This window comes from Pseudoalteromonas sp. 120-MNA-CIBAN-0494 (assembly GCF_040308885.1).
GTDB classification, from domain to species: Bacteria; Pseudomonadota; Gammaproteobacteria; order Enterobacterales; family Alteromonadaceae; genus Pseudoalteromonas; species Pseudoalteromonas nigrifaciens.
In genome coordinates, this window is record NZ_JBEOOE010000002.1 from 1 (window position 1) to 57,671 (window position 57,671).

Consider the following 57,671-nt stretch of genomic DNA (forward strand, 5'->3'; position numbering starts at 1 on the left):
TTTTACCGACCTAATGCCGTGGAATGTGCAGCTAGACTTCGATTATAGCTAAGCGCACTGCTTAAATGCGCGCTTACTTTGATACTAGTTGCTAATGCTTTTACACGCTAATTACTGCAAAAAACAACACGGACGCCTCTTCTATTAGCGCCCGTAATTTATTTAATCCTAGCGTGAGCTAAGTTTATGTTAGTTTTTTTGCTGTGCAGCTAAATAGTCAATCGCCAGCTGGCTCATTGCTTTAGTGCCCACTTTAAGCGTTGACTCGTCAACATAAAAATACGGCGAATGGTTGGTTGGTGCTGTTTTTACATCTTGCCCTGTTGGCGTACCGCCTAAAAACAAAAATAAACCCGGTACTTGCTGCGCATAAAAAGCAAAGTCTTCTGCGCCGGTTACTTTTGGCACATCAAACAGGTTATCTTTACCTACTATATTTTTGAGTGTTGGCAACATTTGCGCGGTAAGCTCTGGGTTATTCACCGTTACTGGGTAACCTTTAAAAATATTTACCTGTGCTTCGGCTCCCGACGCTTTAGCAATATGCGTAGCTGTAGTGGTTAATTTTTCAAAAATTTGTTGGCGGTTATCCATATCAAAATTACGAATAGTGCCTACCATTTCTACACTATCGGGAATAATATTATTACGTACGCCACCAGCTATTTTACCAAACGAGATAATGGCAGGCTCTTTAGTTATATCTATTTGACGACTAACAATATGATTAACCCCTGAGACAATTTGTGCAGCAACTGAAATAGGATCGACCCCACCCCAAGGCGATGAACCATGCGTTTGCTTACCTTTTACCGTTATCTCGAAGCGATCGGCACTGGCCATAATTGGGCCACTACGATAGCCAATTTGGCCGCTGTTTAATCCTGCCATAACATGAATGCCAAACGCCACATCGGGTTGATACTTTTTAAATATCCCCTCTTTTAACATTAACTCAGCTCCGCCCTCTTCGCCTTGTGGCGCGCCTTCTTCTGCTGGCTGAAACACAAACATAATATCGCCGTGTAATTCATTTTTTACAGCGGCTAATACTTCAGCTGCACCCATTAGCATAGCCACATGCGTGTCGTGCCCACAGGCATGCATAACCCCAACATCAACCCCATTATACTTGGTAGTTGCCAGTGATTTAAAAGGCACATCGGCTTTTTCGGTTACTGGCAGTGCATCCATATCGGCACGCAGCATTACTGTTGGCCCCGGCTTACCGCCTTTTAAAATCCCCACTACACCTGTGTAAGCAATGTCAGTTTCAACCTGCATCCCTAAGGCTTTTAAATGGCGTGCTACAATCGCAGCGGTACGTGTTTCGCGGTTACTTAACTCAGGGTGCTGATGAAAATCGCGACGCCATTCAATCACCTTATCTTCAACCTGATTTATCTGTTTATCGATATTAATATTGGCACTGGCATTAAATGCCCCTAGGCTTGCTAAGCCAATAGCTAATGAGATTAATGAGCGTTTCATCTGTGTTCCTTTTTATTATCTGCCTTTAGCAACACTGTGCAGTGCTGTTATAGAAAATTTTGACGTGAGTAAGTAGATAATGCGCAATGCACTGAGCAATGCAAATAATTACCCAGCTATTTTGAGTTATTATGCAAAACATTTAATAAACTACATAGTAACTAAAACTCACTAGAGTAAAAACACCAATAAAAATGACGCTGTTTAGCCTAATGCCGATCAGTTAAGGTTAATTGATCGGTTGACCGATCTAAATGATCGTGAATAATCCGTAATTAGTTTCGCTAATTACGGTTTTTTATGGATATTCAAACAGCTCTTTCAACCACCTTCTCATCTGCTGATGAATTTACAACGCTTGATAACTTATCTGGCATCTTAGATCCCGAATTACTTAACCAAGCTTTTGAAAAATCGGGTGTCGCCACCGTTCGTAAACGTCGCTTACCACTCGATGCTGTCGTTTGGTCTGTGATTGGTATGAGTTTATTTCGTCATGAATCTGTTTGGGATATAGCCTCTAAAATGGACATCGCCTTACCAGGTAAAGGGAAACTAGTTGCCCCTAGTGCCATGGTTCAAGCGAGACAACGCTTAGGTGAAGGTGCTGTCGAGCAGGTCTTCAAGATGATGGCGTCACGGCATTATAACCATGCCCACTTTGATACATTTTGTGGCTTAAATCTATTAGCTGTTGATGGGGTTGTCTTTCGTACACATGATACGCCAGAGAATAAAGACGTATTTGGGTGTGGCTCAACCCAGTATGGTGAAAATACCTATCCTCAAATTCGGATGGTATGCCACATGGAGCTAACGAGTCATCAACTCATTAATTGTGCTTTTAACGGGCAGCATCAAGGGGAAATGACACTCGCTGAAGAACTCATTGAAGGCACACCGGATAATTCATTAACCTTATTTGATCGCGGTTATTATTCATTAGGGCTTTTGCATCGTTGGCATCAAGCAGGGACTGAAAGACACTGGATGATACCTGTCAGAAAAGGCTTAACGGTTGATACCATAAAGAAAATCAGTAAAAATGACCAGTTAGTGCGTCTTAAAACATCGCCCCAAGCGCGAAAAAAGTTTACTGACTTGCCAGAGTTTTTAGAAGCTCGGCTGCTTACTTACACGCATAATAATAAGCAGTATCAGATTCTTACATCAATGCTTGATGTAATGCGTTACCCATCAAAAGAAATAGCTGATTTGTACATGCATCGCTGGGAAATAGAAATAGGATATCGAGAAATAAAACAAACAATGTTGCACTCAAACTATATCCTACGCTCAAAAAGGCCGGATATGATAAGGCAAGAATTGTGGGGGGTACTAATTGCCTACAATATTATAAGAATAGCCATGCGTGAGGCAGCAGAGTTACTGGATGTATGGCCAAATCAACTGAGTTTTTCTCATTGTTCAAGACATATCAATGTATTTCTGTTAACTATCCCACTGACAAGTCCGGGAAATTTACCAAAACACTATGAGCATTTATTAGAAACGCTGACGCTATTTCAGTTACCAACAAGGCGTCATGAGCGCAGCTTTCCACGATGTGTGAAAAAGAAACCATCTAAATATCCCTATAAAAAATGCCAGTCAGTGTTAACTGACTGGCATTAGTACCAGCGGCCGGACTTTAACTTATAACAGCGGCACTCCCGCGTGCCGCTCGAGTCCGGCGGGTTGTGTCCGTTTGCACTTTTCGTAGGCATAAAAAAACCCCGACCAATTTGATCGGGGCTATAAAAAGTGGTACCAGCGGCCGGACTCGAACCGGCACGCCTTTCGGCAGGGGATTTTGAATCCCCCATGTATACCAATTTCATCACGCTGGCATAATTTTTCTTTAACCTTCTAAATACCAGAAGATAAAGAAAAACCACTTTAGAGCTTAGGTTTATAAAACTGCCTTCGTCTCTATGCTAAGCATTATACAATCAATAAAGGTAGCGGCAAGCGTTTTATGACATAAGTACAATCAACCGCTTAACAATTAAGCAACCATTAACATTTAACTCTGCGCAGCGCTTTAATGCCTTACTGAAGAGGTAGTATTTACCAGCCTATTTGCTAAACTAGCGCGCATATTAATAGTGAGGGTATATTTATGTTGAATGAATTTCCACGAGCTGGCTTTTGGCGTCGTTTGGCGTCGTTAATTTATGATGCCTTGGTCGTAATTTCTTTATCTATGCTTACTGCCATACTCTACTTTGCAGTCATTCAGCTACTAACGTCTTTAGATATGATAGTTAAAACTGACGATCCTGCTGCTTTAATACAAGACTCCACGTTACTCTCTGGTATTAGAAGTGCGTTGTTTGTTGGAGTAAACGTATTCTTTTTTGCTTATTTTTGGACTAAAAGCGGGCAAACCATTGGCATGCGCGCATGGCGCTTAAAAGTACAAACTCTAGATGGGCAACTTATTAGCTGGCCGCAAGCAATAATTCGCAGCGTTAGTGCATTACTTGGTTTAGGTAATTTAGTGGTATTGGTTGATTTTAAAAATAAAAAAGCTTTGCAAGATTACCTTTCTAAAACCGAAGTTATTGCACTCACCAAAGAAGAAAACAAGCGTATTTACCGTGAGCTTGATTAATTAAAAGTAATACACTGTAATTTATAAGCACAAAAAAGCGTGGCACTTTTATAAAGTAGCCACGCTTTTTTGTTTCAAGGTATTTTTGTAACTACCTTTTTATAACTAGTTTTATGCGCGTTTATTCATTAAGTAAGCAGCAAAGCCGGTGAATATAATGCTAGGCACTACAGCGCCAATAAACGCAGGTATTTGATATACCATAACCACAGGACCAAATATTTCGTTGGTTAGATGAAACACTATACCCGTAACTACGCCCATTATAATACGTGCACCCATAGTGACGGTACGCAACGGGCCAAATATAAACGACAGTGCAACTAGCAACATTACGGCTATAGATATTGGCTGCATAAGCTTGCGCCAAAGCGCGAGTTCATAGGTGCTGGTATCTTGATCGTTTTGCTCTAAATAGTCTAAGTAAGACCATAACCCAGTAAACGACAGCGACTCAGGTTTAACCGACACCACACCCAGCTTTTCAGCAGTAAGTTGTGATGGGTAAAACTCCTCAGGCACTTGCTCTGTAGTAATAAGCTCATCACTTATTTTTACTTTATTGACGCCGCGCAGTAACCAGCCGTTTTCGCGACTTAGCGCATCTTTTGCCTTCGTTATTTGTGTAAGCGATAGCGACTGATCAAAGTGGTACATATGCACACCATTTAATTTACCATTTTGATCTACATCTTCTATATTTATAAAGTTATTGCCGTCTTTTGCCCATACGCCTTTTTGCGCATTAAAAACATCGCCACCATGAATTGCCTGGTTACGCATTTCTTTAGCTTGTAATTGCGCCTCGGGTACTCCCCACTCGCCTAATGCCATCATACATAGCGCCATAAATACGGCGGTTTTCATTACCGAGCTTATAATTTGTAAGCGCGACATACCTGCAGCGTGCATTACCACCAGCTCGCTGTTTGAGGCAAGCGCTCCTAACCCCGTTAAGCCACCAATGAGCGCGGCCATCGGAAAAAACACCACTAAATCGCCCGGTATTGTGTAAAGCGTGTAGAGCATCGCGGTCATTAAATCGTAACTACCACGGCCAACTGACTTTAACTGGTCGATAAATTTAATTAAGGTGCTAATGCCTACCAGTACCAATAATGCAAAGCCGGTGGTTTGTAAAATGCTGCGACCTAAATACCAATCAAGGGTTTTCATCATGCGCCCAACTCCCGCTTAGTAATTACCGCTTTAAGCCAAGCGCCAAGTGGTCGCCCTTTAATTATTAATAGTCCGCCAATAAATAAGGCACTTAAGTGAATCCACCAAAGGCCAATAGAGGGAGGTATTTTGCCATCTTCAACAGCAAATTTAGCAGCGTTAAGTAAAATAAAATAACCTAAGTACAAGCTAATTGCCGGCACTAACTTAGCAAATTTACCTTGGCGTGGATTAACCACACTTAACGGTACTGCTAATAGTGTCAGCAGTGGAATAGAAAGCGGTATAGCAATACGCCATTGCCACTGCGCGGTTGCCTCTGGAGTATTAAGTGCCAACAATTGATTAGTAGGAATTGCTTCTAACTTACGGCGTTGGTGCTCTATTTCTTGCTCACGTATTTGTACACTATACCCGTCAAACTCGGTTAAATTGAGCGCCGGCGTTAAGCCATCAGTTTCATAGCGTTTGCCGTCGCTAAGAACGAGTTGTTGTTCGCCATTTTGCGCTTCAATTACAACTCCTTGCTCTGCATAAACTAGGCGTGCAAGGTTGTCTTTTTCGCTATCGGGGAGTTGCGCTACAAATACTTTATTAAGCTCTTTTCCACCGTTTTCAATGTTATGAATAAACACCACGGCTTTTTCGTTACCGGTTTGCTGAAAGCGACCTGCCCTTAATGCAGATAATCCCGCATCGGCTTTAGCTTGCTCTTTTAATTGGTACTCTTGCTCGCTTGCCCAAGGGGCAACATGCATGGTGAGCGCGGCGGCTAAAATAGCCAACCCCACACTTGATATAAGCGTCACTCTAACCACATACCATTCACTTACACCACAGGCTTTAAGTACTGTCATTTCGCTATCGGCGTAGATACGGCTGTAGGCCAAAATTATGCCTAAAAATATACTCAACGGTAAAATTAACGAGGCTAACTGCGGCAATTTAAGTGCGATCATCGATAGCACTAATTTAGCAGGAATACTACCCTCAGAGGCATCGCCTAAAATACTAACTAACTTTTGCGACAAAAAAATGGTCATCAAAGTTAAAAATACGGCGACCTGCGATTTTAAAACCTCAGCAGTCAAATAACGAAAAATAAGCAATAGTCGCCCCTGTTAAACATGGTGTGTCACTGCAATAGTGAAAGTTTATAGTTAGTCATGATTTTACTCAGCGTTGCCGAGTATAGATCTAATATTATAAGCCATGAAAATTAATTATCCTACCTAACAACACGATATAATGTTGCATTAGTGACCCTTAAGCAGATAAAGTTCAATTACACAGTAAGAGTCGGGCAAAATCAGCTAAGATTAGAGCTACACCTAAATAATTTAGGTATATAAGACTAAAAATATTTTTAGTTTCTGCTTAGCTTCTAAAGATGACTCAAAATCAGGAGTGACAATGGAATTTAACGTAAAAAGTGGTAGCCCAGAAAAACAACGTAGCGCATGTATTGTAGTTGGTGTATACGAGCCTCGTCGGTTATCCCCCATTGGTGAACAACTCGATAAAATCAGTGATGGTTATATCTCAAATTTACTTCGCCGAGGTGACCTAGAAGGAAAGCCGGGCCAAGTTTTATTATTGCATCATGTACCAAACATCTTAAGCGAGCGCATATTGCTTGTAGGGTGTGGTAAAGAGCGCGAGCTTGACGATAAGCAATATAAACAAATTATTTCTAAAACAATTAATACCTTAAACGACACCGGCTCTATGGAAGCGGTATGCTTTTTAACAGAGCAACACGTTAAAGGTCGCGATACCTACTGGAAAGTGCGCCAAGCAGTAGAAACCACTCAAGATTGTTTATACACCTTTAATCAACTAAAAAGTAAAACAGTAGACCCACGTCGTCCACTGCGTAAAATGGTGTTTAATGTTCCAACGCGTCGCGAGCTAACTATAGGCGAAAGCGCTATTGAGCATGGTTTAGCTATTGCTGCCGGTAGTAAGCTATGTAAAGACGTAGCAAATATGCCACCTAATATTTGTAACCCTGCGTATTTAGGCGAGCAAGCACAACAGCTAGCAACTAATTTTGACAACATTACTGTTGATCTAATCGGCGAAGAGCAAATGGCTGAGCTAGGTATGAACTCTTACTTAGCTGTTGGTCGCGGCAGTGTGAACGAATCGGTTATGTCGGTAATTAACTACAAAGGCGGCGCAGATGATCAAGCTCCTATCGTATTAGTTGGTAAAGGCTTAACCTTCGATTCGGGCGGTATTTCATTAAAACCTGGCGAAGGCATGGACGAAATGAAATACGACATGGGCGGTGCTGCAGGTGTTATTGGTGCAATGCGTGCACTGGCACAAATGCAGTTACCTATTAACGTGATTGGTATTTTAGCCGGCTGCGAAAATATGCCGGGGCCAAATGCATATCGCCCAGGTGACATTTTAACCACTATGTCGGGGCAAACCGTTGAAGTATTAAATACTGATGCCGAAGGGCGCTTAGTATTATGTGATGCACTAACCTATGTAGAGCGTTTTGAGCCAGAAACCGTTATTGATGTAGCCACACTAACAGGTGCTTGTATTGTAGCACTAGGCGCACATGCAACCGGTTTACTCTCTAACCATAATCCGCTTGCGCATGAGTTGTTAAAAGCATCGGAGCAAAGTGGCGACCGTGCATGGCAACTACCGCTATGGGACGACTATCAAGATCAACTAGAGAGCCCATTTGCCGACTTTACTAACTTAGGGGGCCGTGCAGCTGGTACTATTACCGCAGCGTGTTTTTTATCTAAGTTTACTAAAAAGTACAACTGGGCACATTTAGATATTGCAGGCACAGCATGGCGCAGTGGCGCTAAAAAAGGCGCAACAGGCCGTCCTGTTCCTATGCTTACTCAGTATTTATTAAACAGAGCCGGCGTAAGCGAAGCCGCTCAAGATTAAGCATACCGCTTAGCTACTTATTAAGGCGCCGTTTGGCGCCTTATTTATTTGGGTATTAATTGAAGCAAAACCCGTTATATGGCAAAATCAGCCTCTTAATTTATGTGTATTAACTAGCTACACATTCAATGTCATGGGAAACCCCGATACAATGAACATGAACGCCCAATTTTTCGTTCTAAAGCAACAAGATGAGTCGCTGGCTAAGCCTGATGATCATTTGGCTTTGGCGGCTCAAATTGCCGCAGATCAGTATCGGCTTGGCCAACGTGTATTTATTTGTGTAGATAACGAAAATACCGCCTTTGCCATTGATGAAACACTTTGGGCATTTGATCCCGACAGTTTTGTACCTCATAACCTACAAGGTGAAGGCCCAAAAGGCGGCGCACCGGTAGAAATTGGTACTACGCCCCCTGTTGGCAATCGTAAAGTTTTAATTAACTTGGCTAATAACTTACCGGATTTTATTCGCCGCTTTAACCAAGTTTTTGATTTTGTACCCGTAGAAGCCGTTGCTAAACAAGCAGCTCGCGAGCGTTTTAAAAAGCTACGCCAACTCGGTGCTAACATCACCACGCAAGATATTAATAACTAAAAACACTTTTAGTAAAATAGCTAACCAACTAATTTAAGTACTTATTTAAGGTTCTGTGTAATGGATAAAACCTACAATCCGCAAGATATTGAACAGTCTCTATACCAAGGCTGGGAAGAAAAAGGCTACTTTAAACCATCTGGCCAAGGCGTCCCGTATTCAATTATGATCCCGCCGCCAAATGTCACTGGTAGCTTACACATGGGCCACGCTTTCCAAGACACCATAATGGATACCTTAACGCGCTTTAAGCGTATGCAAGGTAACAACACATTATGGCAAGTAGGTACTGACCACGCAGGTATTGCAACGCAAATGTTGGTTGAGCGTAAGCTGCATGCTGAGGAAGGCAAAACACGCCACGATTTAGGTCGCGAAGATTTTATTAATAAAATCTGGGAATGGAAAAAAGAATCTGGCGGCACAATCACTAAACAACTTCGTCGTCTTGGCGCATCAGTTGATTGGGATCGTGAACGTTTTACCATGGACGATGGCCTATCTGAAGCCGTTAAAGAAGTGTTTGTACGCCTGCATAAAGAAAACCTAATTTACCGTGGCAAACGCCTAGTAAACTGGGATCCTAAATTACACACTGCTATTTCTGATCTTGAAGTTGAAAACAAAGACAAGCAAGGCCACATGTGGAACTTACGTTACCCACTAGCCGACGGTGTTAAAACGCAAGATGGTAAAGACTACATAGTAGTAGCAACAACTCGTCCAGAAACCATGCTGGGCGACTCGGGCGTTGCAGTAAACCCTGATGACGAACGCTACATAGATTTAATCGGTAAAGAGATTTTATTACCCATTGTTAATCGCCGTATTAAAATTGTCGCCGATGAACATGCCGATAAAGATAAAGGCACGGGTTGTGTAAAAATAACCCCAGCGCACGACTTTAACGATAATGAAGTAGGCAAGCGTCACAAAATGCCGATGATCAACATTTTCGATAAAGACGCCGCTATTCTTACTCAAGGCGAAACCTACAGCTTTGATGGCAAAGAACTTGAGTTTGATGCACCAATTCCTGAGCGCCTACACGGGCTTGACCGTTTTGCTGCGCGTAAAGCGATTGTAGCTGAATTTGAAGAACTAGGCTTACTTGAAAAAATTGAAGATCATGGTTTAACCGTTCCTTACGGCGACCGCTCGGGTGTGGTAATTGAGCCACTGCTTACCGACCAATGGTATGTACGTGTTGCACCTCTTGCAGAGCCGGCTAAAGAAGCGGTTAAAAACGGCGACATTCAATTTGTACCTAAGCAATACGAAAACATGTACTTTTCGTGGATGAACGACGTACAAGATTGGTGTATTTCACGCCAGCTTTGGTGGGGCCACCGCATTCCAGCTTGGTACGACAGCGAAGGCAACGTATTTGTGGGTCGCGATGAAGCTGAAGTACGCCGCGAAAACAACATTGCAGACAGCGTAACACTTAGCCAAGATGAAGACGTACTAGATACCTGGTTCTCATCAGCGCTTTGGACGTTCTCAACTCAAGGTTGGCCTGCAAACACTGATGATTTAAAAACATTCCACCCGTCTGACGTGCTGGTAACTGGTTTTGATATTATTTTCTTCTGGGTTGCACGCATGATCATGATGACGTTGCACTTTATAAAAGACGAAAATGGCAAACCACAAGTGCCGTTTAAAACCGTGTATGTAACTGGTTTAATACGTGACGACAACGGCGATAAAATGTCTAAGTCAAAAGGTAACGTACTTGACCCACTGGACATGATTGACGGCATTGAACTTGAAGAGTTAGTACAAAAGCGTACTGGTAACATGATGCAGCCAAAATTAGCGGCTAAAATCGAAAAAGATACCCGCAAAGTATTCGCTGGCGGCATTGAAGCACACGGCACCGATGCCCTTCGCTTTACGCTTGCAGCAATGGCTTCTACCGGTCGCGATATTAACTGGGATATGAACCGCCTTGAAGGCTACCGTAACTTCTGTAACAAACTATGGAACGCGAGTCGTTACGTATTAATGAACACAGAAGAGCAAGACTGTGGTTTTGCAACCGATGCACAAAAAGAGTTGTCGTTAGCCGATCGCTGGATTTTAGGTCAATTTGAGTCAACTGTTAAAAGTTATACTGAGCATTTAGATAATTACCGCTTTGACTTAGCTGCTAACACCCTGTACGAGTTTACTTGGCACCAATTTTGCGATTGGTACTTAGAACTAACTAAACCGGTATTATTTAAAGGCAGTGAAGCACAGCAACGCGGTACACGTAATACACTAATTACCGTACTTGAAAGCTTGTTGCGTTTAATGCACCCAATGATGCCATACATCACCGAAACTATTTGGCAACGTGTAGCACCACTTGCAGGCCTTGAAACAGAGAACACCAGTATTATGGTACAAGCATTCCCTGTTTATAATGCAGCTAGCGTTGATGCCAAAGCAATGGGCGATTTAGAGTGGGTTAAACAATTCATTTTAGCAATTCGTAACATTCGTGGTGAAATGGACATTAGCCCAAGTAAGCCGCTTAGCGTATTACTTGCAAATGCTTCGAGCGACGACGTGCGCCGCATTGAGGAGAACAACTCATTTTTAGCATCACTTGCAAAAATTGAAGAGTTCACCATGCTCGAAAATAAAGATGATGCGCCTGCGTGTGCAGCGTCTTATGTTGGTAATCTTGAAATTATGATCCCAATGGCGGGTTTAATTGACGTAGAAGCCGAGCTTTCACGTATTAATAAACAACTCGAAAAAGCCGAAAAAGGCCTAGCACAAGTGCAAAATAAACTCGCTAACGAAAAGTTTGTTAACAACGCACCAGAAGCTGTACTTGCTAAAGAAAATGCCAAACTAGCTGAGTTTAGCGATGCTAAAACTAAGCTACTTGAGCAAAAAGCAAAAATAGAAAGCTTATAATTTAGTTTCCGGGCATTAGCCCGGAACATTTATATAGGCATTAAAAAGCCGCGCTATGTAATTACATAGCGCGGCTTTTTTTGACTCTAGGCTCTAGGCTCTAGGCTCTAGGCTCTAGGCTCTAGGCAAGCATTAAAACTTATAGTTGTACTGAGCACCAACTAGCAATGCATGACCTTTTGATTCAAAAGACCATTCTTGCTGTGAATTATCTTTTTCAGTGAAGTTTTGTGTTTTACCACGTAGTACACTCACACCTAAATCAAAGTCTGAATGTTGATCAATTGCGTAGTTACCACCAAACGAGAACCAAAAGCGGTCTGTATCTGGGATAGAAATCGACATATGGTTTTTATCCGCTGGTGACTCATCAAACGCAACACCGGCACGTAATAATAGGTTTTCACTGTACTGGTAATCAGAACCTATTGCGTAGCGCATAGAATCTGAGAAATTTTCTTCTTTCTCAAATCCTGTAAACTCACCTGCTGGTCCGTTTACTTTTGCTTCTAACTTGTCAAAGCTGCTCCAACCTGTCCACATTACACTGTAGTGTAAACCAAGCTTTTCATCTAACTGATGAGAGCCAGAAAATTCAGCAATAGCTGGTAGTGTAATTTCAACAGAACCTGGCATTTCAGGTAATAATTTAGCTGCGCTTGAGAAAGTCCCCTCAAAAGTAATATCGGTTTCGCTGCGGTAGTTAAAACCAAAGCGGCTGTTTTCATCAAGTTGATACATTAAGCCTAAATTTAAACCTAAACCAGTATCGTCACCTTCTAAGTGAACCGCATCAGTTGAAGCTGGAATATTAGGGTTCGCACCCACTTTTCGAATTATCGTTGCATCTGCATAAATATAGTTTAAGCCAATACCAAAACTAAATTGCTCTGTTACTTTATAAGCAACGCTGGCATTGAAGTTAACTGTTACAATTTCTGTTTCACCAGCTATTTGGCCTGCAGCATAGTCACCATTAAATTCTGTGGCTAAGCCAAAGTTAGAAAATGCACCAAAGCCAACTGACACTTTATCGTTAACTGGCATGGTAAAGTAACCCGCAGGTACAATTGCATTAGGAGCGATGCTGTCATTATTTAGCACGCTTGGATCTAAACCGTTATTTGTATCAGTGCCTTTTAAGCTTACATCAGGAAGTACAGCAATACCCGCCACTGATATTTGTTTTTCTTTAAATAGTGACATTAATGCTGGGTTACGAGCTACTACAGACGCATCGTCTGCGATTGAAGCTTCACCTGCATAGGCACGACCGAGTCCTGAGGCATTTTGCTCAGATAACTGAAATGCTGCAGCAAAACTATCTGCTGAAACAAGTACCAGCGACGCTGCGATTAGAGTTTTAGTAAATTTCATTGTTGTTTCCTTAACCAAACTTATTGTTTGGGTAGCTATGTGTGTTGTTATTAGGATTTCAAACCTGATCACACTACATTAATTTTTTATAAAAAACTCTACAAACACGTCAAAAAACAGTAAAAAACACGTTTTTTAACGACCATTTAACAACTTATTAAAACTCATCGGACTAGAAGTGTGCTATTAGAGCATAAGCTCTAATTGTAATTGATTCTCATTTGAATTTACTTGAAATGCGCTGCAATCTACACTCTCTATAAAACTATAATGAGGGGAAACGGTGAGCATTTTACTTATTTTGGCTGGGCTTATTTTTTGTGGCGCAAGTGTATTTTGTTTTTATAAAGCAAACTATTGTGCATGCACGCGTGCTGGGCAGTGTGACAATCCTGTTAATCACTTTTGGCTGGGGGCTATTACTTGTGCATTAATCTCGCTAACATTTTGCTGTTTAGCACTGCATGTAGAGCTTGGTACTTTATTGTGGTTAATATTAATGGCAAGTTGCTTTTTAGGTGCGTTTATTTCGGCTAAACAAAGCCAAAAACGCAAATGTACTAACACTATAAAAGTAAATGCTCTTTTAATAAACGAGACAAGTTAATCTGATAATCAAGGGGTTTAACACTGGCAATAATTTTAAGCTCTTGGCTCAGGTCGCTCAAATCAATGTCTTTTGGCGTAACATGATGGCCATGCTTCGCATTATAAAATAGTTTAACTTTAGGTTTAATTGGGTTAAGTTTATTGCCCTCAAGCACCAGTGCTAAACGTTCATTGGTCAGCTTTACAATAGTACCTACCGGGTGCACACCCAAACATTTAATAAAGTGTTGCACTAATTCAGCGTCAAACAGTTGTTTGTTAGCGAGCAAATAACGCAGTGCGTTTATTGGCTCGTCACCGACTTGATGAGATCTATCTGCTGTTATCGCGTCATACACATCTACAATAGCCATTATACGTGCAGGACGACTTAATTTTTCTGCATTAAGGCCTCGTGGATAACCCGAACCATCTAATCGCTCATGATGATTCACTATCATATCAAGCATTAACGGTGTGATCCCTTTTTCGCCTTTAACTAAACCTAAACTTTGTACAACATGTTTTTTTATTGCAGCAAACTCATTATTAGTTACTTTAGTCTGCTTTGATAATATACCCTGCGGCACTTTTGCCTGACCTAAATCATGCAGCAATGCCCCCATTGCAAGCTGCTGCACAGTAGACTCTTCATAACCTAAGTATTTAGCAAATACTGCTGCAAAAATGGCGCAGTTGATCATATGACGCCAATTATAGCTGTGTTTGTCTTTAAGGCGGGTAAGAATGGTCATTGCATTGGGGTTTCTAAATACCGATGCCACTATTTCACCGGCAATTTCATCTAATACATTTAAATTAAGCGTGAGCCCTGCTGTTAAGTCACCATATAAAGCCTGTATTTTGCGATTATGCTGCTCATAGCTTACGCTCGCTTTTGCAAACTCTTGCTCTACCGATATAGCGACAGCAGCTTTAGCTGGCTTTTCTTGGCTGCTAGCTACTTTAGCTTTATTTTGTGGTTTGTATTTGGCGGGTATCTCAACATCACTCTTAGTAAAATCAATGAGTAGCTCTAGCACCCCTTCTGTTACTAAACGCTTAATTATTGACTTATCACGCACTAGTCCACTGGTTTTGATTTTTATACTACTAATGCTTTCATGCTGCTTGGTAACATTGTCAACAAACATGCCAGGGACAAGCTCAGATATAGGTAAAGTGATAAGCATAAGTGCGGGAGGTTCTACAATTATAAGGTGTGTCTCTTAAATAGCACTTTTCAACCTTAAATGTCTACTTTTAAAGTTTTTACTAGTAATAAATAGCTAAAAACTAAGCGAGTGAAATCGTTTTAATTTTATCTAGCCGTATTTTTATTATTTTGTTTGTTGGCTCTTGCAGCACCAAAAACTCGCCTTCGCCTTTAATGTTCTCTAAGGTTTTAGCAACACCCACTAAGGTTTGGGTATCTAATGTGATAGTCACTTTATTTGCACGCATGCAATAAAGCTCTAGCTGATCGTAGTCGCCACATTTAATTGGTAGATAAGTCATGTTGAATATTTTTTAAAGGATAATACTAAAAGTTAGCAAGTGTATTAGAGGAATGCAAATGGCGCTCTCGGTAGGGATCGAACCTACAACTCAGCCTCCGGAGGGCCACGTGATATCCATTTCACCACGAGAGCACATTTGTTGCCGCCACATCAACTCGCGATATCAATGCTTTGGCATGCGTAATGATAAAGACATCTAAAGGTAAATGCTAGCGCCATTCGCTCATATGCTTATTATTTAAACGCTTTTAAATAAAAGACTTAGTGGTAGCTGGTAAATCAGCTATTTGTTGCTAAAAACCAAGTGGGTCACTAGCTAAAATTAGCCACTAAAGAGATAAGTTAATGTTCCAGCGCTATTAATGCGTCTAATTGCGCGCACAGAGGCATCACTTTTTCATTTATTGAGCGATCGCTATACCAGCAAACACACAGTACTAAAAACACTACTTGATAATACTCTAGCTTATTAATAGAGCAGTAAAAACGCTGCGAAAGCGGTAACTGCTGTTGATAGGTTTTAAGTAACTGTTGCTTACCTTCCCTGTCTAGTTCAAAACTTACAGCTATTGCGGCTAAATCAAAGTAAACGTCGTTGGTTTTGGCGTACTCAAAATCGATTAAAAACATGCCTTGCGGGTTCTCTATGATGTTTTCTTTTACTAAGTCATTATGACAAAAGCCTTCATCACGTGGTAGCTTTTCTATTTCTGCTACCGCCACACTTACAGTTTGGCTATATTGTTGATATAACGCTGTATGTTGATAAAAATCCAGCTCTTGCTTTATATTCATCGCCTCGCTAACCACATTATGACAATGTAAACTAACCAACTTTTTAATTAGCTCAGGGGTATAATTGCTTTGGGCTGTGTCGCCTTCTATGTATTCAAAAATAGCGAGCCTGTTAGCTTTGTCTAACCAAAGTGGTTTAGGGCACAATTGCAGCTGTGCAAATCGAGCTTGTGCAGCTAAGCCTAATGTAGGCCAGTGATCGCGGTAACTTTTTAATAAATAAGCATACTGTTGGTTATTTAGCGCAGCGCGCACTAAAAAGTTGTCATTGCTTAAACCACTATGTAATCGCTCACTACTAAGTAGTGTTAATTGTGCATTAAACCCGTTGATAATATCGCTAATTGACTGCATGAATGTCTTATAACTGCGCTATAGGTTTAGCTTGTTTTTGCTCGTACTCTTCGTACCAAGTTTTAAACCCCCACGCAGCCACTATGGTGTAAAAAATAAAGAGCGCGAGCGTTGGGTAGTAGCCTTTTTCGTAATATAAATACATAGACGCGGCATCTATTACAATCCAATACAGCCAATTTTCGAGTACTTTTTTTGCCACTAAATAAGTAGTAACTACCGCAAAACAGGTTGTAAAGCTATCAAGGTAAGCAAAGTCTGCATGGGTGTAATTTTTCATAAAGTAACCAATGGCAAGAGCAACTATGCTGGTCACTATTATCAATATTATATGACGATTCATTGACCATGAGGTAATACTTAAACTATCGTTGTTAGTTTTGCCTTTACGCCATACTAGCCAACCAAACACCGCCATATACATATAATAAAAATGCAGTAACGACTCCATTAATAACGCGCCATTCCAATACATAATAGTATAAATAAGGGTGCTAAAAAATGCGGCTGGCCAACACCATAAACTCTCTTTTATTGCTAATAATAAATAAGCCATAGACAGCCCCACTGCAATATACTCCCAATGCGACATTGCTGTAAAACCGCTTAAGGTTTGTGTTAAAAAATCCATATTGTGTGGTTCCGTGTTACTACTAATATGCATATTAGCCGTTATTGTGGAGACAAATCGCCAGATAGAAATTTACATACAAAAATAGCTTTACCAAACTCTTCATACGAGCGTTTAATTTCGGTACTTAACACTTGCATTACTAAATCGTAATCACCAAAAATTTGCGTTGATAAGGTATTAGTAATTACTTTTAAATTATCGTACTCGTTTAAGCGATCTATAAAGCCTTTTATAAACGGGATATAGTCTTGATGAAGTGGGTACTTGCTGATCTCTACTGTCAATTTCATTTTTATCTCTTTATTATTTCATTTTAAAAAAATCATTCAATGGTGATTCAATACAGTGTAAAATCACCCTAATTCGCAATCGAAATGAGCTTAATATGGCACGCAGAATAACCTATACATTTAAAAACCAACCGCGCGAAATTAATTTCGCTAAAGATAAATACCACGACATGTATCAGGCAATTGCCGCCGCTGAAGGTATCGATCTTACTAATTATTTATCTATGGTACAGCAAATCGAAATGACTTCGAAAGGCTCAGCGTCGGTGCGTAATTTTCGCGACCAAGAGTTTGCCCGTATGGGCTTTAGCGATATTTACTTTATAAAAGAGTAATAGTACCAGCAGTTTAACGCTGATACTGATAGCTTACCCTTGGTGTAATATTACACAATAACTCGTAAGGTATAGTATCGGCGCACTGGGCTATTTCTTCTACTGGTAGCTCAGGCCCCCACATAGTTACCTCGTCACCTACTTTAATATTATGTGTATTATTGCCTATATCTAAGGTGATCATATCCATAGCTACGCTACCTACAATACCATAACGCTGCTTATTTATTATTACCGGAGTGCCCGCTCTCGCATGGCGCGGATAACCATCACCATACCCCATAGCAACAACCGCTAACTGGGTCGGCTTATCACTTTGCCAACGCCCGCTGTAACCCACCGCTTCATGGGCAGCTACATTACGCACTGCAATTACTTTTGTGGTTAAGCGCATAACCGGCTCTAATTGATACGTTTCACCTGTGGTATTTGCCATAGGCGATACACCATAAAGCATTAACCCTGGGCGTACCCAATCACCGTGGCCACTTGGCCAAGCTAAAATACCGGCAGAATTTGATAAACAACGTGCCTGCTCAACGTTTTCTGCCAAGCGATTAAATAATGCTATTTGTTGCATTGTTTTACTGCTATCAACATCATCCGCGCACGAAAAATGGGTCATTAAATTAACCGTATTATTCGCATTGGCTGTTTTTTGTAAGCGATTATAAAACTCATCAAATTGCTCAGGTGCAATACCTAATCGATGCATGCCGGTATTTATTTTTAACCAGCAGTTTATAGGAGCCTCAAGCTGCGCATTTTCCAGTGCTGCTAATTGGTTTTCGTCATGAATAATGGTTTGAAAATTATTAGCTAATAAAATGGGTAAATCGGCTTCATCAAAAAAGCCTTCTAACAATACAATTGGCTTAGTTAAACCGCCAGCACGCAGTGCCAGCGCTTCATCTATACGTGCCACAGCAAATGCATCGGCATCGTTTAAGTGCTGCGCTATGGTTACTAAGCCATGCCCGTAGGCATTGGCTTTTAGCACTGCCATTACTTTGCTATTAGGCGCAAAGCTCTTAACTTGCGCAAGATTATGCGCAAGTGCTGTTAAGTTAATTTCGGCTATCGCTAGGCGCATTAATAATCGTCATCTACTGCTGGCCCCGCATAATTATCAAAGCGAGAAAATTGACCTTGGAAGGTTAAACGTACTTTACCAATAGGACCGTTACGTTGCTTACCTATGATTATTTCGGCAATACCTTTATCGGTACTGTCTTCGTTGTACACTTCATCACGATAAATAAACATGATTAAATCGGCATCTTGCTCAATAGAGCCAGACTCACGTAAATCTGAGTTAATTGGACGTTTATCGGCACGTTGCTCAAGCGTACGGTTAAGCTGCGAAAGCGCAACAACCGGACATTTTAGCTCTTTTGCTAATGCTTTAAGTGAACGTGAAATTTCGGCAATTTCAAGCGTTCGGTTATCAGCAAGGCTAGGTACTCGCATTAATTGCAAGTAATCGACCATGATCATACTAATACCACCATGATCGCGGGCAATACGTCGTGCACGAGAGCGTACATCAGTAGGTGTTAAGCCCGAGGCATCATCAACGTACATTTTGCCTTTTTCCATCAACAAACCCATGGTTGATGAAAGTCGTGCCCAATCGTCATCATCTAACTGACCAGTACGCACTTTAGTTTGGTTAATACGCCCAAGAGACGCCAACATCCTCATCATAATTTGTTCTGAGGGCATCTCTAGTGAGTAAATTAATACCGGCTTGTCTTGGGTCATTGCAGCATGTTCTGCAAGGTTCATCGCAAAAGTGGTTTTACCCATAGATGGACGTGCCGCAACTATAATTAAGTCAGATGGTTGCAAACCTGTGGTCATTTTATCAAGGTCGGCATAGCCGGTACTCACACCTGTTACACCGTCTTGCGGTGATTGATAAAGCTCTTCTATTTTATCAACTGTTTTTTCAAGTATGCTATGAATGCTTTGCGGGCCTTCATTGTTTTTTGTACGTTGCTCAGCAATTTTAAATACTTTGCTCTCAGCAAAGTCGAGCAAATCGTGGCTGGTGCGCCCTTCGGTATTAAAACCTGCTTCGGCAATTTCATTTGCTACACCAATCATTTCACGTACCACAGCACGTTCGCGCACAATACTTGCGTAAGCGTCAATATTAGCAGCACTTGGGGTGTTTTTGGCTATTTCAGCTAAATAAGCAAAACCACCAATTCCTGCTAATTTATTATTTTTTTCTAGGCTCTCTGAAATAGTAATTAAATCGATCGGATCGCCAATTTCAGCAAGCGTTGTCATCGCTTCAAAAATAAGCTTATGCGTGCGGGTATAAAAATCCTGTGATACAACAAGCTCTGCTACGCGGTCAAATGCTTGGTTATCAAGCATTAAGCCACCTAAAACAGATTGTTCTGCTTCTATTGAATGGGGAGGAACTTTAAGGGTATCGACTTGCTTATCTCGTTTGGCCATGACTTCACAGTACTAAAATACAATGGTGCCTATTCTATCTACTTGCAGGGGCTGTGCAAATAGAAAAGCAGGAAATCTTTTCCTGCTTTTTGTAATCATAGCCAGTAGCGAATGTTATTTAGTATGAAGTTCGAGTCGCCCGCTAATTGTATTCATTTCAACGTTAGCATTACCACCATTAATACTAAATTTTAAACTACTGGCTGGGCCATATTTAGCTTTACTGACTTTATCGCTAGTCACTTTATTAATTATTTTGCCATTCGCATGCGCTTCAATTTCAAACTTAGCCGATACATCTGCCGCAAAGTAAAATTCACCATCGCCACTTACCGATTCAAAACGAACATCTGCGCCCTTTAACAGCTCTTTAATATGCACTTCGGCCTCACCATTAACGGTATTAATTCGTAAGTTTTTAATGCTCGACAAAGTAAAGTCTATATCACCATTTACGTTTTCAAGGCGAACATCGCTTGCCGTTGAGTTTGATTTAATATCACCATTTACGGCGCTAAAGCGCAACTTCCCGCTTGAGTTTTTATCGTTAATTTCGCCATTTACGGTTTCAAATGCAATATTACCACTTAAGTTCTGCGCCTTTACATCGCCATTAACACTGGTAAGTTTAATATTACCCGCTAAATTACTTGCGCTTATCTCACCATTAACCACATCTATTTCTGCACTGTTTTGTAGCTCTTTTGCACTGACAGATACATTCACACCAGCAAACTCAAGCGCACTACTTCTGGGCATAAATATAGTTAACTTTGAACCATCACCACTGTTACCCCAATCCGTATTACGTGGCATGTTTACAATAAACTGGGTTTTATCACCACTGGTTTTAAGCTCATAGCCATCGGCTTTGTCATCAAGTTCGCCCGACACTTTAAATTCGTTTTTATCCCAGCCCGTTATGTTTATATCACCACGTTGGTTTTCAATATAAATAGTGCCGCCATTGGCTACCTCTATTTGCTTATCTATTTTTTCACCCGCTAATACCGCCAGTGGAAATAAGCTCAACCCTAGTAAAATCGCTTTCATGTTATGCTCCTAAATATGCTGCCAACGAGGTGCGTGCACCTTATTAATCAAATCAAGTTGTTGTTGATATATTTGCGCTAACATAGTTAATAGCGCTTGGTTTTGTGGTTCGTTTTCAAGAACCTGCTTTATGGCTAACTCTGCTTCTTCGAGTTCTTGCAATTGCACTTGCCAATTGCTGGTAAGTGCGTCTTGATTTTTATACGCAACTAACAAACTGTTTTTTTGCGCTAAAAAGTAATCACTTATCGCCACGGCAGGCTTTGGCTCAGGCGTTATAAAAACGATGTTTACTGCAATTAAAACCGCAACACTGCATGCAGCTACTGCCGTTAACTTTGGCCAAATAGTAGTGTGTTTTTGTGTAGAGCGTTCAGCATTAATAATCGCTCGCTCAATCCCTGGCCATAAATTTTTGCGTGGCGTTATGTCTTTATCAAGTGTATTGAGTGACTCGTTTAAGTAGTCATCAAAATTTTCTTTACTCATTTTCATACCACTCTTGTAATAACAGCCTAGCACGATGATATTGCGACTTACTTGAGCCAACAGCCATACCTAGTTGCTCGGCTATTTCCTCGTGTCTGTAGCCTTCAATGGCAAACAGCACAAATACCATACGTGCTCGCTCTGGAAGCCTTACTATTAATTTATCTAGGCCATTTAAACCTTTACAGTCGTTAACTGATTGCTCATCCATACCGCTGTGCTCAATACTCACCACTTTTTGCAGCCAATTTTTTTGTTTGCGTAAATAATTAATCGCAACATTACTCGCTACGCTGTAAAGCCAAGTAGAGAACTGCGAGCGCCCATCAAACTGCGCTACTTTGTGCCACACCTGTACAAACACTTCTTGGGCCGCATCCTCTGCATGCGACTGATCAGCTAATAGACGTAAACATAACCCGTATACTCGTTTTATGTGTAGTTCATAAAGTAGTGTGTATGCAGCTTGATCCCCCGACTTAACACGCTTAATGAGTGCTGCTTCGCACAATTGCGACTGTTCGGGTTTAACGTGTAACATCCGTAATGTCGCCTTTAAATTATAATTACTGGGTTAGCATTTAAGTGTATTGATAAGTTAGACGTAATGACAGTTTGAAAAGGTTTAAATGAAATGAAAAAATAATTGCAAAAAGGAAAGATGATTTAGAAGAGGTTTTATTAAGCGTGTTTTTAGATCTACAGCTAGCTAAATTTTAGGCACAAAAAAGCCGCGCTAAATAGCACGGCTTTTTTTGCTTAATTAAAAATTAAGCTTCAGCAATAACGATTACTTTAATAGTAGCCGTTACTTCTGAATGTACTGCGATTGATACGTCAAATTCGCCAGTCTCACGGATAGTACCTAGAGGTAGACGAACTTCAGACTTAGCAACTTCAACACCAACAGCTGAGATAGCGTCAGCGATGTCACGAGTACCGATTGAACCAAATAATTTACCTTCGTCACCAGCTTTAGATACTAATGTAACTTCTGCTAATGCTTCAAGTTTGTCAGCGCGTGCTTGTGCAGCAACTAACTGATCAGCGATTTTCGCTTCAAGTTCTGCGCGACGAGCATCAAATGTTTCAATGTTTGCTTTAGTTGCAGGAACTGCCTTACCTTGCGGGAAAAGGAAGTTACGTGCGAAGCCAGATTTAACAACAACCTGGTCACCTAGGCCACCTAGGTTAGCGATCTTATCTAGTAGAATAACTTGCATGTTTCTACACCTTTTAAAAACGTGTTAATCCGCTGCTTACTTATGTAAGTCAGTGTATGGAAGAAGGGCTAAGTAGCGAGCACGCTTAATAGCAGTTGCTAGCTGGCGCTGGTATTTAGCGCTAGTACCTGTGATACGGCTAGGTACGATTTTGCCACTTTCTGTAACATAGTTTCTAAGAGTAGCTAGATCTTTGTAATCGATTTGTTGTACGCCTTCCGCTTTAAAGCGGCAAAACTTACGACGTCTGAAATAACGTGCCATGAGATTAATTCCTCAAATAATTCTTTCGATATGCTGAGCATGCAAAACCAATTGGCTAAGGCCGTTACGACCTTCGTGGCGATTTAAAAAACCACTCACTTGCAATGCCTGCCCAACGTGCAAATGTTGAGTCTGTTGTTGCATTTGCTTTCCACTGGCAACCACTTGAAGCCGAACGTAACTATTACGGTTAAGATCTGCTTCTGTTTGCATTGACTTATGTTCAATAACAAAAATACAATGCGGTATACCAGCAGGACTTTGGCTTAACTTGGGAGTTTTACAAACTACCCCAGATAAAACCAGTTGATTCATAAAAGGGCTAACCATTTATATTCATCACCAGTTAAACGCCATGCTAGGACTCAAAACAATTAAGCAGCTGGTGCTTCTTTCTTCTCTTCTCTTACAAGAGGAGACGCTTCAGTTACCGCGTTTTTAGTACGCATAACTAAGTTACGAAGCACTGCATCGTTGTAGCGGAAAGTAGTTTCTAGCTCGCTGATTACTTCAGTTGGTGCTTCAACGTTCATAAGAACATAATGAGCTTTATGAAGCTTGTTGATTGGGTAAGCCAGTTGACGACGGCCCCAGTCTTCAAGACGGTGGATAACACCACCAGCTTCAGTGATAGAACCAGTATAGCGTTCGATCATACCAGTTACTTGCTCACTCTGATCAGGGTGAACCATGAATACGATTTCGTAATGACGCATGGATATTCCTTACGGTTAATAGAGCCTTCTACCGTTTCGGCCGGTCGGTTTAAGGCAAGGAATTAATAGTTTAAAAGCCGAAATGAGCGCGCATTTTACGCTTAGTTTGATAATTAAGCAAGCCAGTTTTCTATCGAAAATAAAGAAAAAGCCGTACAAATAGAGTTTAATTGACGTTTTTTATAAAAACATAACAATTTCAATTAGCTTGCTATGTATTAAGTCGTAATTAGGCCCTGCAAAACAAACTAAAAAACAACCACCTTGCTCAGCTTTTAGCCGACCAAGGTCTAATATAATAATTAAGCAAAAACGCTTAGTTTTTAATATCTCTCACACTCTTTTTTAGTTTTAGGATCATTTATGTCAGGTCAATATAAACAGCATTATAACGCCTTCAAACAAAACCCAGCTGAATTTTGGTTAGCACAAAGTAAGTGTATTCCTTGGTATAAAACACCCCAAAATGCCTATACACAAGACAGCGATGACTTATACCATTGGTTTGATGATGGCCAGCTTAATACTAGCTACTTAGCACTTGACCAACATGTTGAAGCCGGCTTTGGCGAGCAAACTGCGCTTATTTACGACTCTCCTGTTACCAATACTAAACAAACTTATAATTATTCACAGCTACAACAAGAAGTGGCTAAGTTTGCCGGTGTAATGCAATCGCTAGGTGTGCAAAAAGGCGACCGTGTGGTTATTTACATGCCCATGATCCCACAAGCAGTGATTGGCATGCTAGCTTGTGCTCGTTTAGGTGCAGTACACTCTGTGGTTTTTGGTGGTTTTGCAGCTCATGAGTTAGCGGTGCGTATTGATGATGCTAAACCTAAGTTAGTATTAAGTGCTTCTTGTGGTGTAGAAGTGAGTAATATTATTGAATACAAACCCTTATTAGATGACGCCATAAAGCGCGCCACACATAAAGTTGATCACTGCGTAATTTATCAACGCGAACAAGTAACCGCAACACTCAATAGCGACCAAGATATTGATTGGGCAAAGGCTATGCAAACGGCACAAGCTGTTGATCCTGTACCTGTAAGTGGTAGCGATCCGCTATATATTTTATATACCTCAGGCACCACAGGATTACCTAAAGGTGTAGTACGTGAAAATGGCGGCCATGCTGTTGCCCTTAATTACAGCATGAAAAATGTATACGGTATGGAGCCTGGCGAAGTATTTTGGGCTGCGTCTGATATTGGCTGGGTGGTGGGTCACTCATACATAGTATATGCGCCGTTAATGTATCGTTGTGCAACAGTACTTTACGAAGGCAAACCAGTGCGCACCCCAGATGCCAGTGCATTTTGGCGAGTGGTAGAGGAGCATAAAGTAACAGCCCTGTTTAGCGCGCCGACTGCATTTAGAGCAATTAAAAAAGAAGACCCTGAAGCTGAGGGCTTTAAAAAATATGATACATCTAGCTTAAAACGGTTATTTTTAGCCGGTGAGCGCCTTGATGCAGCTACTTACGATTGGTTAAAAGAAAAAACCGGCCTACCTGTGCTTGATCATTGGTGGCAAACAGAAACCGGCTGGGCTATTGCCTGCAACCCTATTGGCATTGAACATTTAGAAACCAAAGCAGGTAGTTCAACCGTGCCTACACCGGGCTTTGACGTACGTATTTTAAATATGGATGGCGAAGAATGTGCCCCTAACGAAAGTGGCGCTGTAGTAATAAAGCTGCCTTTACCACCGGGTTGTTTATCAACAATTTGGCAAAATACCGAGCGCTATAAACAAGGTTACCTGAGCGAATATGAAGGCTATTACCTGTCGGGAGACGGTGGCTACATAGACGAAGACGGCTACTTATTTATTATGGGTCGTACCGATGATGTAATTAACGTTGCAGGCCACAGGCTATCTACCGGCGAAATGGAAGAAATTGTTGCCGCCCACCCTGCGGTTGCAGAATGTGCTGTATTTGGTGTAAACGATGCGCTTAAAGGGCAAAACCCAATGGCGATGATAGTACTGAAAGACAGCTTTACCGGCTCTCATCAAGAAGTACAACAACAGCTTGTGCAATCTGTACGTAACCAAATTGGTGCTATCGCGTGTTTAAAAAATATTATGTGTGTTGAGCGCTTACCTAAAACACGCTCAGGGAAAATTTTACGCAAAAACTTGCGCCAGCTTATTGATGGCGAAGAACTGCAAATTCCATCAACGATAGACGACCCCAGTATTTTTGCCGAGTTAAGTGAACAACTTGCTGAAAAATAAAACTAACTGTTTATAGTTAAAGTCTATCGGCACCGAGTGAAGATAGACTTTAACTACGCCTTCTGCTTAAATAACCTTGGAATAAATAAATAACTTTATGATGTAAACGGAGATTAAATGACAGATATAAGAGCTGAACTACGTGAGTATTTACTGGGGTGGTTTGGCCAATATTTACCCGCCAACCCTCTTTTATGGTACGACATTTTAGTACTTTGCTGGCTCGCCATTTTTGCCATAATTTTACATTTAATTATCAGAAACTCAGCTAAGCACTTTCTTAAAGGTCGCTTTAGCGAAAGAATTGTTCAGCCTGATGCAAAAACTCCTGCCGAGTTAGCATTTAAACTTGCAAAACATATCTCTTTTGTAATTCAAGGTGCGGTTGTCGTTATCCAAGCAAGGCTTTGGTTACCCGAAGGGAGTGGCTTATTACATATTATTGAAATGGTTACCGACCAATGGATCATTCTCTTTTCTTTACTGTCACTGTTTTCGTTACTCGATATTTTTCAGGTTATTTCTGATAGGCGCGCAGTCAGAGCCCACTTCCCGATACGAGGGTTATTACAAACCATTAAGTTAATTGCCAGTGTATTAACCGGTATTTTAGCTGTGTCGTTATTAATGAATAAATCACCATTAATTTTATTAAGTGGTTTAGGTGCGTTATCAGCCGTTATGCTGTTGGTGTTTAAGGATGCTATTTTAGGTTTAGTGGCAGGTATTCAGCTCTCTGCTAATAATATGTTAGCGGTAGGTGATTGGCTAGAAATGCCCAAGTATGGCGCTGATGGCGATGTAATTGACATTGCACTTACCACGGTAAAGGTAAGAAACTGGGATAAAACCATCACTACAATCCCTACGTACGCGCTTATTTCTGATTCATTCAAAAACTGGCGCGGTATGTCAGAATCGGGCGGTCGAAGAATAAAACGTAGCATTCATTTAGAAATGAACAGCGTGCGCTTTTTAAATGAACAAGAGCTCAGTGAGCTTAGAAAAGCAAATTTACTCACCAAATATATAGATACCACAATATCATCTATTAGCGCCGAAAACGCCACTAAAGACATGAGCTGCCTACTTAATGGCCGCCGCTTAACTAACGTAGGAACCTTTAGGCATTATTTAATAGAGCTGTTAAAACAACACCCTAAAATCCATCAAAATATGACCCTAATGGTAAGGCAATTAGAGCCAACGAATAAAGGTTTACCTATCGAAATTTACACCTTTACCAACACCACAGTGTGGGCAGAATACGAAGGCATTCAGGCAGATATTTTTGACCATATATTGGCTATTTTACCGGTGTTTTATCTTAAAGCGCATGAGTCGCCAACAGGTAACGATGTCCGCTCTTTGTCGATAGGTAAGCACTAAAATTACGGCTTACTTTATCGTTAGCTCCTATATTAGCGAGTAACACTATAAACGAGTGTTGCTCGCTAAAACTTATTTATACTTCAAATTACTTTTAATTGTTCCAGTATCCAGCGATGAATTGGGCTTTCACTGGTACGTGGGTGCCATGCGGCTATTACTTTAAAAGACGGTGGTAATGCTTCAACGGTTAGCTCTTGTACTTTATTGTTTGGTAATAATCGCGACGGATAAAATGCGATCATATCGGTTGTATGAAGAATGTTTGGTACCGCCGAAAAGCTAGGTACCGACATAACAATATTGCGTTTAAGGCCCTTAGCTGCAAACCACTGATCGTGAGAGCCACGTAAATTGGCACGCGAAGGTGATACCACTAGCTGCGGATAAGCTGCAATTTGTGCCAGTGTTAACGGCTCATTTGCTAGCTTGTTGCCACAACCTGTAACGCATAAATGCTGCTCTTCAAGCAAAGTAACATAAGCTAAGTTATCTGGAATAAATTCAGGGAAGCTAATCAGTAAATCAAGCTCGCCCGCCGTAATTAGCTGGTTAACATTATCTGAGGCAAAGTCGCGCACGATTAGTTTTAACCCGGGTGCTTCTCGTCTCGTTATATTAAAAAGCTGCGGTAACAAGGCTTGCGTTGCGTAGTCTGTCGCGCTAATAGTAAATACACCTTTATATGTTTGCGGTGTAAATACTTCGGGCTCTAACAGCATTTCAAGTTGCTTTAAAATATGGCAAATAGGTTGCTGCATAGATAACGCTTTGGGCGTTGGCACCATGCTATTTCCTTGACGAATAAACAAACGATCGTCAAATAAGTCACGTAGTTTACGCAGCTGCTCGCTAATTGCTTGCTGGGTTAGGCCCATTTTACGTGCAACCTGCGACAAGCTTTTTAAATCAAGCAAGGCATTTAGTACCCTGAGCTGTTTAATATCGAGCCTATTAATACCATTCATAATTGTATCTAAAACAATAAAGTGTTGTTTCAAATTGTACCCATAAAGCTCTACGCTTACCAACATTGCTTAAACAGCTAAGCATCAACATACTTTGCCTTGTTAATTACGAGGTAATAAGCCACTAAGTTTGCTTTAAGAGAGAGTTTTAATGAATCAATCTATTTCTGATACCAGCTCGTTATTTTCACCTGTAGAACTTGGCCCTTATACACTTAAGAACCGTATTGTAATGCCACCACTTACACGCTCTCGTAGCACGCAGCCAGGTAATATTCCAAACGACTTAATGGCAACCTATTATGCGCAGCGTGCCAGCGCTGGCTTTATGGTTACCGAAGGTACGCAAATAGAGCCTAGAGGCCAAGGCTATGCATGGACTCCGGGTATACATTCTGCAGCACAAATTGAAGGTTGGAAAAAAGTAACTCAAGCAGTGCATGCTAAAGGCGGCATTATATTTGCTCAACTGTGGCATGTTGGCCGCGTATCGCATACCAGTTTACAACCTAATGAAGCCAGCCCAATAGCTCCTTCGGCAATTACAGCCGACAACGTTAAAGTATTTATTGAAACCGGCCCAGGCCAAGGTGCTTTAAGTGAACCAAGTACACCGCGCGCTTTAAGTACTGATGAAGTGAGCGAGTTAGTTAATATGTATGCGCAAGCTGCAAAAAATGCATTAGAAGCCGGCTTTGACGGCGTTGAACTACATTGTGCTAATGGTTATTTAGTTAATCAGTTTATTTCAGAGCACACTAATATGCGTGACGATCAATATGGCGGCTCACTTACTAATCGTCTGCGTTTTTTAAAAGAAATTGTTACTGCTGTGAGCGCAGTTGTAGGCGCTGATCGTTTAGGCGTTCGCTTTGCACCACTATTTAGCAGCACAGATGAAACCCGCGTTTATTTGGGTTTGGTCGAGTCTGATCCACAAAACACCTACATAGAAGCGATTAAGTTACTTGAACAAGCTGGTATTGCTTACTTATCGATTGCTGAAGCCGATTGGAATAACGCACCTGATTTACCTGAGCAGTTTTATAAAGCAGCTAGAGCGCAGTTCTCTGGTCGAATTATATATGCAGGAAAATACACGGTAGATAAAGCACTGCGTATTTTAAATAATGGCTACGGTGACTTGTTTGCTTTTGGTCGGCCTTTTATTGCGAACCCCGATTTACCTGAGCGTATTAAACAACAATGGCCTTTAAATGAAGCTGATGCAGCCACTATGTATGGCGGCACAGAGGTTGGTTATAGTGATTATTCATACTATAAAAACATTTAATTTAAGCAGGCCACGGAAGGCCTAATACTCAATATAAAAATCGACATCCTTAATGCAATATCAATAGTTTTCAGCTAAATTAATAACTACTAATACCGTTTGAGTATGTTATGTTTTTGCCTTTATTTAATAAACAAACCGCAGGCCACTGTGTTATATTTTTACTGCTAATCAGTATTAGTAGCTGCGGTGAAAATGACAATACACCAACAACTCCCTCTAGCCAAATCGAGCCTGCAATTGCCCCTATTACTACCGGTAACTGGTATAAACCCGCATTGGGGAGCACCTGGCAATGGCAGCTAACTGGCACAATAAATACTAACTACAATGTTAATATTTACGACATAGACCTATTCGATTCCCCAGTACAGTTAATACAAACATTACAAGCTCAAGGTAAGCGGGTTATTTGCTATTTTTCAGCGGGTTCTTATGAATCGTGGCGAAGTGATAAAAGCCAATTTTTAATCAACGAATTAGGTAACTCTTTAGCTAATTGGCAAGGAGAGCGTTGGTTAGATATTCGCTCACCTAATGTGCAAGCAATAATGGCTAGTCGTCTAGATTTAGCAGTACAAAAAGGATGTGATGGCGTAGAGCCCGATAACGTTGACGGCTATATGAATAATTCGGGCTTTAATTTAACTGCAAACGATCAGCTTGTATTTACTCGCTTTATAGCAAATCAGGCGCATACTCGTGGCTTGGCGGTTGGCTTAAAAAACAATCTTCATCAGGTAAATGAGCTGCATAGTTATTTTGATTTTGCAGTAAACGAGCAATGCTACGAGTATCAAGAGTGCGAATTACTCACCCCTTTTATAAATAACAATAAAGCTGTTTTTCATGTTGAATATAATAGTAAGTATAGTAATGGTAGCGCTGAGCTTAACAATATGTGTGATGATGCTATTAATAGGCAATTTAATACACTGGTTTTGCCAATAAACCTAGATGACGAATTCAGGATTAGCTGCTTGTAAAAGCCTTGTTTACTTACCTTTATTTTATAAAGCTAAGCATCTTGATCTTTACTCATAAAATCTACCATTCTTTTTCTGAGCTCTTGCTCATTAATGTCTTCTTTATGAGTGCCAATGGTCCATACGTGGCCAAAAGGATCTTGCAGCGTACCTGCTCTATCACCATAAAACTGATCATGAACGGGGCGTATTTCTTTCGCTCCTAACGCAATGGTTTTTGCAAATACCGTATCTACATCATCAACATACAACATTATGCTTACGGGTGTACCGCCTAGCTCTGTAGGGCTTTTAAAATGAACATCTGGGCACATATCTGAGATCATAATATGTGAATTACCAATTTTAATTTCTGCATGAGCAATGCCGCCTTCAGGCATAGGCATTTGCATAACTAGCTGCGCATCAAAAGCGGCACAATAAAAATCAATTGCTTGTTGCGCACCGTTTATAATTAAATAAGGGGTTATTGAATGATACCCTTTTGGAATAGCTGATACCGCCATGTTGTGCTCCTCGTTATATGCTCTCCTTACAAAGGTTAGTCTAAAGTGGCAAACAATATAAAATAAACACGTATTTATTTATCAATATTAGTGGCACTTATTTGCAAAATTATTAGTAAATTTTGCTAGTATCTACCACTTAATAATATTTACTGATACGCTGCATATTTAAACAAAAGGACTAACATGAAAAAACAAACAACACTTTTTATAGCCACTGCGTTATTCGCACTCGCGGGTTGTTCAACTTCAGTGCCAATTAAAAACTTTGAACAAAACCTTATTCCACAAACATCTAAAATAATTAATAACACAGCAGATGTTGAAACAGGTATTTTAAAAGCCTGCATTCAACTAGGTTGGCAGTGTGCTCCTGTTAGTGAAGGTAAAATAAAGGGAATTCTTAATATTCGTACTCATCAATTAATCGTTAATATTAATTATGACAAAACAGCCTATTCTATCAATTACCAAGATTCGACTAACCTTAATTACAACGGTAGTAAAATACATCGTCAGTATATTAATTGGGTAACTAATTTAATGCGCCATATTGATGCTGAAATGATTTAAACTTTTATATTTGTTTCACTAATACAAAAAAGGAATTGTTATGAGTCACTTAACTATACCAAGTCACTGGAAAATAAAACGCTCCACTCACTTTTTTACTAAAGATAACATTCCAAAAGCGTTACTTACTCACCACAACACAGCCGAGGGTGTGTTTGGCCAAATTTGCGTTATGCAAGGCACTGTTACCTTTTACGGATTTGCAAATGAAGCCGCCACAGAGCCTGAGCAAACTATTGTAATTAACGCGGGGCAATTTGCTACCAGCCCGCCACAATACTGGCATAAAGTAGAGCTAAGCGACGACGCGCAATTTAATATCAACTTTTGGGCCGAAGCCGATACAGGTAATAAAGCCCTGTTTAAAAGTTCACGTATTCATAGCAAACCTATTTTAGATTAATACCACTTAAAATAACTAATTTACGTACAAACAAAAAAGCACCTAACATTTAGTTAAGTGCTTTCATAAATAACGGTGCAATTAATGCCAAATGCACTGCATATTAGCCTTGTTTATGTTTGATCATATCAATCCAATCTTGCGCCCAATTTTCTTTAGAGCACACTTTCGCTATTGATGTTAACCCGTTATATGCCAACGTTTTACTTTGCTGATAGTCATTCAAGCTAGTTGTTAGCGCTTGGGTAAACTCGGCAGTATTAGGCATCACTAATCGACCATTAAAACCATTAATTATAAGATTAGATAAGCCTCCAACGTTACTACTTATAACCATACAACCTGCGGCCATTGCCTCTATCATAGATAACGAAGTACCTTCTGAACCTAGTGTTGGAATAATGGCAATGTGTTGGCATTTATGTACGCTAAAGCTTTCATTTGGTCCGTACTGCATTAATTTCACTTTTACTTCATTAGCAAATAGTTCTGTTAAATATGGTTTTAATGGCCCATCTCCGGCAAAGCTTACTTGAATATTATATTGCGGTAAAAGCTGCTTAATAATAGGTGCTATTAATTTAATACCACGGTAATCAACAAAACGACGAGCAATAATAATATTTAGTGTTGCGTTATCATCTGACCATTTTTTGGCAAATTCACTTTCGCTAATTTTTTCACTATAAAAGTTATAAATAACCTTCATATGTTGCTGCTTAATATTAAACCAAGTGCGATACCAGTTAACAAAGTTATGATCTACACACACCAAACTGCAATCTGATTTTATATAGGATAAATATTTGTACTGACTTAATAGCGAGGAGCAATATTGTGATATGGCTGATTTTGCTGCGCGAGGTTTATCCCAAGATATACCATGCTGAATCGCTAGCGTTTTATAATCAGGCATTTTTACTGAATAAGAGTCGGTAGCAAAAATAATAATATCGTTATTTTTGTCTGCATTTTCACTGACCCAGTTTGCAAGGGCGATTTTTTTTAAGTTACCCCGATATAAACCGGTAGTAACGCTATGAATAGTGTACTGGGGAGTAGTTAAGGTAAACGCTTTTTTAGCCGGTTGTACTATATGACATGGCCAACCTTGGCGAGTAAAAACATCGCACAAACTTAAGATATAGTTTTCAATGCCACCAATGGTATGCATAGTGCCGTTATGATCAAACATAGCACGGTAAATAATATAAATATTAGGCATCATATATCCTGACAAACTTGTTTAGTTTGCTGCAATTACAGCGATTACTCTTTTGGTAATATAACATTTAGCCATACATCTTTGAAGATATTTACAAACGCTTGCCATCCCTTATAACCAAATATTAGCAATGCATAACAATTTCTTCTAAGTCATAGCGAAAGTGTATTTTCTTAAATAAGTTTAAAGCGTTAAAGTGCGCCGCTAAATCACAGCTAATGAAGAGGATATTATGTCGCTTGCTGTACTATTAATGCTGGCATTGTTTGTTAGTCTGTTATTCGCGATTTATCTTTTTTCGCAAAAAAGTAAAACGTTATCACGCACCGTTTTATTTGGCCTAGTACTGGGCAGTGCTTTTGGTTTGGCTTTACAGTTTTTATTTGCCGAACAACCCCAAGTTATTAACCATGTTTTAAGTTGGGTTGCCGTCGTTGGTAAAGGCTATGTTGGGCTATTAAAAATGGTCATTATGCCTTTGGTATTAGTGTTTATGATTGCCGCGGTAGTCAAACTTGAAAACCAAGGCTCTTTAGGTAAGATTTCATTTGTAAGTATTTCTATTTTACTGGTTACCACAGCCCTTGCTGCATTGGTTGGTATTGCGGTTACTTATGGCTTTAACTTAAGCGTAGAAGGATTAGTGGCCGGCACTCGTGAAGCGGCACAAATGACTACTTTAGAGAGTAAAGCGGCTAATGTTGCTAACTTAAATGTGCCACAAATGTTGCTTAGCTTTATTCCAGAAAACCCATTTGCCGATTTAAGTAATACACGTTCAACCTCTATTATTGCCGTCGTTATTTTTGGCGTGTTAATAGGCATTGCTGCACGTAAAGTAATGCTAGAGCGCAGCGAACTTACAGCGCCTATTCGTACTGGTGTAAACGCTTTACAAGCCACTGTAATGAGCTTAGTTAAAATGGTTATAGCTTTAACGCCTTACGGTGTTGCAGGATTAATGGCGAATGTAGTCGCAAACTCAAGTGGTAACGACATTCTTAATTTATTGGCGTTTATTATCGCCTCTTATGTCGCTATTTTATTAATGTTTGTTGTGCACGGCATACTGTTAAGCCTAGTTGGGGTTAGTCCAAAACATTATTTTACTAAGATTTGGCCAGTAATGACCTTTGCTTTTAGTTCGCGCAGTTCAGCGGCATCAATTCCAATGAACATAGATACACAAGTAAACCAACTTAAAGTTCCCCCAGCTATTGCTAATTTATCAGCCTCTTTTGGTGCTACGATTGGACAAAATGGCTGTGCAGGTATTTACCCTGCAATGCTAGCAATGATGGTTGCACCTAGTGTGGGAATAGACCCGATGACTTTTGAGTTTATTCTACCCTTAATAGGTATTGTAGTGATTAGCTCTTTTGGCATTGCCGGTGTAGGCGGCGGCGCAACTTTTGCTGCGCTAGTGGTATTACCAACAATGGGATTACCCATAGAAATTGTTGCGTTACTTATATCAATAGAACCATTAATTGATATGGCACGTACTGCGCTTAATGTGTCAGGCTCTATTACTTCAGGTGTGATCACCAGTAAAATAATGAAAACGCCACAGCAAGACTAATTAATAATTAAGCCCAGCTTTGCTGGGCTTTTTATACTGCGCTACAGTTATATAAAACCCGCAAAACAGCCCATAATTAACCACTTTCCTGTTCATTTAGCATGCTCAAAACCCTACCAACAAGCATTTTAGTTATGTAAACATATGTAAAGCTTTGTGTAATTACAGCCGCTATCAGTTGCTATTCAGTTTCAGGCTCTAATATCGGTTATGTATAAAAAACATAAGCGAGACATTACTATGAAACAAATAACTGTGAAACTAACACCTATAAAGCTAAACACTATTAACTTAACTGTTTTGTTAGCAGTGTTTTTAACACTTACTATGCTCTCAAGTAACGCCTTTGCAAATCCGCAAAATGTACATAACAAACACCATAAACCAGGTAAAGTGATACGTCATATTCCTAGTAATAGTGTATCGGTACGTTTTAATGGTGCAGTATTTAATACCCATAATGGCACTTACTATCGTAAACACAGCAGAGGCTATCGAGAGGTAATGCCACCAAGAGGTTTACATATTAGATCACTGCCTAGATACCACTCACGTTTAAGGCATCGCAATAACACTTATTATACCTATCAAAATGTATATTATATTGCCGAAAATAACGGCTACACAGTAGTAGATACGCCTAAAATACAGGTTAACCGAGCAATCAAAGTAAATAACAGCAACAATTATAAGCTTGGGCTGTTTTACGACTCGCTACCAACGGCAGCAAAGCCCGTAACTATTAGCTCGGTGCAGTACTTTAAATATGATGACATTTATTTTTTACCGCAAGTTAGTGATGATGTAATTAAATATCTCGCTGTTAAACTCAATTAATACTGCCTTTATCTGTCGCAAATAAAAACCTAAATAAGGGCATAGCATTTTATCTTGCTATCAAGCTACTTCGCTCCTATAGTCAGCAGATTATAGGCCTTTATTTTGAACAAACTTGTTATGAAAACTAGCACTCCAGCTCGTGATTTTGGTGAACTATTAGGTTACGCACCTGGTAATGTTGCTGTTTACTCGTCTGACTATGACTCTGCCGACGAAAGCATTTACCCTAACCGCAGTGCCTATCGCAGTTATTTAGATGGCATTTATATGGGTTATAAATGGCAGTGCGTTGAATTTGCTAGGCGCTGGATGTATCTCAATCATGGTTATATTTTTGATGACATAGCCATGGCTTACGATATTTTTGAGCTACGCTCAGTACGTGAAGTTAACAGCCAAAATAGACTTCCCTTACAAGCATTTAAAAATGGCGCAAAGCATCACCCTCAAGTTGGTAGTTTACTTATTTGGGAAGAAGGTGGTGAGTTTGAAGAAACCGGCCATGTTGCCATTGTAGTAGAAGTTCACCCTGATAAAATTCGTCTTGCTGAGCAAAATGTTGGCCATCAAACATGGCCACAAGGTCAAAATTGGTGCCGCGAGCTTAAAGCTAAAATAACCAAAGATGGCGACTATTGGATTGAATGCTCTTATAACGATGCAACTATTTTAGGCTGGATGACCCAAACTGATCAAATTGAACACGCAGAACCTACCACTGAAATAAACACCGATTTATTTACAATAAAATCTAATTACATTGCCGATACAGGCCAAGCTGCAAAGTCATGGTTAAATATTGCTAATGATGACGAAGCCGCCTATGTAGACATGATGCAAGGCCACAAGCTTACCTCCAATGCAGAGGATCAACATAGCTACTTTACTATTTCACACACAACCCAACAAGTCATTGAGCACGCCACTAATGAGCTGCATGGCTTATTTATGCATGCCACCGATTATGTGTTACAGCACCCTGAGCTATTAAAAAAGTTTAATTTACCTGAAGTAGTACTCAATAAAATTCGTCAATCGTGGGATAACCGCTTAAATCAATTGATCACCAGTCGCTTTGACTTTGCACTAACCCCCGCAGGCTTAAAAGTGTATGAATACAACTGCGACTCCGCTTCGTGTTATATGGAAAGCGGTAAAGTTCAGGGTAAATGGGCAAAGCACTTTGGGGTTAAAACGGGTATTGATGCAGGCCAAGATTTATTTAAAGACTTAGTAAAAGCGTGGCGAAAAAGTGAAGTAAAAGGTTTAGTTCATATTCTTCAAGATGACGAGCCAGAAGAGCATTACCACGCTTTATTTATGAAAGAAACAATTGCGGCAGCAGGTTTTGAGTGCAAAATTATTATTGGTTTAAATACTCTGTCTTGGGATGCCTTTGGCAATATTATTGATGCCGATGGCAATAAACTTAATTATGTATGGAAAACCTGGTCGTGGGAAACTGCACTTGAGCAAATTCGTGAAGAATGCGAGGCTGATCAAGCTCAAAATCATAATTTTGAGCCGCAATGGCAAGCAGGAGCAACCCCGCGGTTGGCTGATGTATTATTGCGTAAAAATGTCATGGTTTTTGAACCACTATGGACACTGATCCCCAGTAATAAAGCAATCTTACCGATGCTGTGGAGTTTATTTCCTAATCATAAATATTTGCTCAATACCGCGTTTGAGCTCAGTGATGAATTATTACAAACCGGCTATGTAGTAAAACCCATTGTTGGCCGCTGCGGAGCAAATATTCAACTAGTCGATCAGCAACAACAAACCATTGAGGAAACCGCCGGACACTTTGCATCCCAAGAGCAAATATATCAGCAATTATTTGCGCTACCAAAAGTAGACGATTACTTTGTACAAATATGCAGTTTTACCACAGCAGGAAAATATTCTGGTGCGGGTGTGCGAGTCGATAAAAGCATGATTATTAATGGCAATAGTGACTGTATGGCACTGCGGATTGAATAACTCGTCAAATTAATAAACAATACTTTGCGGGCTTAGTTTTAGGGCTTAGCATTAAATATAATAGCTAAGCCCTTTAGCTATTATATTTATTACACTGTGCATAATTTACAAAAAAGTGCATAGTTTTCAAATATGTAATATTTAACATCATTCTTCCCCTCATATTGAAAACCCTATCTAATTGTATATAAACAACTTTATTTAAAATCCCTTCTCGGCATGGTGATTGCTTTAAATAAAGTAAAGTATGTTCATATAGTAATTAATGGGCAAAATAATTAAGTAGGAGAAATTATGAGTAATAGTAACAAAACAGCTAAATTTACCGCTCCAGGTATGAGTAACGATTCAGCAGAAAAAACTATCTCTACACTCGACAATCGTATGGTTGCGCTAATTGACTTACAACTTACCCTTAAACATATTCACTGGAACGTAGTTGGCCCTAATTTTATTGGCGTGCATGAAATGCTAGACCCACAAGTTGCGGTTGTACGCGAAATGACAGACACCATTGCTGAGCGCATCGCAACGCTAGGTGGAGTACCTGTTGGTACGCCAAAATCAATTGTTGATCGCCGTACATGGGACGAGTACTCAATTGGTAAAGCCCTCGTTACCGAGCATTTAAGTGCACTCGATAATGTATATAGCGGTATTAATAGCGATCATCGTAAAGCCATAGATACGCTTGCTGATCTTGATCCGGTTTCTGAGGATATGATCACCAGCCAACTAGCTGAGCTAGAGCAATTTCAATGGTTTATTCGTGCCCACCTTGAATCATCAACAGGTGAACTACAAAAGTAGGTGCACTATTATAACTGGCATACATAGCTAAATATTTATTGTTAGTTAATAATTTAAAATTAAGAAAAGCCCGCATTATTAATAATGCGGGCTTTTTAAGTGCTAATAACTTACTAAAATAATAACCTACTAAAATAATTACACATCATACATAGCAAAGTATCTGCATTTTGCTCTTAAAAAGTTTACCCCCAAGTAGCCATTAAATAATGTCACGCTCAGCAAATGCATAAAAAAGAACCTCCCCCAATTAACCCCTCGTACATCTGCATTTAAATTTTATATTATTATTACCAGTCGATATTTTATTTATATCAGCAATTAAATTGGTTAACCAAACCAATTTTAAACTTAAAATAAAAACTACAAAGCCATTACCAGTAAGTAATTTACATTTCTTATTTTAAATAAACGCCTCATACCTCCTCAGTAAGTTAATTTCTTTTTATCGCCTTGGTACTTATCAGCACTTTCTTATCTAAAACAATGAATTTTTTTATAGGTTAAAACCCCAATCTTCCCAAATAAGTAAGGTTAAACTCACCTTGCTTTTAAAAAGCATAATTAATAAATAGCAATAACAAACCTATATACCAACATTAAATTAAACTTTTTAACTGCGATTACAAAATAAATTAAAAACATAACTTGTTAAATTTGTTAAATATTAAATAAAAAGAAACCAAAATTGTAATACCAAATTCACACTACTGGTAAACAAAGCTTGAAATTAAAACTTAATTGGACTAATTTTAACCACACTTTACGCATTACCAAAAAAAGTAAAACGCTGAAAAATTGGTAAACCAAAGCGCATCATCAACACACAATTACCCAAACGGGAGAGATACATGAAGCTTAATCGAATTACTTCCTCACTAATCAATAAACAACATAAAAGTAATCCTGCACTTATTAGCGCGGCCGCACTTATTTTAATGACATCATCTACTTTAGCTGCACAAGAGTCTGAAAACACCTCAGCCACAGCAGATAAAAACATAGAGGTTATTGAAGTAAAAGGAATTCTTAACAGTATGAAAGCAGCTGCAATGCTTAAACGTACTGACGGTCGTATTGTTGATGCTGTTGTTGCTGAAGACATTGGTAAATTACCAGACAATAATATTGCCGAAGCCCTGCAACGTATTACTGGTGTATCTATTAATTCTGACTTTGGTGTGGGTGATAGTGTTTCGATTCGTGGTTTACCGCAAAACCGGGTTGAATTAAATGGTCGCTCTACTATTGGCGATTCTCGTGATGGCATTAGCCTTCAAGATTTTCCATCAAGTTTCTTAAAAACAGTAGAAGTTGTTAAGTCGCCAACTGCCGATATGATTGAAGGCGCACTTGGTGGTACGGTTAGTTTAAGAACGGTTCGCCCATTAGAATTAGATAAACTAACAGCGGCCATGTCATTAGATGCAGAATATGCAGATAAAACCGAAAACGTAGCGCCTATTTTCAGTGGATCTGTTGGTAATAATTGGGATTTTGATGAAATAGGCACGTTTGGTGCCATTGCTATGTTTTCATATCAAGATCGCGAAATTCGCCAAGACGAAACGTCTAGCCGCGTAAAACCTCAAGACATAGTAATTAACGCTCAAGAAGGAAACACACCAAGCGGTAACGCCATCGTCAGAGATGAGCACAGTATTGAGCAATATGTAGAAAAACGTGAACGTACTGCTGTAAATTTGTCACTTCAGTGGGCACCACACTCGGGTAATGGCATGGTATACCTTGATTTAAGTGGTACTAAGCGCTCTGGTGAGCAAGCTGGTAACTCTATTTTAGGTGTAGCAGGTTCACTATCAACAGATGCAAACACCACACAAGACGCTAACGGCGTAAATAACTATACGTTAACTAACGAATTTGGTATTCCTAAAACATACAGTGATTTTCGTGATACTGACTCGTTTTCAAATGCACTTGGTGCAGAATGGAGTCTTACCGATAGCATCAAAATTTCTGGTGAAGTTGCTGTTGCATCCTCTGAAAGCATAAGACCAGACTCAGAATTTACATTGCGTCCAATCGAAAAATCGACGTTTGAAGCCAGTGGCGGTGTTGATTTAGTAAACCATTTATATGATGGCGCATTTTCACAAGACGGTAATCGCTTACCAAGCATTATACACTCAGATCCAACTGCATTTACTAATCCACAAAACTTAGCATTAAGAACATTCAAAAGCGAAGATAGAAAAACCAATAATGATGAAACAGCGGTTCGTTTTGATATTGAAATGTTTGAGCCGTTAAGCAGTGCAAACTGGATCTCTAAAGTAAAAGCAGGTGTTCGCGCTACTAAACGCGATTACGAATATGAACAATACAAAGTAGAAATTAAAGATATTTATAAAAACGCTATTAACGACTCAGATGGGTCATTAGCAACTTTATGGGCCGATGATTATAACGCGCTGTTCCCTGGCAGCTTTACAACTATGAGCCACGATAACTCTTTTAATCAACTGGGTCACTCTGGTCAAAACGATCTATTAACATTCCTTACTTATAATGGCTTATCTAACCCAAGTAATACGTATGCTCAATTACAACAACTATTAGCAGGCACTAATTTAGCGTCTACTGGGAGCTTACACGACAATCAAGAGTTTCAAGAAAGCGCATACAAAAATGTAGTTGAAGACACCGCTGCAATTTATATATCGGCTTATTTAGATTTTGATAGCGTTACAGCCATTGTGGGCGCTCGTTATGTAACAACAGATCTTGAGTCAAGTGTTTACCAAAACGGTGTAAAAGTGACGGGTGAAAATGATTACACCGACTTTTTACCTAGCTTAAACGTGACATATAACTATTCAGACGAAACACTATTTCGCTTTGCTGCGGCAAAGTTATGCGCAGAGCCGACTTTAGCGAGCTAAGCCCTGCATTTGACGTAAATAACGACCAAACCGGTGCAACTCAAGGAGCTATTGATTTAGAACCATACCGCGCAACCCAATACGACTTATCTGTAGAGCATTACTTTGACGAAGGTAACGTATTGTCTTTTGCACTATTTTATAAAGATGTTAAGTCATTTTTAAGCAACGAAAGCACGTGTGTTGCCTCATCAACTACCGCTGCACTGCAAAACGTAACACAGTGGAACCAAGTATGTCAGCTTGATACTGCCGGCGTATCTCAAGATAATATGGTTTACTCTGATGCAACTAACTATCCTGTAGATGCTGATGGTTTTAATCACGTTGCGGGCCTTAGAGATGCAGGGCTTACCGGCATCGATACCGTTAAAAATATTAACGGTGAAAACGGCTCTGTTCAAGGTTTTGAAGTAGGTTACCAGCAGTTTTTTACAAGCCTTCCGGGTGCGTTTTCTGGTTTGGGTATTAATGCAAACTACACTTACGCAGACAGCGAACAGCCAAACGGCAACCCATTATTAGACATTTCTAAAAACACTTATAACTTACAAGTATTTTGGGAACACGAAGGTTTCTCTACTCGCCTTGCTTATAACTACCGTGACGGTTTCTTAAGTACTGAAAACGAAAAACGCGTAGAAAACATTAACTCTAACGGCAGCATTTCACAAGACGGTACTGTTTATGGTAATAACTACCGCGATGACAGAGGCCAATTAGACTTTTCTGCAAGTTGGGACATAAACGAAAACTTTACCCTAGTAGGTAACGCAACAAACTTAACCGGTGAACCTTCAATCTACCTATCTGAACTAGGCGGTGCTTGGAAGTACACTGAGGCGGATCGCCGTTATAGCTTAGGCATTCGCGCTAAATTTTAATTTTCCCTGAAGGCTAAAGCCTGCTTTTATGCAGGCTTTTTTATGCCTAAATAATAGTAGCTTTATATTGCATAAAAAACCCTCTCCCTAGCTATACTTATCTTAATATAAAACTTAATATCAAAGAGCAATTACTATTAATAAGGAAAGGTAGTGCTGTCGCGTTTATATAATTTTATGCCGGGTTTAAATACTTTACTTCATTATGAACGACAATGGTTTGCTGATGATTTAAGAGCGGCATTATCGGTTGCCGCCGTGGCGCTACCCGTTGCTATTGCTTATGCACAGTTAACTGGTGTTAATGCTGCAGTTGGGCTGTATTCCTGCATACTACCCATGATGCTATATGCACTTTTTGGCACCTCAAAACAATTAATAGTTGGCCCCGATGCAGCAACCTGTGCAGTTATAGCTGCAGTAGTTACCCCGCTTGCCGCAGGCGACAGTTTTAAGCACTGGCAGCTAGTTGTAACCATGACCGCCATGACCGGTTTTTGGTGTTTTATAGCCAGTAAATTTAAATTAGGTGTATTAGCAGACTTTTTATCTAAGCCTATTTTAATGGGCTTATTAAACGGCGTAGCCATAACTATTATTGTGGGTCAGTTTTCTAAAGTATTTGGTTTTACCTTTGATGAAAGATACCTACTTGAACGCTTAGGGGGGGTGCCCACTTATTTATCACAAACCCATATTCCCACTTTATTAATGGCCTTATTTACTGTGGTTATTTACTTTGTTATGAAACGACTAAAGCCTACATGGCCCGCATCAATGTTTGCCATTACCTTGGGCGCAATATTAGTGTGGTTTTTTAATTTAGAGCAATTTAATATTAAAACCATAGGCACAGTAACCGGCGGACTGCCGGTATTTAACACCCCTGTATTTGATATTGGTATTATTCGTGAACTAGTTGTGCCGGCACTTAACTTAGCCATAGTGAGCTTTGTAAGTATGATGCTAACAGCGCGTAGTTTTGCCGCAAAAAATGGCTACGACATAGATGCAGATAAAGAGTTTAGAGCCCTAGGTATTGCCAACTTCGCCTCTGCGTTGTCGCAAGGTTTTGCTGTAAGTGGCGCCGACTCTCGCACCGCAGTTAACGACGCTAATGGCGGTAAAACGCAATTAGTGTCGATTATAGCCGCCACTATTATTGCTATTATTGCTATTTTTTTAACCGCCCCGCTCGAGTTTATACCTAGCGCAGCACTCGGCGTGGTACTTATTATTGCCTCTGTGCATTTGTTAGATTTAAAAGCGGTATGGCAACTAAAGTTTAAAGATAAGCAGGCGTTTTACCTTGCCTTAGCCACCTTGTTTGCAGTGCTGTTTATTGGTGTTATTCCGGGTATTACACTTGCTGTATTGCTGGGTTTATTTCAATTTATTCGCACCGTAATGCGCCCTACCGACAACATATTAGGCGTAGATATAAAAGGCGTGGTAAGAAGCTTAGACGCCACCGATAAAGCAAAAGCCGTGCAAGGGGTATTTATTTACCGCTTTAATTCGCCATTAACTTACTTTAATGCCAGTTACTTTAAACGCAGATTACTTGAGCAATACGCAAAACAAAAAGACGATACCCAATGCGTTATTATTGATGCCGTACCTTGCTTTACCCATTTAGATTTAAGCGTTATGGCCATGCTTGCCGATTTAGACGTTATATTTAAAAAGCGTGGCATTAGTCTTGAGCTAGCAGGTAGAAAACGCCAGCTTCTATCGTGGTTTGAAATTGCCGGAATGGTATCGGGTAAAAATGGCATTTATGTTCACTCCGATCTATATGTTGCGCTACAAAAAAATAGCGTAAGCCAGTAAGCCAGCCTACCGACGAAGTCGCCTTATTTGAAGCTCATACCAATGAGGCAAAACCCGAGCCGCTATAAACGCAAAAAGGCTTACAACACATAGTTGTAAGCCTTTTTATACTAAAAACTTAGTAACTTAAATTACTGTGAATGAACCATTTGTTCAAACTTCATGCCGGTTAATTTAGTAATTACTTTAATCACATAAAAGAAAATACCAATCATTGCCAACATAGACGGAATAGCAATAATAGGGTAACTGAGCAAGGTCATTTCACCAAGCTGCTCGTTAAACTCTACCGTACCCGCAGGGCTGGTCACTATCCACTTAGCAAGCACGTAATTCATAGTTGATGAAAAAGCAAAAGTAAGCGCTAAAATATAATTAGCCTTGGTAATTTGCTGCTTAAAACGCTGGGTATTACCGCGCGCATCTAACGTATCGTAAATTACATCTAACTTAAATAAAATCGAGTTTAACAGCACCTTTGCCAATAATGGCTTACCAAAAAAACCCGACATTAAAACAGTCAGGCCAATAATACCCGGTATAGCCGCTTCTTTTATTGCCAACCATTCTACATTAAGCTCAAACAGCGCAATGCCACCCGTTAATAAAGTACTTAAAAAACCTAATAATGAAATAAAATTTAACGAGCGTGCTTTAATAAAATCATAAATACCGTAACCCACAGGAAATATAAGCGCGACAATTAACCCTACAACGGTTCCTAAATATTCAGGCCCCGAAAACTTCATTAAAATAATTGAAGGCACTATAATATTAAAAACGACCTCAAATAATGGATTGTTTTTTTTACCTTTACTGTTATTTTGACCACTGGTTGTCATTCGTTACTTCCATTAATATATTATTGCTAAGACGAAAAGAGCACCTCTTCGCTACTGCCAAAGGCTATAATACTCGCAATACCTTCGCCATTCTAGCTTGTCGTTTTTGTATTGATTAAAAAGCCGAAAGGGAGCAATTATTTTTTGTGTATAAGTGCACAAACAGCCCTCTATTACGCAGGCAAACTCATATCGATGCCAGGTAAAGCCACCATCTGATCGCTAATAAGGCGGCGAATATCACGAATTATTGGCTGCTCGTTTTCAACTACTTGCTGCGATATAGCCACATACCCATGCCACGAAACATTATAGCCATGAGCAATGCGCGCCACCTCTTGTGGTTGAAACCCTTTTAATAATGGCTCTGGCACATAACCCCAACCTAGCTTGTCGCGTATTGCATCCCTAATTAACTCAAAGCTACTTAACGCAATATCGTAACGCTCAGATACATTGGTTTGAATGTCACTTTGGCTTAAATCTAAATAAGCAATTTGCGGCACACTGGCTAAGTCTTCATTACTTACATAGCGCATTTGCGTTAACGGATGATCTTTGGCAATAACCATATGCAATGCCACCCAGCCCAAAACTTGTAAAGGTAGCTGAGTATTTGCATACAAGCTCTGATCTAAGCAACAAGCTAAGTCCATAAAGCCCTCTTCAACCATTTGCTGCAACGCATTTGCACTCGCATAGTGCATTTCTAACGATATACCTGGGTAGCGCTTGCGAATACTGCGAATAATTTCGCGCCAAAAGGCTTCGGGTAAAGCATCATCACGGCCAATAACTAAGCGGTGTGGCAGTTGCTCGTCATCGTGCAGGCAGCGGTGCTTAATACTCTCAGCAAGGTTAATTAAGCGAATACTATCGTCAATTATTTTTTCACCCGCGGGGGCTAATTGCATACTATTACCAGTGCGAATAAATAGCGCAGTACCCAACTGATCCTCTAGCGTCGATAGCGCCATACTCATAGTGCTACGATTAACCGACAAGCGCGCTGCCGCCTTAGCAATAGAGCCGGTTTGTGCAATCATCACAAAGTACTGTAACGACTCTAATTTCATCAAGCCCCCTTAGTGTCAATTATTTTGACTCTGAGCAATTATAGTATAAAAATAATAAGCAGTATTATACGCACAATGTTTTAGTATTAAGAGCAGGAAAAATGCATTGGATATATTTAATAATAGCTGTAACTCTTGAGGTTATAGGTACAACAGTAATGAAGTGGCTGGTAAACGAAGACCAGTTACTATTAGGTAGCTTATTTGTAACTTTAATGGTTGGCTTAGCTTATCTTGCTCTTAGCCAAGCCACCAGCAAAATTCCTATCGCACTTGCTAACGCCTTCTGGGAAGGCTTGGGGATGATATTAATTGCATCTGTGTCATTTGTATTTTTAGGCGAAGCTATTTCTATTGGCCAAATGTTTGCACTTTTATTAGCTATTATCGGCATTGTTATAATTAACAGCGGCCACGCTATGCAAGAGCAAAAACAATGACAGTATATTGGCTTTATATTCTTGGCTCAGTAATTTTTGACATTGCCGCCAACGTATTTTTAGAAATGTCACACGGATTTAAACATAAACGCTTTGGCATACTTGCCATTGTTTTTATTATGGCCGCGTTTGCCTTACTCACCCTCGCTGTGCAAGGCATCCCACTGTTTATTGCCTACGCCACGTGGGGAGCTCTTTCAATTAGCGGTACTGCGCTGGCAACTTGGTTGTTGTTTGGTCATAAATTAAACTGGGTTGTTTGTTTTGGTTTAGCAGTACTTATTTTATCTATTGTGACAATGCAATTAGTTGGCCCCGCGTAAATACCTCTTATTAAAAACTAGCTAAAGTGCTCTGCAGTTCAAGCTAGTTTTTCCTGCTGTTTTGCCTTAGTTAACTTTAGGCTAAACTTCTAACTTAGTTGACTATTTTATAGCGCAACGCTATAACTTGTAACACGTTGCGCTGTGCCAACCTACAAAGTAGTAAATAAAAACTTAAAAGCGCACCGCTTGCTTAAGCTATCACTAGTTTAGGTTTGGCATTATTATACTTATTACCTTGAGGCATTTATGTTCAAGCAACTACAAGAAAAACATCAGCTTTCTATTCTGCTTATACTCAGTATTGTGTCAGTATTTGGTATTACGCCATTTATTATTATTCGTTTTATAGAAAATAACATAGTCGCAGCGCTAATTGACTTAGCCATTGTAAGCGGTATTTTAACCTTAGTCGGTTATGCCCATTACACTAAAAAGCCGCGTGTTATTAGCGCCGTTATTGCATTGCTTGTTAATATTGGCGTTATTGCCATTATAATTACCAACGGCATTAACAGTATGCTATGGGTTTATCCGGTAGTAGCCGTTACGTTTTTTTTAGTTAAACCAATAGAAGCGCTCATACTCACCCTTAGCAATGTGGCAATTATTGCGAGCATACCTAATTTATTCGATGTTATGCCACTAAACTCTTACTTTACAACCAACTTAATGCTAGCTGCCTGTGCTTTTGTATATGCCTCTTTTGGCAACAAGCAGCTTGCTTTACTTGCAGAACTAAACAGTACCGATCCTTTAACCGGCGCATTAAATCGCCGTGCGCTTAACGATGATACACTAGCCGCCATTTCGCGAGCAGAGCGTTATAACAGCACTTATTTATTAGCGTTTTTAGACTTAGACTTTTTCAAAAAGGTAAACGACGAATTCGGCCACGCCGAAGGAGACAGAGTACTAAAGCAGTTAGTGTCAATTACCAATTCACATATAAGAGAATCAGATAAGCTATACCGCTTTGGTGGCGAAGAGTTTGTGCTAATAATTCCCGAAATCCCGCCCCAAGAGCAAGTTAGCTTTATAAACAAGCTACGCGAAACAATAAAAAACGAGTTAAAAACACCTGCGGGTAACTCAGTTACTGTATCTTTTGGTGTTGCAGCTTGGGTACCGGGCACCACAGTTGCTAGCTGGTTTAAACGCGCCGACGATGCTATGTATCAAGCAAAAAAACAAGGCCGCGACTGCGCCGTATTTAGTAACGATTAGGTTCTGCTGACCTTTGCGGATTAAAATTCGTTCAAACTAGGGGCGAGTTAATCACGGCGCGAGGTTTGTAACCTAGTGGGCTCGACAACTGCTCCTGCGTTATTCTACTGGCTTACATCCATGTAAGAATAAGCAAAAACCGAGCAAAGCTTTTGCATCCTGCTCACGCCCCTAACAAAGAGTTAATTGCCCCTAAGAACCCTTCGGGCAGCGCATGTTTGGTATTGATTCTACGTTATCGCCTATTTATGGGGAATAACCACACCACATAGGCTCTGCCTTGCCTAAATACCAAACACACTGTTGCAAATTTAACCTTGAAAGATAAACAGACCCTAAAGCTTTGAAATAAGTAAGCTAAACTAACCACTTGGCCAAAATGGCTTTACCCATTATTTATCTTTGTTTAGCAGCGCCTTTAAGTCGGCAAACGGGTTATGTGTAGCCGCCACCACTTTTTGCTCTGTAGTGCCGCCGTACAACACATATTCGTGATATTTATTATGCTCATTATCATGGCAATAAATACACAATAACTCCCAGTTACTACCATCATCAGGGTTATTATTATGGTCATGATCAATATGATGCACCGTTAACTCTCGTAAATTAGAATACTCAAACTCACGTGCACAGCGCCCACATACCCAAGGGTACAATCTTAACGCTTTAATTCGATAACCTTCTTCTTGCTGCTGATAAGCCTGCATACCACTCGTGGTTTTACTCATTAACTTATTACTACCGTCTTTTTACAATAAGCCCAGATTAGCCTTTAAAAACCACTTTGAACAGCGCCTTTTATTTTAACCACCGAGCTTTGGTTAAGATATTTACTAACACATTGAATAATAATAATGATGTTTAAACTTATTTTCTCTAGCCAGAGATTTTCAGTGAAAATAAGGCGAATTTACGCGTTAATGGCTGGCCTATTGCAAATAAATTCAACGCAGTTAGCGCTGAAAATAGCTGCTTGAGATAAATTTATTATCCAGAGTTTAGGTTAACTATCCTCAAAGTTGTTGCTCACCTAAAAGCTTGGGTATAATGAGCACTTATGGCTGTATTTGTTAGCCTACAACTTGGATAAAACAATGAAAAAACTCTCTGCAGTGCAAATAAAACAGCAAGCGCTTGTCCTTAATATTGCCGATACACTCGAAAAACAAGGCCTAGCAGAACTCCCTGGTATGCTGCAATGCTGGTTTGACGTTCAATATCACTTATTCCCTGGCTCCTTACTACTGTGCTTTCAATTTGACAACGAGCAAGCCTTAGCTGCAGCAAAACCAGAGTTATTAAAATGGCAAAAGCGCTTAAGCGCAGCCATGCTAAAAAAAGGCGTTGTTTTAAAAGATATGCGTAAACATTTAGTATTTACATTAGAAGCACCCGATTGCTAAATCAGGTTTATTACCGAGGATAAAAAGTAGATTCGGGGATTAAATCCCCCGACTATAAAGTATAAAACCCACGGATGTTTTTAGCGTTTTCAAGATTAAACTGATTTACATGCGTAATCAGCTCAGGGAAAAATGCTAAAAATACAACATTCAATTCATCATAATGCTTTGCTATATCATCAACAGCACCAGCAAAGGTATTAGTAAAGCGAATGCGCTTGGCTATATTATCAAGTGCTAGCCCTACCCCATCAAGGGTTTCGTACTCTTTAAACCAATCGTTGTCGGTCATGTGTTTTACAACGTGCTGCATTCGCGGCGGCATTACAGGCATACGCTTATGCAAAAGCGCAAAGCTAGTTTGTTTAAAGTCGTTTAATGGCTGTAGATTATATTTTTGCCAATGCATAATTAAAAAGTGATCAAACACCACATCAATAGCCACCCCTGCAAAACGCTTACGCTTAGATGAAAAATACTGTTTAGCCTCTTTAACTATAGGATGAGAGTCAGTAAATTTATCCACTAAATAGTGATTATCGAGCGCATTCTTTACCGTTATAGGTATCTGGTTTAAATGCCGTTGACCACCAAAGTCGCCCAGTAAATTACCAAAGTGCGAATCGGCCGTAGGCTGTGCTAAATAAAGATGAGCTAAATAATTCAACGTGTTCTCGGGTTTGGTTAATACCTTTTAGATAATAACGCAGTTGTAGATGACATTCATATAAAGGAAAAGTGAAAGGCTTTAAGCTTCAAGGGAATGATATTTTAGTTCGTGATTTTTTCACCAATAAAACACAGACTCCTGCGCTCCCCATAAAAAAGACAACACAAACCTGCTCCCCACCCAATTACAATTATGTTTGATTAATTCAGTAAAGAGTCAGCCCTATTTTGCTATCAATGTTGCTGTATTTTTTCGGTACTGCATGAGTCATAAAACGCCTTGCTTAACCTTAACTATTAAACCTGAACTCTGGTTAAGAGATTTACTAACGTATTGAATCATATTTATATTTAATTTTATTTTCTCTAGCCAAAGGCTTTCAGTGAAAACAAGGCGAATTTACGCGTCAATAGCTGGCCTATTGCAAGTAAATTCAACGCAGTTAGCGCTGAAAATAGCTGCTTGAGATAAGTTTATTATCCGAAGCTCAGGTTATTAAGCTCACAGAGGCACAACACGTTATGACAACTACTTTTTTAAGCCAATTACAGCAAGTCGCACTGCAACAAGCCCTTATCAGCACCAAGCTTTTAAACAGCTACACATTAAAGAGCAATAACGCACCATCGCCCAAGCAACAAGCCTATAGCTTAATTGCTGTCGCGCTATACCGCTTTAATCTACAAAAAATAAAATGGTCATCTTTTTTAAAAACAGCCATAAATACAGCAAACAACACATGCCAATGGTTAGCCACCGAACTTGTCAGGTGCCAACAAGACTATAAAGCCCAACCTCATGACGCTGTAATTAGCGAACAAAGTGCATTCATTAGTGGTATTTTTAGCGAAGAACTCGCTTATATTGATAGTTTATTGGGGGCTGAAGCGTAAGCTCTTAAGTTTATTTAAGCAATTATGTAAACTGTCGGATGGCACGGCTGCGCCGCTTATCCGGCCTACCTTATTTGCGTTGTAAGGCGAAGATTCAGTACTTTCATCACTTTAAAAATAGTTTCCCAACGTGGTTTGGTTTTACAAAGGTTTGGGGGCAAATCTTGACTTCACACATCAAGCTATCTCGCAGTTTTTCGAATTGTAATTTGACCTTATCGTCTTCAATTATTAACTTATTTAGCCTACATACCGTTTGAGATATGGCTGAATAATGTTGAACATTCGAAGGTTTGGGGTCAAATCTTGACTTCACACATCAAGCTATCTCGCAGTTCTTCGAATTGGAAGGTTTGGGGTCAAATCTTGACTTCATACATCAAGCTATCTCGCAGTTTTTCGAATTGTAATTTGACCTTATCATCTTCAATTATTAACTTATTTAGCCTACATACCGTTTGGGATATAGCTGAATAATGTTGAACATTAAAAATAACGGCTAACGCTTTTAAATTTTGCCCAGTTAAATCTTGGCATAATTTAATAGCAAACATACGTGGCAAGTTTTTCTCTTTTCGCCCTTTTTTAACCGTTACAATATCATGTGTATCTATACAAAAATATTTAGCTAAGTAATCAATTACATCATCCGTTGAGCGTTTTTTAATAACAATACTTCTTTCGCTATCTGGTATTGCTATATACCCCTTTATTTTTTCAATAAATGCGTCACAACCCAAAACTGAAAGTAACTTTTTAGCGCCATAAAACGTACTTACCTCTTTATTATTTTCATATTCAACAAACTGTTTGTACGCAGCATATTTACGATTTTTTCCTTGAAGCGAAAATATAAAGTCTCGAACTAGCCATTTTGGCGTCGCTGTTTTTTTGATGAAAGCTGAATAGCTAGACCATTTATAGTCAATGAGTACATCTACTAACGGTGTACTTGTTTCTATTGGGTTACGATGTATATAACGGCTAACATGTAGTAAGTAATTATCAGCATCCACCAGCACCGCCTTGTAGCGACCTCTAAACAGTGCACCATCTGTATTATGTGCTCTATTAAAATATTGCGTATAGAGGCCATTAATATGCTTCATGGCTCTGCCTAAATTTGCATCTGGGGTTTTTATTAACAGGTGGTAATGATTGGTCATTAAACAATACGAATGTACTTCAATATTAAAACGAAGGCTTGCTTGCTCAATGCAGTATAAAAAACACTTAAAATCGTCATCACTCAAAAAGGTATTTTCACGCCCTCTTCCGCGATTCATCACATGATAAAACGCATTTTCATACTCTATTCGCAGTGGTCTAGACATAATAATAAACTCAATGAGCAATAAACTATAAATCTAGACCATTAATGTATGAAGTCAAGATTTGACCCCTTTGGTTAACTCACTCAATAAGCAGTAAACTATGAATCTAGACCATTGATGTATGAAGTCAAGATTTGACCCCAATGACCCTCTAAAACATTAGCTTTTTGGATAGTTAGGTTTGAAAATACTTTTATAATAAAATATATACAAAAATAATTATTTTATTAAGTTATGAATACTTTTATATACTTCTTCAGAAATATCTTCAATACTTTTGATAGAACCACCTTTAAGGCAATTAATTATTTTCCAATTTTTGGAGTTCGATGCAAGGGAGTTGTAAACTGTTGCCACCTTTTCTAAATAGCTAGAATCTTCTTCATGAAGGTCTTTAGCTTTATCAGTATAATCTCTGGTGTTCTTCAGTAGCACAAGTTTTGATGAGCTCGCAGCATCTAAATTTAATAAAATATTAATATCAGCTTTTGGAAGACCATATACGTTATATTCTAGATTTTCTATCCATAGTTGGAGCTCTAATCTTTCAGAGCCAGATATTTTAGCTGATTGATGCGCAATGTTTGATGAAACATAACGATCTATAATCACTACTTTACCTGCAGATGAAGCTTCAAGTATTGAAGCTTTTTTCTCGAAACGATCTCCAGCATATAGCATCGATGCAAGCTTGGGAGGTACAACATCTAACCCACCAAACTCTCCGTTCAAATAACAACCAACTTCTTTACCAAAAAATGTTTCCGAATAGCACGGAAATCCCATTAAAGTAACATCAATTCCTGATTTCGATAATCTATCCGCAAGTAACTTAGCCTGTGTATTTTTCCCGCTACCATCAATACCTTCAATTGCTATAATCATTTAAATTTTATTCTCTATGAAATTATTAGTAATAAACTTTTTTAATACTTTGAATTAAAGAACCAAACGCATTCTTAATTCTTTTAGGAATGAAGGGTCAATATTATTCTTTTTCAAGATTTCAAGATGCTTTGACTTTCTCATTTCTGGTGAATAATAATCTGAAATATCTGACTCTTTTTTTATGTCTTTCAAAGTATTAAAAACAGTATTAGCTACATCAAGCAACTTCCCTTCTAATTTTCCATTTTCTATTTTAAGTTTTTGGTCTAAGTCGCCAGTGAACATACCAGCATTAAACACTGTTAAATTAGGCTGCTCATGCTCTATTTCTATGTGGTTGTAACCAACTAAGTAAATTAAATTTGAAATTATAAGTTCACTATTGGGTGCATTCAGAATTTCATCGAATTCTAAATTAAGAAAGTTTTCAGAATCAAAAAAATCATTTATTTGCATATTACCCATTATTTCTCCAAAATTGAACTGCTGCTAAACTTTCTTCATAAGTATCAGTCACGAGAGAAAAAGCTTTAACAATTTGATCTATATCGCTATTATCTTCACTATATTTCAATTCACCACTACCTATCGGTGCTAGGTTAATTTTATTTGTGATGATACTTGATTTTACAAATTTTCTGCCTACAACTACACCAGTTACATTATACTTTTTAACGACATCTAAGTAAGCCTTGAGGTCTTTTATAGTTACATTTTTGATAACAGGCTTGATATAGAGGTACAGAGGAACGTTAAATTTTTCTATCAACTCAAAACTTCTGAACCTAGACTCTGGTGAAGCTGTACCGCGTTCAATAGTATTCCAATGGCTAATTGTTGTCGAGGAAATGAATATCGATAGCTGTCCAATATATGTAATATGAGGTATTAATCTCTCTACATCATCTGAAGAAACGAATTGTTTAGTGGCAAATTGTATCAAATTATTTTTTTTTAAAAAATACTGAATTACTTCAACAGTAATACTCTTATTAACTTGGTCCCAACACTCGGAGTAGCAGCCCAAAGATATTATGGTACCATTTTTCCCTGGTATAAATTGGCTGTGACTTTCAATTTTTTTTATTAGTTCTTGGCTGCTCAAGGCTAATAACTTGTCTGCATTAATCTTATAATTTAGAGATGGGAGGTAACAGTAGGAACAACGAGATTTACACCCTAATGTCGAGTTCACAAATAACCTATCACTTGTTCCATATACATACATTACACAGTCCTTTTTATAGTAACGCTAAACCTTACTTGATAGAACACTCGGTCGCTATTGAAAAACTAATTATTATAACCTTTAAATCAACTAATTATTAGGACTTTTTACTTGTTAAGTTTCGATGATTTATTATATTCAATGATATAAATTTAAATGCCTAACCCGACACTAAAATATGAGTAGTGCAAACCCACTACGCTACACCTTAATAATAGAGATCTTGAACTCAAGAATACCTTATAATAAATACTTACCTTGACTTAAAGCGCTTCTTCTATATAAATCAAGTAAATAATAGTCACATCCAACCATAGGTACACAATGAAAAGGCAAAACATCGTCCAAGTTTTAATCCTTTTATTAGGTCTAATCTTAATGCTTTCAGCATTTATTGTAGAAAATAGTAATACCAACACAATCCTACTAAGTATTGGTTGTTCGATAATATCCGTCGTCATTATTAACTTTGTGGATTATCACATAACATTACCCGAGAAAAAAACAACTGAGATAGTGAATAATTGGAAGTTAATTTCAATATTTGAAACTAAACAAAGCATGAATAAAGAAGCTAATATTTGCCTTGAAAAAGCTAAAAAATTAGACATTGCAGCTTTAGGCTGCAAAGGACTCCTTAATTATTGCGGAGATACAATTAAAGAGAGATTAAATGATGGGTTGGAGATAAGGTTTTTAATCCCTAAAAAACATTCTGCGTATATACATCAGAGAGAAAAGGATGAAGGGGCTTCAAAAGATGAGATAAATAATAATCTTGAATTTCTAGTTAGCTGGTCCACAAAAACTATTAAAGATTTAGATTTAAATCCAAATCAAATAGTCATTAAAGAGTACGATCATTTACCAATAGAGTCTATTATGAAAGTAGATAAAAATTTATTTACAGGTCCATTTATGGTGGATAAAGTTAGTCAATTGACGATGGCATACCAATATCGAAAGGGCGGCATTGGTTATGAATATTATGAAAAATATTTCGATTCCATATGGAGTAAAAGTACGTCAATAAATTTGGTAACTAATTAAAAATGAAAAGAATACTTATCACGGGTGTGTTTGCGTCAGGCAAAAGTACTTTAATCCAAATGATAAAAATTGAACTGGAAAAGTTGGGGAAAAAAGTTTTCGTTTTTAATGAAGTAGCTAGAGAATGCCCACTGAACTTAAACTATGAACAAAATCTATTAACTACATCATGGCTTGTCATGAGACAAATGGAAAATGAAATAAGTAAACTTAATAAAGAATATGATTTTGTTATTTTTGATAGAGGGCTACCTGATATAGTTGCTCATACTAGAGTAATTATTAGTAGCAAAAATGAAGATTCTATATTTTATGAAAAATTAAAAGAGCTAGGTGAGGCAAGTCTTAAAAGCTTTGATTATGTATTTTTATCTTTGATGTCTGAAAAATTTCAAATTCAGACTGATGGATTAAGAGTTAATGACCCTTGCTACCAGCATCGATTGGAGTCTATCCATACTGATTATCTGCGGGATACTAGATGTAAATTTGAAACACTACTCGAAGTAAATAATGAGCGTTTGATACAAGTATTATCAATAATATAAAGAGTAGTTTAAAAGGAAGAGCTAACGTGGCAAACCGATGTAACTTCACACCAATTATGCTTTGAAAGATTGAGCGTGATGCTCGGGTGCGCTGAGAGGTGACGAATAACCGAAGCGTAGCTTCGCAGTATGAGGAAGTGAAGGCATGGATGCCGACAGTAACCCAGCTTCAAGGATGAATTATTTGCAGCAGAGTTAAGTTTGAAAATATATAGCCCCTCTTTGGCTGCTGTCGCCAGCGCGACAAAACCTTGAATAAGGTTTCTAATATTTAAAAGTACGAAACGTATTCGCGTTATAGGTGATAATAACCTCAAACACCTATTCAAATACTGATTCGGACTACCGCCCGCGCGTCAGCAAGCTAAACGCCTACAATAAATAACACATACTCTTGGTTTTTGAGCGAGTAAGCATATTTGTGATTTGTTGGGTTTCGTTTCACTCTACCTAGGGCGTGTTGATCTTTGTGGATTGAAATTTGTTCAATCTAGGGGCGATTAAATCGCGGCGCGAGGTTTGTAACCTAGTGGACTAAGTAAAAACCGAGCAACAAAGAGTTAATCGTCCCTAGAAAGAACCCAAAGGGCAGCGCATGTTTGGTATTTATGCTGCGTTATCGCCTATTTATGGGGAATAACCACACTACATAGGCTCTGCCTTGCCTAAAAACCAAACATACTGTTGCAAATTCAACCACCAAAGATCAACACGCCCTAGCCTATGCAACTTGTGTTGTAAGGCGAAAGTTAAGTGCTTTCATAACTTTAAAAATAGTTTCCCAACGTGGTTTAGTTTTACCGTTAACTGCTTTATATAAGCTTTCACGGTTTAACCCCGTTGCTTTAGCAATATCACTCACGCCATGTTTTTTTACTAATAAGCCAAGTGCTTCAATAAAGGTATTTGGATCATCATCAGCTAAACACTCTTCTAAAAATGTATTAATTTCTTGCTGTGTTTCCATATAGTCAAACGGGTTAAAATCTGATGTTTGTAGCGTCATAGTAATTACTCCAATTCACTTAAAAGAACTTTTGCTTTGGTAATGTCTTTACCTTGTGTGCCTTTGTGTCCACCATTGAGTAGTAAAATAACTTCACCACCTCTAATTATGTAATAAACACGATAGCCTTTCCCTACGAAAATTCGCATTTCAGATATGCCACCACCAACAGATTCACTATCGCCAAAGTTTCCATTTATGGCGCGTGTAATACGTTTAGCTATTGCCATAAAAGCTTGACGATCTTTGAGCTTTTTAAGCCATTTATCGAACTTGTTGGTTTTCTTAATACGATATTTCATAAAACCATTGTAGCCCAAAGGCTACATGCGTACAATTTTATTTAAGGGATACAGAATTTTAATTTAACAATCAACGCGCCAGCAAGCTGTACGCCTACAATAAATAACACATACTCTTGGCTTTTGAGCGAGTAAGTATATTTGTGATTTGTTGGGTTTCGTTTCACTCT

At 39.2% G+C, this 57,671-nt stretch carries 56 protein-coding genes, 2 tRNA genes and 1 pseudogene; 26 read left to right on the forward strand and 33 right to left on the reverse strand.

All coding sequences use genetic code 11. The annotated features are described in order from the left end of the window. Positions 1 to 189: 189 nt before the first annotated feature. Positions 190 to 1,491, reverse strand: coding sequence for a M20 family metallopeptidase (locus tag AAEY55_RS01660; RefSeq protein ID WP_182678299.1), 1,302 nt, complete (start codon positions 1,489 to 1,491; stop codon positions 190 to 192). 300 nt (positions 1,492 to 1,791) lie between these two features. Between AAEY55_RS01660 and AAEY55_RS01665 the strand changes: the two genes are divergently transcribed. Beyond that, a complete protein-coding gene (locus AAEY55_RS01665) occupies positions 1,792 to 3,126 on the forward strand; it encodes an IS4 family transposase (RefSeq protein ID WP_350549821.1) in 1,335 nt (444 codons plus the stop codon). Between the two features lie 130 nt (positions 3,127 to 3,256). Here the strand turns inward: AAEY55_RS01665 and AAEY55_RS01670 are convergent. Then, positions 3,257 to 3,341: transfer RNA gene (locus AAEY55_RS01670), tRNA-Leu, on the reverse strand. A gap of 272 nt (positions 3,342 to 3,613) precedes the next feature. On the opposite strand from AAEY55_RS01670, the gene AAEY55_RS01675 reads away from it, so the two are divergent. Continuing rightward, positions 3,614 to 4,108 (forward strand): RDD family protein, encoded by a 495-nt coding sequence (locus tag AAEY55_RS01675; protein ID WP_011329070.1) that lies wholly within the window; start codon positions 3,614 to 3,616, stop codon positions 4,106 to 4,108. Positions 4,109 to 4,219: 111 nt separating this feature from the next. On the opposite strand, the gene lptG is transcribed toward AAEY55_RS01675, so the two are convergent. Continuing rightward, a complete protein-coding gene (gene lptG, locus AAEY55_RS01680; RefSeq protein ID WP_089368699.1) occupies positions 4,220 to 5,287 on the reverse strand; it encodes an LPS export ABC transporter permease LptG in 1,068 nt (355 codons plus the stop codon). Further along, the gene (lptF, locus tag AAEY55_RS01685) at positions 5,284 to 6,396 is read right to left on the reverse strand and encodes an LPS export ABC transporter permease LptF (RefSeq protein WP_011329072.1); all 1,113 of its coding nucleotides are present in this window, start codon (positions 6,394 to 6,396) and stop codon (positions 5,284 to 5,286) included. Before lptF ends, lptG begins: the two co-directional genes overlap by 4 nt. Positions 6,397 to 6,700: 304 nt before the next feature. Here lptF and pepA point away from each other — a divergent pair, with 304 nt between their 5' ends. The 3 genes from pepA to AAEY55_RS01700 all read left to right on the forward strand — a co-directional run bounded on the left by pepA (position 6,701) and on the right by AAEY55_RS01700 (position 11,726). Then, positions 6,701 to 8,212, forward strand: coding sequence for a leucyl aminopeptidase (pepA, locus tag AAEY55_RS01690; RefSeq protein WP_058374053.1), 1,512 nt, complete (start codon positions 6,701 to 6,703; stop codon positions 8,210 to 8,212). A gap of 151 nt (positions 8,213 to 8,363) precedes the next feature. Further along, the gene (locus AAEY55_RS01695; protein ID WP_011329074.1) at positions 8,364 to 8,810 is read left to right on the forward strand and encodes a DNA polymerase III subunit chi; all 447 of its coding nucleotides are present in this window, start codon (positions 8,364 to 8,366) and stop codon (positions 8,808 to 8,810) included. Positions 8,811 to 8,870: 60 nt separating this feature from the next. Beyond that, positions 8,871 to 11,726 carry a valine--tRNA ligase gene (locus AAEY55_RS01700; RefSeq protein ID WP_192531629.1) on the forward strand — a complete coding sequence of 952 codons (2,856 nt, stop codon included), beginning with the start codon at positions 8,871 to 8,873 and terminating at the stop codon, positions 11,724 to 11,726. Positions 11,727 to 11,858: 132 nt separating this feature from the next. On the opposite strand, the gene AAEY55_RS01705 is transcribed toward AAEY55_RS01700, so the two are convergent. Further along, positions 11,859 to 13,103, reverse strand: coding sequence for an outer membrane protein transport protein (locus AAEY55_RS01705; protein WP_011329076.1), 1,245 nt, complete (start codon positions 13,101 to 13,103; stop codon positions 11,859 to 11,861). Between the two features lie 283 nt (positions 13,104 to 13,386). On the opposite strand from AAEY55_RS01705, the gene AAEY55_RS01710 reads away from it, so the two are divergent. Then, entirely contained in the window at positions 13,387 to 13,710 is a 324-nt protein-coding gene (locus AAEY55_RS01710) for a hypothetical protein (RefSeq protein ID WP_350549826.1), read from the forward strand. Here the strand turns inward: AAEY55_RS01710 and AAEY55_RS01715 are convergent. From AAEY55_RS01715 to AAEY55_RS01740, 6 genes are all read right to left on the reverse strand, one after another. Next, entirely contained in the window at positions 13,670 to 14,884 is a 1,215-nt protein-coding gene (locus AAEY55_RS01715) for an HD domain-containing phosphohydrolase (protein ID WP_350549829.1), read from the reverse strand. The genes AAEY55_RS01710 and AAEY55_RS01715 overlap by 41 nt on opposite strands. Positions 14,885 to 14,987: 103 nt before the next feature. Then, positions 14,988 to 15,209 carry a Rho-binding antiterminator gene (locus AAEY55_RS01720; protein WP_058374059.1) on the reverse strand — a complete coding sequence of 74 codons (222 nt, stop codon included), beginning with the start codon at positions 15,207 to 15,209 and terminating at the stop codon, positions 14,988 to 14,990. 59 nt (positions 15,210 to 15,268) lie between these two features. Continuing rightward, a tRNA-Arg gene (locus tag AAEY55_RS01725) sits at positions 15,269 to 15,343 on the reverse strand. A gap of 210 nt (positions 15,344 to 15,553) precedes the next feature. Further along, complete coding sequence (locus AAEY55_RS01730; RefSeq protein ID WP_193038541.1) at positions 15,554 to 16,360, reverse strand: phosphotransferase; 807 nt, start codon at positions 16,358 to 16,360, stop codon at positions 15,554 to 15,556. A gap of 7 nt (positions 16,361 to 16,367) precedes the next feature. Further along, positions 16,368 to 16,991 (reverse strand): nicotinamide riboside transporter PnuC, encoded by a 624-nt coding sequence (pnuC, locus tag AAEY55_RS01735; RefSeq protein ID WP_041454551.1) that lies wholly within the window; start codon positions 16,989 to 16,991, stop codon positions 16,368 to 16,370. Between the two features lie 41 nt (positions 16,992 to 17,032). Further along, positions 17,033 to 17,284: a hypothetical protein gene (locus tag AAEY55_RS01740; RefSeq protein WP_011329082.1), complete on the reverse strand. Its 252-nt coding sequence runs from the start codon at positions 17,282 to 17,284 to the stop codon at positions 17,033 to 17,035. 95 nt (positions 17,285 to 17,379) lie between these two features. Here AAEY55_RS01740 and AAEY55_RS01745 point away from each other — a divergent pair, with 95 nt between their 5' ends. Further along, the gene (locus AAEY55_RS01745) at positions 17,380 to 17,619 is read left to right on the forward strand and encodes a DUF2960 domain-containing protein (RefSeq protein WP_011329083.1); all 240 of its coding nucleotides are present in this window, start codon (positions 17,380 to 17,382) and stop codon (positions 17,617 to 17,619) included. 13 nt (positions 17,620 to 17,632) lie between these two features. Here the strand turns inward: AAEY55_RS01745 and alr are convergent, their stop codons facing one another. The 9 genes from alr to rpsF all read right to left on the reverse strand — a co-directional run bounded on the left by alr (position 17,633) and on the right by rpsF (position 23,836). Continuing rightward, entirely contained in the window at positions 17,633 to 18,712 is a 1,080-nt protein-coding gene (gene alr / locus AAEY55_RS01750; RefSeq protein WP_350546555.1) for an alanine racemase, read from the reverse strand. Further along, the gene (dnaB, locus tag AAEY55_RS01755) at positions 18,712 to 20,091 is read right to left on the reverse strand and encodes a replicative DNA helicase (RefSeq protein WP_041454554.1); all 1,380 of its coding nucleotides are present in this window, start codon (positions 20,089 to 20,091) and stop codon (positions 18,712 to 18,714) included. The genes alr and dnaB overlap by 1 nt, the downstream gene beginning before the upstream one ends. A 114-nt stretch (positions 20,092 to 20,205) precedes the next feature. Beyond that, the gene (locus AAEY55_RS01760) at positions 20,206 to 21,144 is read right to left on the reverse strand and encodes a DUF4097 family beta strand repeat-containing protein (protein ID WP_182678946.1); all 939 of its coding nucleotides are present in this window, start codon (positions 21,142 to 21,144) and stop codon (positions 20,206 to 20,208) included. A gap of 9 nt (positions 21,145 to 21,153) precedes the next feature. After that, positions 21,154 to 21,639, reverse strand: coding sequence for a hypothetical protein (locus tag AAEY55_RS01765; RefSeq protein WP_089368705.1), 486 nt, complete (start codon positions 21,637 to 21,639; stop codon positions 21,154 to 21,156). Then, positions 21,626 to 22,174, reverse strand: coding sequence for an RNA polymerase sigma factor (locus tag AAEY55_RS01770; RefSeq protein WP_011329088.1), 549 nt, complete (start codon positions 22,172 to 22,174; stop codon positions 21,626 to 21,628). Before AAEY55_RS01770 ends, AAEY55_RS01765 begins: the two co-directional genes overlap by 14 nt. A gap of 229 nt (positions 22,175 to 22,403) precedes the next feature. After that, positions 22,404 to 22,856 (reverse strand): 50S ribosomal protein L9, encoded by a 453-nt coding sequence (gene rplI / locus AAEY55_RS01775; protein ID WP_011329089.1) that lies wholly within the window; start codon positions 22,854 to 22,856, stop codon positions 22,404 to 22,406. A 36-nt stretch (positions 22,857 to 22,892) separates the two neighbouring features. Continuing rightward, positions 22,893 to 23,120 (reverse strand): 30S ribosomal protein S18, encoded by a 228-nt coding sequence (gene rpsR / locus AAEY55_RS01780; RefSeq protein ID WP_002962753.1) that lies wholly within the window; start codon positions 23,118 to 23,120, stop codon positions 22,893 to 22,895. Between the two features lie 12 nt (positions 23,121 to 23,132). After that, positions 23,133 to 23,450, reverse strand: coding sequence for a primosomal replication protein N (gene priB, locus AAEY55_RS01785; protein WP_041454555.1), 318 nt, complete (start codon positions 23,448 to 23,450; stop codon positions 23,133 to 23,135). 44 nt (positions 23,451 to 23,494) lie between these two features. After that, positions 23,495 to 23,836, reverse strand: a complete 342-nt coding sequence (gene rpsF / locus AAEY55_RS01790) for a 30S ribosomal protein S6 (RefSeq protein ID WP_011329092.1) — start codon at positions 23,834 to 23,836, stop codon at positions 23,495 to 23,497. A gap of 363 nt (positions 23,837 to 24,199) precedes the next feature. Here rpsF and AAEY55_RS01795 point away from each other — a divergent pair, with 363 nt between their 5' ends. Together AAEY55_RS01795 and AAEY55_RS01800 are read left to right on the forward strand one after the other, a co-directional pair. Then, entirely contained in the window at positions 24,200 to 26,083 is a 1,884-nt protein-coding gene (locus AAEY55_RS01795; protein ID WP_350549834.1) for a propionyl-CoA synthetase, read from the forward strand. A 117-nt stretch (positions 26,084 to 26,200) separates the two neighbouring features. Further along, complete coding sequence (locus AAEY55_RS01800; protein WP_350546536.1) at positions 26,201 to 27,472, forward strand: mechanosensitive ion channel domain-containing protein; 1,272 nt, start codon at positions 26,201 to 26,203, stop codon at positions 27,470 to 27,472. Positions 27,473 to 27,555: 83 nt separating this feature from the next. Here the strand turns inward: AAEY55_RS01800 and AAEY55_RS01805 are convergent, their stop codons facing one another. Further along, a complete protein-coding gene (locus AAEY55_RS01805; RefSeq protein ID WP_350549837.1) occupies positions 27,556 to 28,473 on the reverse strand; it encodes a LysR family transcriptional regulator in 918 nt (305 codons plus the stop codon). A gap of 118 nt (positions 28,474 to 28,591) precedes the next feature. Here AAEY55_RS01805 and AAEY55_RS01810 point away from each other — a divergent pair, with 118 nt between their 5' ends. After that, the gene (locus AAEY55_RS01810; RefSeq protein WP_350549840.1) at positions 28,592 to 29,734 is read left to right on the forward strand and encodes an alkene reductase; all 1,143 of its coding nucleotides are present in this window, start codon (positions 28,592 to 28,594) and stop codon (positions 29,732 to 29,734) included. A gap of 110 nt (positions 29,735 to 29,844) precedes the next feature. Then, entirely contained in the window at positions 29,845 to 30,720 is an 876-nt protein-coding gene (locus tag AAEY55_RS01815; RefSeq protein WP_350549843.1) for an endo alpha-1,4 polygalactosaminidase, read from the forward strand. A gap of 32 nt (positions 30,721 to 30,752) precedes the next feature. Here the strand turns inward: AAEY55_RS01815 and AAEY55_RS01820 are convergent, their stop codons facing one another. Continuing rightward, positions 30,753 to 31,226, reverse strand: a complete 474-nt coding sequence (locus AAEY55_RS01820) for a VOC family protein (RefSeq protein ID WP_089368710.1) — start codon at positions 31,224 to 31,226, stop codon at positions 30,753 to 30,755. 186 nt (positions 31,227 to 31,412) lie between these two features. Between AAEY55_RS01820 and AAEY55_RS01825 the strand changes: the two genes are divergently transcribed. Further along, on the forward strand, positions 31,413 to 31,799 hold the full coding sequence (locus tag AAEY55_RS01825; RefSeq protein ID WP_011329099.1) for a lipoprotein: 387 nt from the start codon (positions 31,413 to 31,415) through the stop codon (positions 31,797 to 31,799). A gap of 40 nt (positions 31,800 to 31,839) precedes the next feature. Then, positions 31,840 to 32,202: a DUF1971 domain-containing protein gene (locus AAEY55_RS01830; RefSeq protein ID WP_089368711.1), complete on the forward strand. Its 363-nt coding sequence runs from the start codon at positions 31,840 to 31,842 to the stop codon at positions 32,200 to 32,202. A 103-nt stretch (positions 32,203 to 32,305) separates the two neighbouring features. On the opposite strand, the gene AAEY55_RS01835 is transcribed toward AAEY55_RS01830, so the two are convergent. Continuing rightward, on the reverse strand, positions 32,306 to 33,427 hold the full coding sequence (locus tag AAEY55_RS01835) for a glycosyltransferase family 4 protein (RefSeq protein WP_350549848.1): 1,122 nt from the start codon (positions 33,425 to 33,427) through the stop codon (positions 32,306 to 32,308). A 232-nt stretch (positions 33,428 to 33,659) separates the two neighbouring features. Between AAEY55_RS01835 and AAEY55_RS01840 the strand changes: the two genes are divergently transcribed. From AAEY55_RS01840 to AAEY55_RS01865, 6 genes and pseudogenes are all read left to right on the forward strand, one after another. Beyond that, a complete protein-coding gene (locus tag AAEY55_RS01840; RefSeq protein ID WP_350549851.1) occupies positions 33,660 to 35,009 on the forward strand; it encodes a cation:dicarboxylate symporter family transporter in 1,350 nt (449 codons plus the stop codon). 240 nt (positions 35,010 to 35,249) lie between these two features. Next, on the forward strand, positions 35,250 to 35,846 hold the full coding sequence (locus AAEY55_RS01845) for a DUF6515 family protein (protein WP_011329103.1): 597 nt from the start codon (positions 35,250 to 35,252) through the stop codon (positions 35,844 to 35,846). 120 nt (positions 35,847 to 35,966) lie between these two features. Then, positions 35,967 to 37,835, forward strand: coding sequence for a bifunctional glutathionylspermidine amidase/synthase (gene gss, locus AAEY55_RS01850; protein WP_350550029.1), 1,869 nt, complete (start codon positions 35,967 to 35,969; stop codon positions 37,833 to 37,835). A gap of 294 nt (positions 37,836 to 38,129) precedes the next feature. Next, positions 38,130 to 38,645 (forward strand): DNA starvation/stationary phase protection protein Dps, encoded by a 516-nt coding sequence (dps, locus tag AAEY55_RS01855; RefSeq protein WP_011329105.1) that lies wholly within the window; start codon positions 38,130 to 38,132, stop codon positions 38,643 to 38,645. 851 nt (positions 38,646 to 39,496) lie between these two features. Beyond that, a pseudogene (locus AAEY55_RS01860) lies at positions 39,497 to 42,435 on the forward strand (TonB-dependent receptor). A gap of 153 nt (positions 42,436 to 42,588) precedes the next feature. Beyond that, the gene (locus AAEY55_RS01865; RefSeq protein WP_350549855.1) at positions 42,589 to 44,268 is read left to right on the forward strand and encodes a SulP family inorganic anion transporter; all 1,680 of its coding nucleotides are present in this window, start codon (positions 42,589 to 42,591) and stop codon (positions 44,266 to 44,268) included. 131 nt (positions 44,269 to 44,399) lie between these two features. On the opposite strand, the gene AAEY55_RS01870 is transcribed toward AAEY55_RS01865, so the two are convergent. Beyond that, positions 44,400 to 45,110, reverse strand: a complete 711-nt coding sequence (locus AAEY55_RS01870) for a VC0807 family protein (RefSeq protein ID WP_011329108.1) — start codon at positions 45,108 to 45,110, stop codon at positions 44,400 to 44,402. 173 nt (positions 45,111 to 45,283) lie between these two features. Beyond that, entirely contained in the window at positions 45,284 to 46,186 is a 903-nt protein-coding gene (locus tag AAEY55_RS01875) for a LysR family transcriptional regulator (protein ID WP_011329109.1), read from the reverse strand. A gap of 101 nt (positions 46,187 to 46,287) precedes the next feature. Between AAEY55_RS01875 and AAEY55_RS01880 the strand changes: the two genes are divergently transcribed. The 3 genes from AAEY55_RS01880 to AAEY55_RS01890 all read left to right on the forward strand — a co-directional run bounded on the left by AAEY55_RS01880 (position 46,288) and on the right by AAEY55_RS01890 (position 48,176). Beyond that, entirely contained in the window at positions 46,288 to 46,626 is a 339-nt protein-coding gene (locus tag AAEY55_RS01880) for a multidrug efflux SMR transporter (RefSeq protein WP_011329110.1), read from the forward strand. After that, positions 46,623 to 46,949 carry an SMR family transporter gene (locus tag AAEY55_RS01885; protein ID WP_011329111.1) on the forward strand — a complete coding sequence of 109 codons (327 nt, stop codon included), beginning with the start codon at positions 46,623 to 46,625 and terminating at the stop codon, positions 46,947 to 46,949. Before AAEY55_RS01880 ends, AAEY55_RS01885 begins: the two co-directional genes overlap by 4 nt. Before the next feature lie 249 nt (positions 46,950 to 47,198). After that, positions 47,199 to 48,176 (forward strand): GGDEF domain-containing protein, encoded by a 978-nt coding sequence (locus AAEY55_RS01890; protein WP_179808123.1) that lies wholly within the window; start codon positions 47,199 to 47,201, stop codon positions 48,174 to 48,176. A 392-nt stretch (positions 48,177 to 48,568) separates the two neighbouring features. Here the strand turns inward: AAEY55_RS01890 and AAEY55_RS01895 are convergent, their stop codons facing one another. Next, on the reverse strand, positions 48,569 to 48,907 hold the full coding sequence (locus AAEY55_RS01895) for a YajD family HNH nuclease (protein ID WP_086997751.1): 339 nt from the start codon (positions 48,905 to 48,907) through the stop codon (positions 48,569 to 48,571). Between the two features lie 366 nt (positions 48,908 to 49,273). Here AAEY55_RS01895 and AAEY55_RS01900 point away from each other — a divergent pair, with 366 nt between their 5' ends. After that, on the forward strand, positions 49,274 to 49,582 hold the full coding sequence (locus AAEY55_RS01900) for a hypothetical protein (RefSeq protein ID WP_179808122.1): 309 nt from the start codon (positions 49,274 to 49,276) through the stop codon (positions 49,580 to 49,582). Positions 49,583 to 49,634: 52 nt separating this feature from the next. On the opposite strand, the gene AAEY55_RS01905 is transcribed toward AAEY55_RS01900, so the two are convergent. Continuing rightward, a complete protein-coding gene (locus AAEY55_RS01905; protein ID WP_086997747.1) occupies positions 49,635 to 50,249 on the reverse strand; it encodes an ACP phosphodiesterase in 615 nt (204 codons plus the stop codon). Positions 50,250 to 50,773: 524 nt separating this feature from the next. Here AAEY55_RS01905 and AAEY55_RS01910 point away from each other — a divergent pair. Beyond that, entirely contained in the window at positions 50,774 to 51,145 is a 372-nt protein-coding gene (locus AAEY55_RS01910) for a hypothetical protein (RefSeq protein ID WP_182683938.1), read from the forward strand. 359 nt (positions 51,146 to 51,504) lie between these two features. Here the strand turns inward: AAEY55_RS01910 and AAEY55_RS01915 are convergent, their stop codons facing one another. The 4 genes from AAEY55_RS01915 to AAEY55_RS01930 form a co-directional block, all read right to left on the reverse strand. Next, positions 51,505 to 52,479 (reverse strand): transposase, encoded by a 975-nt coding sequence (locus AAEY55_RS01915; protein WP_350549860.1) that lies wholly within the window; start codon positions 52,477 to 52,479, stop codon positions 51,505 to 51,507. Between the two features lie 219 nt (positions 52,480 to 52,698). Then, positions 52,699 to 53,364 (reverse strand): hypothetical protein, encoded by a 666-nt coding sequence (locus tag AAEY55_RS01920; protein ID WP_197184617.1) that lies wholly within the window; start codon positions 53,362 to 53,364, stop codon positions 52,699 to 52,701. A 54-nt stretch (positions 53,365 to 53,418) separates the two neighbouring features. Continuing rightward, on the reverse strand, positions 53,419 to 53,832 hold the full coding sequence (locus AAEY55_RS01925; protein ID WP_350549864.1) for a hypothetical protein: 414 nt from the start codon (positions 53,830 to 53,832) through the stop codon (positions 53,419 to 53,421). Further along, positions 53,825 to 54,472, reverse strand: a complete 648-nt coding sequence (locus tag AAEY55_RS01930; protein WP_350549867.1) for a hypothetical protein — start codon at positions 54,470 to 54,472, stop codon at positions 53,825 to 53,827. Before AAEY55_RS01930 ends, AAEY55_RS01925 begins: the two co-directional genes overlap by 8 nt. Positions 54,473 to 54,919: 447 nt before the next feature. Here AAEY55_RS01930 and AAEY55_RS01935 point away from each other — a divergent pair, with 447 nt between their 5' ends. Continuing rightward, positions 54,920 to 55,645 carry a hypothetical protein gene (locus tag AAEY55_RS01935; RefSeq protein WP_350549870.1) on the forward strand — a complete coding sequence of 242 codons (726 nt, stop codon included), beginning with the start codon at positions 54,920 to 54,922 and terminating at the stop codon, positions 55,643 to 55,645. A gap of 2 nt (positions 55,646 to 55,647) precedes the next feature. Then, the gene (locus AAEY55_RS01940) at positions 55,648 to 56,193 is read left to right on the forward strand and encodes an AAA family ATPase (protein ID WP_197184613.1); all 546 of its coding nucleotides are present in this window, start codon (positions 55,648 to 55,650) and stop codon (positions 56,191 to 56,193) included. Between the two features lie 721 nt (positions 56,194 to 56,914). Here the strand turns inward: AAEY55_RS01940 and AAEY55_RS01945 are convergent. Together AAEY55_RS01945 and AAEY55_RS01950 are read right to left on the reverse strand one after the other, a co-directional pair. Continuing rightward, positions 56,915 to 57,199, reverse strand: coding sequence for an addiction module antidote protein (locus tag AAEY55_RS01945; protein WP_096793685.1), 285 nt, complete (start codon positions 57,197 to 57,199; stop codon positions 56,915 to 56,917). A 5-nt stretch (positions 57,200 to 57,204) separates the two neighbouring features. Further along, positions 57,205 to 57,501, reverse strand: a complete 297-nt coding sequence (locus AAEY55_RS01950) for a type II toxin-antitoxin system RelE/ParE family toxin (protein WP_350549874.1) — start codon at positions 57,499 to 57,501, stop codon at positions 57,205 to 57,207. Positions 57,502 to 57,671: the final 170 nt, after the last annotated feature.

What these genes read in the sequence shown, in the direction of transcription:
- dnaB (WP_041454554.1), bottom strand. Translation starts at nt 20,091, where the DNA reads ATGGCCAAACGAGATAAGCAAGTCGATACCCTTAAAGTTCCTCCCCAT.
- AAEY55_RS01665 (WP_350549821.1), top strand. Translation starts at nt 1,792, where the DNA reads ATGGATATTCAAACAGCTCTTTCAACCACCTTCTCATCTGCTGATGAA.
- AAEY55_RS01875 (WP_011329109.1), bottom strand. Translation starts at nt 46,186, where the DNA reads ATGAAATTAGAGTCGTTACAGTACTTTGTGATGATTGCACAAACCGGC.
- AAEY55_RS01705 (WP_011329076.1), bottom strand. Translation starts at nt 13,103, where the DNA reads ATGAAATTTACTAAAACTCTAATCGCAGCGTCGCTGGTACTTGTTTCA.
- AAEY55_RS01895 (WP_086997751.1), bottom strand. Translation starts at nt 48,907, where the DNA reads ATGAGTAAAACCACGAGTGGTATGCAGGCTTATCAGCAGCAAGAAGAA.
- pnuC (WP_041454551.1), bottom strand. Translation starts at nt 16,991, where the DNA reads ATGGATTTTTTAACACAAACCTTAAGCGGTTTTACAGCAATGTCGCAT.
- AAEY55_RS01935 (WP_350549870.1), top strand. Translation starts at nt 54,920, where the DNA reads ATGAAAAGGCAAAACATCGTCCAAGTTTTAATCCTTTTATTAGGTCTA.
- AAEY55_RS01840 (WP_350549851.1), top strand. Translation starts at nt 33,660, where the DNA reads ATGTCGCTTGCTGTACTATTAATGCTGGCATTGTTTGTTAGTCTGTTA.
- AAEY55_RS01880 (WP_011329110.1), top strand. Translation starts at nt 46,288, where the DNA reads ATGCATTGGATATATTTAATAATAGCTGTAACTCTTGAGGTTATAGGT.
- AAEY55_RS01925 (WP_350549864.1), bottom strand. Translation starts at nt 53,832, where the DNA reads ATGGGTAATATGCAAATAAATGATTTTTTTGATTCTGAAAACTTTCTT.
- AAEY55_RS01695 (WP_011329074.1), top strand. Translation starts at nt 8,364, where the DNA reads ATGAACATGAACGCCCAATTTTTCGTTCTAAAGCAACAAGATGAGTCG.
- AAEY55_RS01835 (WP_350549848.1), bottom strand. Translation starts at nt 33,427, where the DNA reads ATGCCTAATATTTATATTATTTACCGTGCTATGTTTGATCATAACGGC.
- AAEY55_RS01815 (WP_350549843.1), top strand. Translation starts at nt 29,845, where the DNA reads ATGTTTTTGCCTTTATTTAATAAACAAACCGCAGGCCACTGTGTTATA.
- rpsR (WP_002962753.1), bottom strand. Translation starts at nt 23,120, where the DNA reads ATGGCACGTTATTTCAGACGTCGTAAGTTTTGCCGCTTTAAAGCGGAA.
- AAEY55_RS01820 (WP_089368710.1), bottom strand. Translation starts at nt 31,226, where the DNA reads ATGGCGGTATCAGCTATTCCAAAAGGGTATCATTCAATAACCCCTTAT.
- AAEY55_RS01825 (WP_011329099.1), top strand. Translation starts at nt 31,413, where the DNA reads ATGAAAAAACAAACAACACTTTTTATAGCCACTGCGTTATTCGCACTC.
- AAEY55_RS01720 (WP_058374059.1), bottom strand. Translation starts at nt 15,209, where the DNA reads ATGACTTATCTACCAATTAAATGTGGCGACTACGATCAGCTAGAGCTT.
- AAEY55_RS01795 (WP_350549834.1), top strand. Translation starts at nt 24,200, where the DNA reads ATGTCAGGTCAATATAAACAGCATTATAACGCCTTCAAACAAAACCCA.
- AAEY55_RS01870 (WP_011329108.1), bottom strand. Translation starts at nt 45,110, where the DNA reads ATGACAACCAGTGGTCAAAATAACAGTAAAGGTAAAAAAAACAATCCA.
- AAEY55_RS01760 (WP_182678946.1), bottom strand. Translation starts at nt 21,144, where the DNA reads ATGAAAGCGATTTTACTAGGGTTGAGCTTATTTCCACTGGCGGTATTA.
- AAEY55_RS01675 (WP_011329070.1), top strand. Translation starts at nt 3,614, where the DNA reads ATGTTGAATGAATTTCCACGAGCTGGCTTTTGGCGTCGTTTGGCGTCG.
- dps (WP_011329105.1), top strand. Translation starts at nt 38,130, where the DNA reads ATGAGTAATAGTAACAAAACAGCTAAATTTACCGCTCCAGGTATGAGT.
- AAEY55_RS01745 (WP_011329083.1), top strand. Translation starts at nt 17,380, where the DNA reads ATGGCACGCAGAATAACCTATACATTTAAAAACCAACCGCGCGAAATT.
- AAEY55_RS01730 (WP_193038541.1), bottom strand. Translation starts at nt 16,360, where the DNA reads ATGCAGTCAATTAGCGATATTATCAACGGGTTTAATGCACAATTAACA.
- AAEY55_RS01800 (WP_350546536.1), top strand. Translation starts at nt 26,201, where the DNA reads ATGACAGATATAAGAGCTGAACTACGTGAGTATTTACTGGGGTGGTTT.
- alr (WP_350546555.1), bottom strand. Translation starts at nt 18,712, where the DNA reads ATGCGCCTAGCGATAGCCGAAATTAACTTAACAGCACTTGCGCATAAT.
- priB (WP_041454555.1), bottom strand. Translation starts at nt 23,450, where the DNA reads ATGGTTAGCCCTTTTATGAATCAACTGGTTTTATCTGGGGTAGTTTGT.
- AAEY55_RS01950 (WP_350549874.1), bottom strand. Translation starts at nt 57,501, where the DNA reads ATGAAATATCGTATTAAGAAAACCAACAAGTTCGATAAATGGCTTAAA.
- AAEY55_RS01945 (WP_096793685.1), bottom strand. Translation starts at nt 57,199, where the DNA reads ATGACGCTACAAACATCAGATTTTAACCCGTTTGACTATATGGAAACA.
- rpsF (WP_011329092.1), bottom strand. Translation starts at nt 23,836, where the DNA reads ATGCGTCATTACGAAATCGTATTCATGGTTCACCCTGATCAGAGTGAG.
- AAEY55_RS01830 (WP_089368711.1), top strand. Translation starts at nt 31,840, where the DNA reads ATGAGTCACTTAACTATACCAAGTCACTGGAAAATAAAACGCTCCACT.
- AAEY55_RS01700 (WP_192531629.1), top strand. Translation starts at nt 8,871, where the DNA reads ATGGATAAAACCTACAATCCGCAAGATATTGAACAGTCTCTATACCAA.
- AAEY55_RS01660 (WP_182678299.1), bottom strand. Translation starts at nt 1,491, where the DNA reads ATGAAACGCTCATTAATCTCATTAGCTATTGGCTTAGCAAGCCTAGGG.
- AAEY55_RS01915 (WP_350549860.1), bottom strand. Translation starts at nt 52,479, where the DNA reads ATGTCTAGACCACTGCGAATAGAGTATGAAAATGCGTTTTATCATGTG.
- lptG (WP_089368699.1), bottom strand. Translation starts at nt 5,287, where the DNA reads ATGATGAAAACCCTTGATTGGTATTTAGGTCGCAGCATTTTACAAACC.
- AAEY55_RS01715 (WP_350549829.1), bottom strand. Translation starts at nt 14,884, where the DNA reads ATGCTTATCACTTTACCTATATCTGAGCTTGTCCCTGGCATGTTTGTT.
- AAEY55_RS01770 (WP_011329088.1), bottom strand. Translation starts at nt 22,174, where the DNA reads ATGTTACACGTTAAACCCGAACAGTCGCAATTGTGCGAAGCAGCACTC.
- AAEY55_RS01740 (WP_011329082.1), bottom strand. Translation starts at nt 17,284, where the DNA reads ATGAAATTGACAGTAGAGATCAGCAAGTACCCACTTCATCAAGACTAT.
- AAEY55_RS01845 (WP_011329103.1), top strand. Translation starts at nt 35,250, where the DNA reads ATGAAACAAATAACTGTGAAACTAACACCTATAAAGCTAAACACTATT.
- pepA (WP_058374053.1), top strand. Translation starts at nt 6,701, where the DNA reads ATGGAATTTAACGTAAAAAGTGGTAGCCCAGAAAAACAACGTAGCGCA.
- AAEY55_RS01810 (WP_350549840.1), top strand. Translation starts at nt 28,592, where the DNA reads ATGAATCAATCTATTTCTGATACCAGCTCGTTATTTTCACCTGTAGAA.
- AAEY55_RS01900 (WP_179808122.1), top strand. Translation starts at nt 49,274, where the DNA reads ATGAAAAAACTCTCTGCAGTGCAAATAAAACAGCAAGCGCTTGTCCTT.
- AAEY55_RS01765 (WP_089368705.1), bottom strand. Translation starts at nt 21,639, where the DNA reads ATGAAAATGAGTAAAGAAAATTTTGATGACTACTTAAACGAGTCACTC.
- rplI (WP_011329089.1), bottom strand. Translation starts at nt 22,856, where the DNA reads ATGCAAGTTATTCTACTAGATAAGATCGCTAACCTAGGTGGCCTAGGT.
- AAEY55_RS01910 (WP_182683938.1), top strand. Translation starts at nt 50,774, where the DNA reads ATGACAACTACTTTTTTAAGCCAATTACAGCAAGTCGCACTGCAACAA.
- AAEY55_RS01885 (WP_011329111.1), top strand. Translation starts at nt 46,623, where the DNA reads ATGACAGTATATTGGCTTTATATTCTTGGCTCAGTAATTTTTGACATT.
- AAEY55_RS01890 (WP_179808123.1), top strand. Translation starts at nt 47,199, where the DNA reads ATGTTCAAGCAACTACAAGAAAAACATCAGCTTTCTATTCTGCTTATA.
- AAEY55_RS01940 (WP_197184613.1), top strand. Translation starts at nt 55,648, where the DNA reads ATGAAAAGAATACTTATCACGGGTGTGTTTGCGTCAGGCAAAAGTACT.
- gss (WP_350550029.1), top strand. Translation starts at nt 35,967, where the DNA reads ATGAAAACTAGCACTCCAGCTCGTGATTTTGGTGAACTATTAGGTTAC.
- AAEY55_RS01920 (WP_197184617.1), bottom strand. Translation starts at nt 53,364, where the DNA reads ATGATTATAGCAATTGAAGGTATTGATGGTAGCGGGAAAAATACACAG.